Annotated in this window: 52 protein-coding genes and 2 tRNA genes (2 of these 54 cut by a window edge); 27 read left to right on the top strand and 27 right to left on the bottom strand. The window is 34.1% G+C overall.

Annotated features, from left to right (window positions below):
* The 13 genes from AC4FQX_RS00520 to arsA (AC4FQX_RS00460) form a co-directional block, all read left to right on the top strand.
* Positions 1–743, top strand: the end of a protein-coding gene (locus AC4FQX_RS00520; protein ID WP_491165702.1) for an outer membrane beta-barrel protein. 1,951 nt of this gene lie to the left of the window's left edge; the window shows 743 of its 2,694 coding nt (coding positions 1,952–2,694); the start codon falls outside the window, past its left edge; its stop codon occupies positions 741–743.
* A gap of 438 nt (positions 744–1,181) precedes the next feature.
* Complete coding sequence (locus AC4FQX_RS00515; protein ID WP_491165701.1) at positions 1,182–1,502, top strand: ArsR/SmtB family transcription factor; 321 nt, start codon at positions 1,182–1,184, stop codon at positions 1,500–1,502.
* A gap of 71 nt (positions 1,503–1,573) precedes the next feature.
* Positions 1,574–1,999, top strand: coding sequence for an arsenate reductase ArsC (locus AC4FQX_RS00510; RefSeq protein ID WP_491165700.1), 426 nt, complete (start codon positions 1,574–1,576; stop codon positions 1,997–1,999).
* The gene (gene arsB, locus AC4FQX_RS00505) at positions 1,992–3,044 is read left to right on the top strand and encodes an ACR3 family arsenite efflux transporter (RefSeq protein WP_491165699.1); all 1,053 of its coding nucleotides are present in this window, start codon (positions 1,992–1,994) and stop codon (positions 3,042–3,044) included. The genes AC4FQX_RS00510 and arsB overlap by 8 nt, the downstream gene beginning before the upstream one ends.
* A gap of 96 nt (positions 3,045–3,140) precedes the next feature.
* Positions 3,141–3,491 carry a nitrophenyl compound nitroreductase subunit ArsF family protein gene (locus AC4FQX_RS00500; RefSeq protein WP_491165698.1) on the top strand — a complete coding sequence of 117 codons (351 nt, stop codon included), beginning with the start codon at positions 3,141–3,143 and terminating at the stop codon, positions 3,489–3,491.
* Positions 3,492–3,498: 7 nt separating this feature from the next.
* Positions 3,499–3,894, top strand: a complete 396-nt coding sequence (locus AC4FQX_RS00495; protein WP_491165697.1) for a hypothetical protein — start codon at positions 3,499–3,501, stop codon at positions 3,892–3,894.
* 1 nt (position 3,895) lies between these two features.
* Positions 3,896–4,594, top strand: a complete 699-nt coding sequence (locus AC4FQX_RS00490) for an aromatic aminobenezylarsenical efflux permease ArsG family transporter (protein ID WP_491165696.1) — start codon at positions 3,896–3,898, stop codon at positions 4,592–4,594.
* Position 4,595: 1 nt separating this feature from the next.
* Positions 4,596–4,829 (top strand): thioredoxin family protein, encoded by a 234-nt coding sequence (locus AC4FQX_RS00485; protein WP_491165695.1) that lies wholly within the window; start codon positions 4,596–4,598, stop codon positions 4,827–4,829.
* An 11-nt stretch (positions 4,830–4,840) separates the two neighbouring features.
* The gene (gene arsD / locus AC4FQX_RS00480; protein WP_491165694.1) at positions 4,841–5,194 is read left to right on the top strand and encodes an arsenite efflux transporter metallochaperone ArsD; all 354 of its coding nucleotides are present in this window, start codon (positions 4,841–4,843) and stop codon (positions 5,192–5,194) included.
* A gap of 90 nt (positions 5,195–5,284) precedes the next feature.
* On the top strand, positions 5,285–7,003 hold the full coding sequence (gene arsA / locus AC4FQX_RS00475) for an arsenical pump-driving ATPase (RefSeq protein ID WP_491165693.1): 1,719 nt from the start codon (positions 5,285–5,287) through the stop codon (positions 7,001–7,003).
* 19 nt (positions 7,004–7,022) lie between these two features.
* Positions 7,023–7,610, top strand: coding sequence for a sigma-70 family RNA polymerase sigma factor (locus AC4FQX_RS00470; RefSeq protein WP_491165692.1), 588 nt, complete (start codon positions 7,023–7,025; stop codon positions 7,608–7,610).
* Positions 7,611–7,728: 118 nt separating this feature from the next.
* Complete coding sequence (locus AC4FQX_RS00465) at positions 7,729–8,052, top strand: arsenic metallochaperone ArsD family protein (protein ID WP_491165691.1); 324 nt, start codon at positions 7,729–7,731, stop codon at positions 8,050–8,052.
* Between the two features lie 68 nt (positions 8,053–8,120).
* A complete protein-coding gene (gene arsA / locus AC4FQX_RS00460; RefSeq protein ID WP_491165690.1) occupies positions 8,121–9,830 on the top strand; it encodes an arsenical pump-driving ATPase in 1,710 nt (569 codons plus the stop codon).
* Positions 9,831–10,146: 316 nt separating this feature from the next.
* Here the strand turns inward: arsA (AC4FQX_RS00460) and AC4FQX_RS00455 are convergent.
* Positions 10,147–10,220: transfer RNA gene (locus AC4FQX_RS00455), tRNA-Arg, on the bottom strand.
* A gap of 70 nt (positions 10,221–10,290) precedes the next feature.
* On the opposite strand from AC4FQX_RS00455, the gene AC4FQX_RS00450 reads away from it, so the two are divergent.
* From AC4FQX_RS00450 to AC4FQX_RS00425, 6 genes are all read left to right on the top strand, one after another.
* Entirely contained in the window at positions 10,291–10,803 is a 513-nt protein-coding gene (locus AC4FQX_RS00450; protein WP_491165689.1) for an adenine phosphoribosyltransferase, read from the top strand.
* Positions 10,804–11,008: 205 nt separating this feature from the next.
* Positions 11,009–11,146 carry an SsrA-binding protein gene (locus tag AC4FQX_RS00445; RefSeq protein WP_491165688.1) on the top strand — a complete coding sequence of 46 codons (138 nt, stop codon included), beginning with the start codon at positions 11,009–11,011 and terminating at the stop codon, positions 11,144–11,146.
* Positions 11,147–11,349: 203 nt separating this feature from the next.
* Entirely contained in the window at positions 11,350–11,961 is a 612-nt protein-coding gene (locus AC4FQX_RS00440) for a DUF1684 domain-containing protein (protein WP_491165687.1), read from the top strand.
* Positions 11,961–12,617 (top strand): TatD family hydrolase, encoded by a 657-nt coding sequence (locus AC4FQX_RS00435; protein WP_491165686.1) that lies wholly within the window; start codon positions 11,961–11,963, stop codon positions 12,615–12,617. Before AC4FQX_RS00440 ends, AC4FQX_RS00435 begins: the two co-directional genes overlap by 1 nt.
* Complete coding sequence (locus AC4FQX_RS00430; protein ID WP_491165685.1) at positions 12,601–13,314, top strand: tRNA threonylcarbamoyladenosine dehydratase; 714 nt, start codon at positions 12,601–12,603, stop codon at positions 13,312–13,314. Before AC4FQX_RS00435 ends, AC4FQX_RS00430 begins: the two co-directional genes overlap by 17 nt.
* 260 nt (positions 13,315–13,574) lie before the next feature.
* Positions 13,575–15,161 carry a phage tail-like protein gene (locus tag AC4FQX_RS00425; RefSeq protein ID WP_491165684.1) on the top strand — a complete coding sequence of 529 codons (1,587 nt, stop codon included), beginning with the start codon at positions 13,575–13,577 and terminating at the stop codon, positions 15,159–15,161.
* A 74-nt stretch (positions 15,162–15,235) separates the two neighbouring features.
* Here the strand turns inward: AC4FQX_RS00425 and AC4FQX_RS00420 are convergent, their stop codons facing one another.
* Positions 15,236–16,330: an SRPBCC family protein gene (locus AC4FQX_RS00420; RefSeq protein WP_491165683.1), complete on the bottom strand. Its 1,095-nt coding sequence runs from the start codon at positions 16,328–16,330 to the stop codon at positions 15,236–15,238.
* A 153-nt stretch (positions 16,331–16,483) separates the two neighbouring features.
* On the opposite strand from AC4FQX_RS00420, the gene AC4FQX_RS00415 reads away from it, so the two are divergent.
* Positions 16,484–18,517 (top strand): dipeptidyl-peptidase 3 family protein, encoded by a 2,034-nt coding sequence (locus tag AC4FQX_RS00415; protein ID WP_491165682.1) that lies wholly within the window; start codon positions 16,484–16,486, stop codon positions 18,515–18,517.
* A gap of 157 nt (positions 18,518–18,674) precedes the next feature.
* Here the strand turns inward: AC4FQX_RS00415 and AC4FQX_RS00410 are convergent, their stop codons facing one another.
* Entirely contained in the window at positions 18,675–19,106 is a 432-nt protein-coding gene (locus tag AC4FQX_RS00410) for an XRE family transcriptional regulator (RefSeq protein WP_491165681.1), read from the bottom strand.
* A 291-nt stretch (positions 19,107–19,397) separates the two neighbouring features.
* Complete coding sequence (locus AC4FQX_RS00405; protein ID WP_491165680.1) at positions 19,398–19,589, bottom strand: hypothetical protein; 192 nt, start codon at positions 19,587–19,589, stop codon at positions 19,398–19,400.
* Between the two features lie 87 nt (positions 19,590–19,676).
* Between AC4FQX_RS00405 and AC4FQX_RS00400 the strand changes: the two genes are divergently transcribed.
* On the top strand, positions 19,677–20,060 hold the full coding sequence (locus AC4FQX_RS00400) for a pyrophosphohydrolase domain-containing protein (protein WP_491165679.1): 384 nt from the start codon (positions 19,677–19,679) through the stop codon (positions 20,058–20,060).
* A gap of 151 nt (positions 20,061–20,211) precedes the next feature.
* Here the strand turns inward: AC4FQX_RS00400 and AC4FQX_RS00395 are convergent, their stop codons facing one another.
* The 4 genes from AC4FQX_RS00395 to AC4FQX_RS00380 all read right to left on the bottom strand — a co-directional run bounded on the left by AC4FQX_RS00395 (position 20,212) and on the right by AC4FQX_RS00380 (position 25,365).
* Entirely contained in the window at positions 20,212–21,999 is a 1,788-nt protein-coding gene (locus AC4FQX_RS00395; protein WP_491165678.1) for a chloride channel protein, read from the bottom strand.
* Positions 22,000–22,147: 148 nt separating this feature from the next.
* A complete protein-coding gene (locus tag AC4FQX_RS00390) occupies positions 22,148–22,813 on the bottom strand; it encodes a DNA alkylation repair protein (protein WP_491165677.1) in 666 nt (221 codons plus the stop codon).
* A 228-nt stretch (positions 22,814–23,041) separates the two neighbouring features.
* Positions 23,042–24,736 (bottom strand): gamma-glutamyltransferase, encoded by a 1,695-nt coding sequence (gene ggt / locus AC4FQX_RS00385; RefSeq protein WP_491165676.1) that lies wholly within the window; start codon positions 24,734–24,736, stop codon positions 23,042–23,044.
* Between the two features lie 44 nt (positions 24,737–24,780).
* Positions 24,781–25,365: an acyl carrier protein phosphodiesterase gene (locus AC4FQX_RS00380; RefSeq protein WP_491165675.1), complete on the bottom strand. Its 585-nt coding sequence runs from the start codon at positions 25,363–25,365 to the stop codon at positions 24,781–24,783.
* Positions 25,366–25,554: 189 nt separating this feature from the next.
* Between AC4FQX_RS00380 and glmM the strand changes: the two genes are divergently transcribed.
* The 3 genes from glmM to AC4FQX_RS00365 all read left to right on the top strand — a co-directional run bounded on the left by glmM (position 25,555) and on the right by AC4FQX_RS00365 (position 29,374).
* A complete protein-coding gene (gene glmM / locus AC4FQX_RS00375; RefSeq protein WP_491165674.1) occupies positions 25,555–26,940 on the top strand; it encodes a phosphoglucosamine mutase in 1,386 nt (461 codons plus the stop codon).
* Between the two features lie 154 nt (positions 26,941–27,094).
* A complete protein-coding gene (gene def / locus AC4FQX_RS00370; protein WP_491165673.1) occupies positions 27,095–27,745 on the top strand; it encodes a peptide deformylase in 651 nt (216 codons plus the stop codon).
* Positions 27,746–27,874: 129 nt separating this feature from the next.
* Entirely contained in the window at positions 27,875–29,374 is a 1,500-nt protein-coding gene (locus AC4FQX_RS00365) for an aminotransferase class V-fold PLP-dependent enzyme (RefSeq protein WP_491165672.1), read from the top strand.
* A 212-nt stretch (positions 29,375–29,586) separates the two neighbouring features.
* Here AC4FQX_RS00365 and AC4FQX_RS00360 read toward each other — a convergent pair whose 3' ends face one another.
* Together AC4FQX_RS00360 and AC4FQX_RS00355 are read right to left on the bottom strand one after the other, a co-directional pair.
* Entirely contained in the window at positions 29,587–30,519 is a 933-nt protein-coding gene (locus AC4FQX_RS00360; RefSeq protein WP_491165671.1) for a lysophospholipid acyltransferase family protein, read from the bottom strand.
* Between the two features lie 352 nt (positions 30,520–30,871).
* Positions 30,872–31,753: a lysophospholipid acyltransferase family protein gene (locus AC4FQX_RS00355; RefSeq protein WP_491165670.1), complete on the bottom strand. Its 882-nt coding sequence runs from the start codon at positions 31,751–31,753 to the stop codon at positions 30,872–30,874.
* 134 nt (positions 31,754–31,887) lie between these two features.
* Here AC4FQX_RS00355 and AC4FQX_RS00350 point away from each other — a divergent pair, with 134 nt between their 5' ends.
* Positions 31,888–32,529, top strand: coding sequence for a rhomboid family intramembrane serine protease (locus AC4FQX_RS00350; RefSeq protein WP_491166299.1), 642 nt, complete (start codon positions 31,888–31,890; stop codon positions 32,527–32,529).
* Positions 32,530–32,624: 95 nt separating this feature from the next.
* On the opposite strand, the gene AC4FQX_RS00345 is transcribed toward AC4FQX_RS00350, so the two are convergent.
* Positions 32,625–33,194, bottom strand: a complete 570-nt coding sequence (locus AC4FQX_RS00345; RefSeq protein WP_491165669.1) for a hypothetical protein — start codon at positions 33,192–33,194, stop codon at positions 32,625–32,627.
* Positions 33,195–33,526: 332 nt separating this feature from the next.
* On the opposite strand from AC4FQX_RS00345, the gene AC4FQX_RS00340 reads away from it, so the two are divergent.
* Both AC4FQX_RS00340 and AC4FQX_RS00335 read left to right on the top strand, forming a co-directional pair.
* Positions 33,527–34,768, top strand: a complete 1,242-nt coding sequence (locus AC4FQX_RS00340) for a peptidase U32 family protein (RefSeq protein ID WP_491165668.1) — start codon at positions 33,527–33,529, stop codon at positions 34,766–34,768.
* A complete protein-coding gene (locus AC4FQX_RS00335; protein WP_491165667.1) occupies positions 34,768–34,998 on the top strand; it encodes a ferredoxin in 231 nt (76 codons plus the stop codon). Before AC4FQX_RS00340 ends, AC4FQX_RS00335 begins: the two co-directional genes overlap by 1 nt.
* Before the next feature lie 73 nt (positions 34,999–35,071).
* Here AC4FQX_RS00335 and AC4FQX_RS00330 read toward each other — a convergent pair.
* The 16 genes from AC4FQX_RS00330 to AC4FQX_RS00255 all read right to left on the bottom strand — a co-directional run.
* Positions 35,072–35,152 (bottom strand) — tRNA-Tyr (locus AC4FQX_RS00330).
* Between the two features lie 173 nt (positions 35,153–35,325).
* Positions 35,326–36,453, bottom strand: coding sequence for a redoxin domain-containing protein (locus AC4FQX_RS00325; protein WP_491165666.1), 1,128 nt, complete (start codon positions 36,451–36,453; stop codon positions 35,326–35,328).
* A gap of 34 nt (positions 36,454–36,487) precedes the next feature.
* Positions 36,488–37,615, bottom strand: a complete 1,128-nt coding sequence (locus AC4FQX_RS00320) for a redoxin domain-containing protein (protein ID WP_491165665.1) — start codon at positions 37,613–37,615, stop codon at positions 36,488–36,490.
* Positions 37,616–37,718: 103 nt separating this feature from the next.
* Entirely contained in the window at positions 37,719–39,128 is a 1,410-nt protein-coding gene (locus AC4FQX_RS00315; protein ID WP_491165664.1) for an MBL fold metallo-hydrolase, read from the bottom strand.
* Positions 39,129–39,162: 34 nt separating this feature from the next.
* Positions 39,163–39,948, bottom strand: a complete 786-nt coding sequence (locus AC4FQX_RS00310) for a sulfite exporter TauE/SafE family protein (protein ID WP_491165663.1) — start codon at positions 39,946–39,948, stop codon at positions 39,163–39,165.
* 2 nt (positions 39,949–39,950) lie between these two features.
* A complete protein-coding gene (locus AC4FQX_RS00305) occupies positions 39,951–40,583 on the bottom strand; it encodes a Crp/Fnr family transcriptional regulator (protein WP_491165662.1) in 633 nt (210 codons plus the stop codon).
* A gap of 288 nt (positions 40,584–40,871) precedes the next feature.
* Entirely contained in the window at positions 40,872–41,930 is a 1,059-nt protein-coding gene (locus AC4FQX_RS00300) for an NAD(P)-dependent alcohol dehydrogenase (protein ID WP_491165661.1), read from the bottom strand.
* 67 nt (positions 41,931–41,997) lie between these two features.
* Positions 41,998–42,852: an SDR family oxidoreductase gene (locus AC4FQX_RS00295; protein ID WP_491165660.1), complete on the bottom strand. Its 855-nt coding sequence runs from the start codon at positions 42,850–42,852 to the stop codon at positions 41,998–42,000.
* 87 nt (positions 42,853–42,939) lie between these two features.
* On the bottom strand, positions 42,940–43,842 hold the full coding sequence (locus AC4FQX_RS00290; protein WP_491165659.1) for a helix-turn-helix domain-containing protein: 903 nt from the start codon (positions 43,840–43,842) through the stop codon (positions 42,940–42,942).
* Between the two features lie 43 nt (positions 43,843–43,885).
* Complete coding sequence (locus AC4FQX_RS00285; RefSeq protein WP_491165658.1) at positions 43,886–44,956, bottom strand: hypothetical protein; 1,071 nt, start codon at positions 44,954–44,956, stop codon at positions 43,886–43,888.
* 18 nt (positions 44,957–44,974) lie between these two features.
* Positions 44,975–46,774, bottom strand: coding sequence for an HSP90 family protein (locus AC4FQX_RS00280; protein WP_491165657.1), 1,800 nt, complete (start codon positions 46,772–46,774; stop codon positions 44,975–44,977).
* Positions 46,775–46,814: 40 nt separating this feature from the next.
* The gene (locus tag AC4FQX_RS00275) at positions 46,815–49,310 is read right to left on the bottom strand and encodes a tetratricopeptide repeat protein (RefSeq protein ID WP_491165656.1); all 2,496 of its coding nucleotides are present in this window, start codon (positions 49,308–49,310) and stop codon (positions 46,815–46,817) included.
* 253 nt (positions 49,311–49,563) lie between these two features.
* Positions 49,564–50,475 (bottom strand): cysteine synthase A, encoded by a 912-nt coding sequence (gene cysK / locus AC4FQX_RS00270; protein WP_491165655.1) that lies wholly within the window; start codon positions 50,473–50,475, stop codon positions 49,564–49,566.
* Positions 50,476–50,661: 186 nt separating this feature from the next.
* Positions 50,662–51,429 carry a serine O-acetyltransferase gene (locus AC4FQX_RS00265; protein ID WP_491165654.1) on the bottom strand — a complete coding sequence of 256 codons (768 nt, stop codon included), beginning with the start codon at positions 51,427–51,429 and terminating at the stop codon, positions 50,662–50,664.
* Positions 51,430–51,711: 282 nt separating this feature from the next.
* Positions 51,712–54,846, bottom strand: coding sequence for a hypothetical protein (locus AC4FQX_RS00260; RefSeq protein ID WP_491165653.1), 3,135 nt, complete (start codon positions 54,844–54,846; stop codon positions 51,712–51,714).
* Positions 54,847–55,277: 431 nt separating this feature from the next.
* A protein-coding gene (locus tag AC4FQX_RS00255; protein WP_491165652.1) for an immunoglobulin domain-containing protein crosses the window boundary here: on the bottom strand, positions 55,278–57,671 show its 3' portion. The gene runs 789 nt beyond the window's last position; only the last 2,394 of its 3,183 coding nucleotides appear in the window; the start codon falls outside the window, past its right edge; its stop codon occupies positions 55,278–55,280.

The following is a 57,671-nucleotide window of genomic DNA, read 5'->3' as shown; positions in this document are numbered from 1 at the left end:
AACCAACCTTTGAACATCAGGTCAATTATCGATTACAACGTTTCAATCCGAAGAAAAAAAGTGCTTTTATGGTATTTGGACAATTTAGCTACCTGCAAGATGATATTGTAAATGATACTTATATTGATTCTGAGAATCTTCGGATTACTAAATTTCAGAATGTCGATGGAAATTTTAGAGGTAATATTCGGGTTTTGTTTACTACACCTTTGAGTAATAAAAGGATCTCGCTGAATACTATGAGTTACGTAAACTATGATAAAAATTCAAACTATTTTGATGGTCAAAAGAACAGAACAAGATCACTTATTCTACAAGAAGCCATTGGTATCACCTATCGATCAGATATCTTCGATTTGGGCTTCAGAGGTAAAATTCTTTACAATCATATAATGCAAAAGATAGATTATCTACAAGGACAGAATAGCATTGATTATGGAATAAATGCAAATACCGCAATCTATTTCCCTTCAGATTTTACACTTGAAAGTGATATTGGATACTTATCTAATTCCGGTTATGCCAATGGTTTTAAGCAAAATGAAGTTTTGTGGAATGCCTCACTCTCAAAACAGTTTTTGAAGAAAAAGAACCTTACAATCCGTTTAAAAGCATATGACATACTTAATCAGAGAAGTAATTTTTCTCAGACAACAACAAATGCTTATGTGCAAAATATATCTACTAGTACTATCGGACGTTATTGTATGGTGCATTGTATATTTCGATTTAACACAATGTAAATAAGAAGACACAGCGTAGAACCAGTAAACAAAAGATAATCAGATACTTAAGGTTATTCCGTAATATTAGAGGAGAATTTATTTAGAGGAAAGCTTAATCTGATAAATTTCTAGAGTAATTCAGTATAGTAGAATACTTAAACAATTTTCTTTTCTAACTACAAAAGAGAGAGTTAGGAACTATTATTTTAGGTGAATTTGATTCGCATTTAATTTATGAAAACATATAAAACTCACTTCTTCAAACTATCATAATGGTTTAATAAAAAAGTAAAAGATCCTTTAGTGAATTAGAGATTCAAGTTCACAGAAACTGAGAGACTTCTTTCAATCCATAATTATCTCAAAACGAAAAAACGGATATTTATACAAAAAATACTATTCGTATATTTGCGAATTAAATATTATTCGTATATTTGCGAATAGTTAATGATAATTATGTCAAAAAAAGAATTCACAAAAGAGCAGGACAATATTGCACGCATAGCTAAAGCACTTGCACATCCTGTACGTTTAGCTATTTTACAAATGTTAGCTACACAAGAGTGTTGTTATCATGGTGATATGTCAGAGGTTATTCCTGTTGCTAAAAGTACATTGTCTCAACACCTAAAAGAACTGAGAGAAGCTGGGCTTGTACAAGGAACGATTACATTGCCTACTATCAAATATTGTATTAATCAAGAGAATTGGCAAATAGCTAAAGCATTGTTTGAAGACTTCTTTAGGGATATTAAAATGAAAACAGAGTGTTCATAAAAAAAATTTGCTATCAATATTCGTAGTTTAACGAACTTGAAATCAATACTAACTACTTAACAATGTCGAATATGAAAGTTTTAATTCTTTGTACAGGTAATAGTTGTCGAAGTCAAATGGCTCATGGTTTCCTTCAATCCTTTGATCCAACACTGGAAGTTTATTCTGCTGGAACCAATGCAAGTGGTAAATTAAATCCAAAAGCTGTTGAAGTAATGGAAAAAATAGGTATTAATATCTCACACCATACTTCTGATATGGTAGAAAAATATCTAGACATCGAATGGAATTATGTTATTACTGTTTGTGGAGGGGCAAAAGAAAGCTGTCCAACTTTTATAGGAAAAGTAGAGCATCGTTTACACATCGGTTTTGACGACCCTTCTGATGCTGTTGGCACATCAGAGTTTATACAATCTGAATATATTCGTGTGCGAGATGAAATAAAAAAAGAATTTTATAATTTCTATATCAAAATAAAAAAAGAAAATGAGTAATAAAAAAATGGGGTTCTTGAACAAGAACTTAACACTTTGGATTTTCTTAGCTATGGCTATTGGCGTCGGGCTAGGATACTTTATCCCATCTTTTGGTGGATACATAGATGCTATGTCAAGCGGAACGACAAACATACCATTGGCTATTGGACTAATATTAATGATGTACCCACCATTAGCTAAAGTTGATTACAAACTTTTACCAAAGGTATTTACCAATACCAAAGTATTAACAACATCTTTAATTTTAAATTGGATAGTAGGACCAGTATTGATGTTTATCTTGGCAATTATTTTCCTACACGATTATCCAGAATATATGGTAGGTGTTATTCTAATAGGATTAGCACGTTGTATAGCAATGGTTTTAGTTTGGAATGATTTGGCAGAAGGTAATACGGAATATGGGGCAGGGCTTGTTGCTTTGAATAGTATCTTTCAAGTATTCTTTTACAGTTTTTACGCATGGCTGTTTATAACAAAACTACCTCCGTTATTAGGTTTTGAAGGAGCAATCATAGATATCTCTATTGGAACAATAGCCGAGACTGTTGGAATTTATTTAGGAATTCCATTCTTAATAGGTATTTTGAGCCGTGTAATACTCGTGAGAATAAAAGGGAAACAATGGTATGAAGAAAAGTTTATACCAACTATTTCTCCAATTACCCTGATAGCATTATTATTTACTATTGTATTGATGTTTAGCTTGAAAGGAGAACTAATTGTTCAAATACCCATGGATGTGGTAAGAATCGCAATCCCATTAATTATTTATTTCACATTGATGTTCTTCATTAGTTTCTTTGCGAGTAAAGCAGTAGGAACATCTTATGATAAGAATGCATCGATCTCATTTACTGCAACAGGCAATAATTTTGAATTAGCGATAGCAGTTGCTATTGGGGTATTTGGATTACATAGCGGGCAAGCCTTTGCTGGTGTAGTAGGTCCATTGGTGGAAGTACCAGTATTGATTGCATTGGTAAACATATCTCTTTGGCTAAAGAGAAAATATTATAATAACGAATTACAACCCAAATAAATTTAACGAATGAAATCAAGAAATCTATTACTTATTGCATGCATCACTTTGTTTGCAATATCGTGTAACAGAAAAGGGCAAACAGAAAAGACTGAAATGGCAGAAACAACCGTTACAATGAATGTAGTTGATGCTTCTATTACCAATGTTTATTACTTTCATGGTAAGCAACGTTGCAAAACTTGTATTGCAGTAGGGAATTTAACTAAGAAAACTATTGAAGAGACTTTTATAGATAATGATAAGGTTAGATTTACAGAAATTAATACCAGTGATAAGCAATTTGAGGATTTGGTAGAAAAATATGAAGTTTCGTGGAATGCTTTAATTATAGCGAAAGGAGATAAGTCTATTGATCTTACAGAGCAAGCATTTGCAAATGCAGTTAATTCTCCTGAAATATTGGAAAACTTGATAAAAGAAGAAGTAAATAAAAATTTAAATTAATAAAACGATGAAAAAAACAATTCTATTTCTAGTTATTAGTATGTTCACTGTTATAGTATCTGCCCAAAAGAGTAATGTAGAGATATTATATTTTAAAGCACAACTTCCCTGCTGCCAAGCAACAGCCTGTAATAATCTCGAACAAGAGGTGAAATCAATTATAGAGAAAAATTTTAAAAAAGGTAAAGTCTCTTTCAAACAAGTCAATCTAAGTGACACAAATAATAAGACACTTATAGATAAATATAAAGCAAAATCTCAAACCGTGATTATTGTCAGTTTGAAAAAGAAAACCAGTAATTCGATAGACGTATCTGATATTGTTCGTCATTATGCAAGAACAGATGATAAAACAGCATTTGAGAAAGAATTAGTCACCAAAATTAAAGAAAATTTAAGTTAGTATGGAATTTTTACAACAACTGGTTGACAACTCAGATATTCCAATACTTACAGCATTTATTTTAGGTTTGATGACAGCTATCAGTCCTTGTCCGCTAGCTACTAATATTACAGCAACAGCTTATCTGAGCAAAGATATTACCGAAAAAAGAAGAGTCCTTTTAAATGGTATTTTCTATACATTAGGGCGTACATTTAGCTATACCTTACTTGGGTTAACATTTTATTTTGGAGCAAGTAAATTTCAGATTGCAAGACTACTTCAAAATGTCAGCGGCTTGTATTTGGGTATTGCACTAGTTATCATCGGTATATTGATGCTTGATTTTATAAAATTCAATATTCCAGGACTGAATAAGCTCAATCAAAAAATTAGCCAGAAGACTGTGAAAAAAAGCTATTTGAATGCCTTTTTACTTGGGGTCTTATTTGCGTTAGTATTTTGTCCATACAGTGGTGTACTTTATTTTGGTGTGCTGATACCAATGACAATATCAAGCCCATCAGGTTTATTACTCCCTCCCATGTTTGCTATTGCAACAGGTTTGCCTGTAATTATTATAGCTTATTTACTTGCATATAGCATGTCGAATGTAGGGAAATTTTATAATAAAATGAAAAGTTTTGAGGTGTGGTTTAGAAGGGGGATATCAACCATATTTATTGTTGTAGGAGTATATTATATTATTGTAAATATATAAAATGGAAATAATAATATTAGGTACAGGCTGTGCCAAGTGTAAAACAACTTTTGAGATAGTACAAAAAGTAGTGAATGAATCAGGAATAGATGCATCTGTTTCTAAAGAAGAAGATATCCTTGAAATTGTTAAATATAATATTATGTCTTTACCTGCGGTAGTAGTAGATGGTGAAGTAAAGATAAAGGGCTATGCTCCAACCAAAGAGGAAATATTAAGAGTAATAACAACATAAGATTAGAAATTATGACAGATTTAAAATTAGATACACGAAAAGCAATGAAGATATATGACCCTACACTTTGTTGTCCAACCGGATTATGTGGTGTCGATATCGATCCAGAATTAATGCGTATGGCAGTAGTATTAGAAACATTGAAGAAAAAAGGAATTTTTGTTGAGCGTTTTAATTTGCGGGATAATCCACAAGTATATGTTGATACCAAAGTTATCAGTGAATGTCTGATGAAAGAATCAGTAGAAGTTTTTCCGATTACGACTCTTGATGGAAAAATTGTACTCAAAAAAACTTATCCTACCAATAAACAGCTATCTGAGTGGTTAAATATTCCAGAAGAAGAATTTATCACAAAGAAGTAAAACAATAATTTACATTTTGTATTATTAATTATTCTATTCTAAAAATAGATAGAACAGGGATTTTTATCTCTGGAAAGAAAGAAAAAAGATATGAAATTATATAATCCATCAATTGAAAATTTCACCAAATATATTTTCTTTACAGGAAAAGGTGGAGTAGGTAAGACATCTGTAGCATGTGCTACTGCTGTAAATCTTGCTGATTCAGGAAAGAAAGTACTATTAGTAAGTACCGACCCTGCATCCAACTTACAGGATGTATTCGGTATTTCACTTAATAATAAAGGAACAATTATTAAAGAAGTACCAAACCTGACGGTTGTCAATCTTGATCCTGAACAAGCTGCACAAGAATATAAAGAAGCTGTAATAGGACCATACAGAGAGAAGTTGCCAAAAAGTGTTATTGTTAATATGGAAGAGCAACTTTCAGGTTCCTGTACAGTCGAAATTGCTGCTTTCAATGAATTTTCAGATGTTATAACAAATGAAGAGAAACGCAAAAATTACAGTCATATTATCTTTGATACAGCACCAACAGGTCATACCTTGCGTATGCTACAACTACCATCAGCCTGGAATACTTTTATAGATCAGAATACAACAGGAGCATCTTGCTTAGGGCAACTTTCAGGTCTAGAAGAGAGAAAAGAAATCTATAAGGAAGCTGTTAAAACATTATCAGATGCATCTCAAACAACTCTTTTCTTGGTGAGTCGTCCAGATAAAACTCCACTAAAAGAAGTAGAACGTTCTTCTAGTGAACTATTAGACCTAGAAATAAAAGCTCAGAGCCTAATCATAAATGGAGTATTAGAAAACCATGATGTAGATGATAAAATATCTAAGCAGTTGTATGAGCGTCAGCAAATAGCATTAAATAACAGGACGCAAGCATTATTAAACCTGACCACTTATTTTGTGCCATTACGTTCCTATAACATGACCGGGATTGATAATATTCGTAATATGCTAAATAGAGATACTCAGGCAGATATTACCCAAAAGCAAATTGATACAAAAAGTTTCTGTACGATCGACAATATCATCGATGATTTATATACATCTGGAAAACGTGTTATTTTTACGATGGGTAAAGGAGGCGTAGGTAAAACAACTGTTGCTGGTAATATAGCAAGAGGATTGGCTAAAAAAGGCGTAAAAGTACATCTGACAACTACCGATCCAGCAAATCATTTGTCTTTTATTGAAACAAAGTTAGATGGTATTACAGTAAGTCACATAGATGAAAAAGCAGTATTGGCAACCTATCAGAAAAAGGTACTAGATAAGGCAAGGGAATCAATGGGAGATGCTGATTTGAGTTATATTGAAGAAGATTTACGTTCGCCATGTACACAAGAGATTGCAGTGTTTAACTCTTTTGCTGAGATTGTAGCTAAAGCCGATAATGAAGTTGTGGTAATAGATACTGCACCAACAGGACATACTTTGCTATTACTAGATTCGACCCAAAGCTATCACAAAGAAGTAGAGCGTACACAAGGAAATATTTCTCCCGCTGTAAAGAATTTATTGCCCCGTTTGAGAAATCAAAAAGAAACCGAAGTTGTAATTGTTACATTACCTGAAGCTACTCCCGTATTTGAAGCACAACGTCTGCAACAGGATTTAGCCAGAGCAGGGATTAAGAATAAATGGTGGGTAGTTAATTCAAGTATGTTGTTAACAGCGACCCAAAGTTCATTTCTGAAAACGAAAGCACAAAGTGAAATCCAGTGGATAGAGAAAGTAAAGGAGATATCGAATGATAATTTTGCTGTAATTGCTTGGAGTAAACAAGAATAATAAATAAAAAATAATCATAATGAATCCTTGTTGTAACATACATCAATCCGTACAGGATTTTTACAATTCTATATTTTCATTTGCTTTAAGCAAAGTTGGGAATAAAGAAGCTGCTGAAGATATTGTCCAGGAAGTTATGTATCGATTTTCAAAAGCATATCAGGATAATGTAAATATTCAACATATCAGAGGATGGTTATATCAGACAACAAAATATGTTGTTGCAGATTATTTTAGAAAGACAAATATTTCTTTTGATGAAGTAGAACAACACGATAATCTTGATATAGATGATACATTTGAATCTATTTGGCAGGACGAAAGTGTTCGTGAGTTAATAAATTTACTACCAGAGGATTATTCTATACCTCTTTATCTAAGTGATATTGAGAATATACCACAAAAAGAGATTGCTGAAAAATTAGGATTGAAACTATCTGCAACCAAAATGCGAATACAGAGAGCAAGAAAAATGCTACATAACTTATTTTTAGATTGTTGTAATATAGTTTTTGATAAGAATGGTACTTTTGTAAGATGCTATATAAAACCTTCTTGTACTCCCTTATTATTGGCTGAAAAAAAGTTTTGTGAACGAAATTGTTAATCACTCATACTTACTAAAAAAGCGATTCAAATTTTTTGAGTCGCTTTTTTTATATGATTATGTGTCTTTTTCTGTTTTTCTCCGACTTCTTATATGAAAACAATTAAATAAAAAGTATATGACACAGAAAATCACAATTTTTGAAATGGGAGGTTGTTGTTCTACAAGCCTGATGAATCCTGATAGTTATACAGATATGCAGCGTCTTGACCATGATGCAGACTTTCTTAGGATTAATAACGTTGAACTTCTCCGGATCAATGTAGCTATGAAACCTGAATTACTGGCTCAAATTCCCAATATAGAGGATTATTTAAGTGATAAAGGAACGGAAATATTTCCTTTAACAATGATAGGAAACGAAGTTGTAAAAGATAGATCTTATCCTACACAAAAGGAATTAACAACATGGACTGGAATCAAATTTAGTAATAACAAATAAAATATTTCAAAATGAAAAGAAATCAATTATTAACCTATAAGCCAGAATCTATTTATTTGACTAAATATATGTTTTTTACAGGTAAAGGTGGTGTAGGTAAAACTTCCATAGCCTGTGCAACAGCTGTAAGTCTTGCTGATACAGGTAGTAAAGTATTATTGATTAGTACTGATCCGGCATCAAATCTACAAGATGTTTTCAGCACAGAACTTAATAATAAAGGAACTGTTATTAGTGATATTCCAAATCTGACTGTAATTAACCTCAATCCCGAGGATGCTGCCAAAGATTATAAAGAATCTATTATTGCTCCTTATCGAGGAAAGATGCCTGAATCCATAATAAAGAACATTGAAGAACAACTTTCAGGTTCTTGTACAGTTGAGATAGCCGCTTTCAATGAGTTCTCTGAAATCATAACAAGTAAAGAAAAATCAGAAAGATATGATTATATAATATTCGATACTGCTCCGACAGGACATACGTTGAGAATGTTAGAACTTCCATCAGCTTGGGGAAATTATATTAGCAAAGAGACTCCTGCAGCGAATTATGTTGGACAACTTTCCGGAATGAGAGAAAAGCAAGAAATGTATAGGGAAGCAGTGGAAAAATTATCCGATGCGCAACTTACAACTTTGGTTTTAGTGTCACGCCCCGATTATACTCCTTTGGAAGAAGTATCACGTTCATCAAATGAACTATGGAATATGAATATTAAGAACCAATGGATGGTTGTTAATGGTCTATTGGATCATATAGACGAAAGTGACTCTATATCAAAGGAACTGTACTCTAAACAAACTAATGCTTTAGAACAGTTACCTAAAAACTTAGATTCATTAAAAAGTTTCTTTGTTCCACTTAGATCATACAATCTGACAGGAATTGAAAACCTTCGTAACTTTTTTATACAGGATAGTATTCCTGATAGTCAAGACCAACAAGTTGTTAATAACTACAAAACGTTGAAAGAATTAGGCAGCTACCTAAGTGATACGAATAAACGCGTTATATTTACAATGGGTAAAGGCGGAGTTGGTAAAACAACAATGGCGGCATCAATAGCGCTCGATTTAGCATCCAAAGGACAAAAGGTTCATTTGACAACAACAGACCCTGCTGATCACTTGCAATTTATCATTCATGGAGAAAATAATATTACAGTAAGTCGTATTGATCCTGAAGCTGAATTGGCTGCCTACGAAAAAGAAGTTGTTGACAAAGCGGTTAAAGCAGGAAAAACAGAAGAGGAAGTCGCCTATGTAAAAGAAGACTTACGTTCTCCTTGTACAAAAGAAATTGCAGTATTTAGAGCATTTGCTGATATTGTAAAAAAAGCAGATACAGAAGTTGTCATTATTGATACAGCTCCCACTGGACATACTCTACTCCTTTTAGATACTACTCAAAGTTATCATAAAGAAGTAGAGAGAACCCAAGGTAATATACCTGAATCGGTAAAAAATCTTCTTCCTCGTTTGAGAGATAAAAATGATACAGAAGTTATTATTGTAACATTACCTGAAGCAACTCCTGTTCTTGAAGCTGAACGTCTACGTGAAGACTTACAGCGTGCAGGAATTGAGAATAAATGGTGGATAGTGAACAATAGTATGGTAAACACACCTACTCAAAATCCACTCTTAAAAGCAAGAGCAACTGCCGAATCTAAATGGATAAATGAAGTAAATAATATTTCATCAGGTAACATGGTTTTGGTTCCATGGCAAAATAAGGAGTTAAAAGGGGAAAATTTAAAATTACTTCTTCAATAAATCATTAATCAGAATAATATGGGAAAAGAGAAAAATAAGCCATCTAATACAGGATGTTGTGGCTAAACAAAATCATGTACCTTCTGTAGTGATTAAGTAAAGAGAATTAATTTTTTATTAAAAGCTAAACTTAGAAAAATCTATGGGGCATTTTTGGGAATTTTTCAACATAAATCAATTTAATATTTTATAAAAAAATAATATATAGTATTGATATATAGTTTGTTATGTTTTTAAAGAAGAGTAGGTTGTAACCCTAATATAAAAAAATAAATCCCTATGTATCAAATATATAGGGATTTATAGATAAATTTTGTGACCTCGATAGGATTCAAACCTATAACCTTCTGAGCCGTAATCAGATGCGCTATTCAGTTGCGCCACGAGGCCTTTATTACGGGTGCAAATATAGAGATTTTTGATTAACTTGCAAACCATTTCTAATATAAAATTAAAAAAAATGCCAATTTCAAAATACATCAGAAATATTCAGGATTTTCCTAAGCCCGGTGTAGGTTTTAAAGACATCACACCTTTGTTGAATAGCCCTGAAGCAGTTCAGGAAACTTTACAACTGTTACTGAGACATTTAAACGGAAGAAAGATCGACAGAGTAGTAGGAGTAGAGAGCAGAGGTTTTTTTTTCGGGATGCTTTTAGCACAAGAATTAAAGGCAGGATTTGTTCCTGTAAGAAAACCGAAGAAATTACCTTTTGATACTATTTCTGCTTCTTACGAATTGGAATATGGTTCCGACTCACTCGAAATTCATATAGATGCTATTCAAAAAGGAGATAAAGTTCTAATTCATGACGATGTTTTAGCCACAGGAGGAACTGCAAAAGCAGTTTGTGAATTAGTAGAAAGACTCGGAGGTGAAATTGTGCAATGTAATTTTTTGATGGAACTGTCTTTCCTGAATGGAAGAGAGAAAATTAAAAAATATGAAATATATGCTCCTTTAGTATATTAGTAGATTGTTATTAATTTATAGTTGATAGTTTTGTAAAATGTTATTTGTAAAAAGTAAGATGATGATAAATTTCCTTCCGATGGAGGGGTGTCCGCAAAGCGGACGAGGTAGAGAACTATTGCATATCTATATTGGAACTCTTCTTGGTTCTTGTCTCTTGATTCTTTGTTCTAAATATTGTAAATCGTAAATAAAATAAAATCATATGTTTAAAATTTTAGCTAAAATCAATAAACTGATATTACCCAGTTTTTCAAAACAACAATTAGATTTATCAAAAGCAGCTAAATGGCAGCTTGCTATTATTGCATGGCGTTATTATGTAACAACACGCGCGTTATAAGTAAGTCAAAAGTCAAAAGTATGAAAGGACATACGATTTACGATATTTTCATATATTGTTATCCTAACAGTTTTTTTAACCTGTTAGGTATATTTTAAATTTACGATGTTTTAGAGAAAAGAAGAAACACACAAGAGTCAAGAGTATTTATTATCAATTAGTTATCATATTTTGAATTTTACAAAACTATCAACTATTTAATTATGTCTAAACTATTTCCATATTTCTTTCTATTAGTAGTATTATCAAGTTGTTTTGGTTTTAGTCAGGAGCAATGTGATGGAGAATCTGTTATAGAATTCCAGAAGAATTTAAACAAAGAATATGCTACTAAAGGAAAAAGTCCTTTAAAAGATTCTGATTTTGAAGTATTCAGAGAGCTGGATTTTTTCCCTGTAAATGAAACCTATTGTATAACAGCAGATTTTATACGTACAGAAAATGAACAGCCATTTGAGATGCCTACAACAACAGATAGAAAACCGATGTATGTGAAATACGGAGAGTTACATTTTACTTTACAAGGAAAACCGTTTCAGTTGAATGTATATAAGAACATAGAATTATCCAAAATAACCAAATATAAGAATAGTTTGTTCCTTCCTTATACCGATTACACCTCAGGTGTAGAGAGTTACGGAGGTGGAAGATATATAGATCTGGAAATTCCCGAAGGAAAAACAATACTACTTGATTTTAATAAGTCCTATAATCCGTATTGCGCTTATAATGAAAAGTATTCCTGTCCGTTAACCCCGAAATCAAACGATCTGAAAATTGAGATTAGAGCTGGAGTAAAGAAATTTCATGACTAATGTTCTATAATATTCATACCCATAAAAGCAGTGAACAGAAAGATGTTCTGGATATTGTAAATCAGTATCCCCATTCATTTGATCCTTCCGTTGTCAGTTATTCGATAGGAATCCATCCCTGGTATATTGTTCCGGAAAGGATAGAAGAAGATTTAGCTGTAATTGATAAAAAGCTGTCAGAGCCAAATTGTTTTGCTCTAGGAGAATGTGGATTAGATAAAGCAATAGAAACACCATTAGAACTTCAGATCGAAGTTTTTCAAAAACAATTACTATTAGCAGAGAAGCATCAAAAACCCGTTATTATTCATTGTGTAAAAGCATTTCAGGAAATTATTGCCGTTAAAAAAAAGAGGCCTGTTTCCGTTCCTTTGATTATTCATGGTTTTTCGAAGAATAGCAGTATTGCAAAACAGATGACAGATAATGGATTTTATTTATCCTTTGGGAAACATTTGTTACGAAATCCCGAGTCGGAAAAAGTTTTTCGGAGTATTCCGGACGATCGGATTTTACTTGAAACAGATACCATAGAAGAACCGATTCAGAAAGTATATACCATAGCAGCAAAATATTTAAATACAGATTTAATTACAGTAAAGAAAACGATCACAAATAATTTTAAAACGATTTTTAAGAATGGCAGAGTGGACTGAAAGGGCAGAGTTGTTATTTAAACCCGAAGGATTAGAAAAATTAAAAAAAGCAAACGTATTAATTGTAGGCGTTGGAGGAGTAGGCTCATTTGCTGCTGAATTTATTGCAAGAGCAGGAATAGGAAAAATAACGATTGTAGATGGAGACGTAGTAGATATTACCAATATCAACCGTCAGTTGCCCGCATTACATTCCACAGTAGGACAATTAAAAGTCGATGTAGTAGGAAGTCGTTTAATGGATATTAATCCCGAATTACAATTAACCAAAATCAAAGAATTCTTATCTCCAGAAAGAGCTTTTGAGATTGTTACAGAAGATTATGACTATGTATTGGACTGTATAGACAGTGTTACACCAAAGCTGAACCTGATTATAGCTGCCAAAAGAAAACATGTTAAAATAGTGAGCAGTATGGGAGCAGGAGGCAAAATGGAAGCTAGTAAAGTAAAAGTTGCCGATATTAAAAATACAGAAAACTGTTTTCTGGCAAAAGCAATCAAAAAGAGATTAAAAGAAGTAAAAATAGATAAAGGAGTCAAAGTTGTTTTTTCTTCAGAAATACAGGATGAAAGCAGTGTAAAAATAACAGACGGTAAGAATTTCAAAAAATCATTTTACGGAACAAATAGTTACATGCCGGGATTGTTTGGTTTATACGCAGCAGAAACCGTTATCCGATATTTATTGAAATAATAATAAAGTAATATAAATTATTTTTTAATTAGAAATAATCATTAAAAATATACTTTTGTTGATTATTTCGTAACTGCAGTCTATTTACGTGGCTTTTTTCTTTAGTAAATGTTATATTATTGTTAATAAAAGAGTTAAGGTGTTGTTAATTGGATCTTTTTTTTTTCTTTTTGCAAAAATATTAAAAATCATTTATGTTCCGGAAATATTCCTTTCTTTTTGACTCAAAGAAAACGATTTTAAAAAACGTATTGATACTAATGATTTGTTTTACAAACCATTATGTTTTTTCACAAACCGCAATAGGGAGCAGGTTACCTGCTGATATTCATGCTCAATTAGAAATTACAGCAAATCAGAGAGGTATTCTAATTCCCAGAATACTATTAACCGACATTAAATCATCCGACCCTCTGGACACTACCGTAAATCCTATACCGGAAAGTTTATTAGTGTATAATACCGGAGAAAATGTTGCCGTAGCTTCGGGATATTATTATTGGTATAATAGCCAATGGAATAAATTAATGGTAGAAAAAGATCTTAATATATTAAATGCTTTAGGTACTGCAAATGAAGAAGGATACCCCTTAACAACTACCGTAAATGGAAAAAATGAAGTTGTTTTAAATATTCCTGAACCATGGAATCTTTCCGGAACTATTACTAAAGCTACTGCAAATGACCAAGATATTTACCAACAAGGTCGTGTAGGGATTGGAGCAAGTAAGATGACGCCTGAAGCTTTACTTGATGTAAGAGGCGATATCTTAATTAATGGTATAACAATTGGAAGAGGAAAACAAGATGATCATGGGGAGAATACAGCCGTAGGAAGAGGAGTACTTCAGAATAATATTGATCCTGATGGAGATTTTAAGGGATCTTATAACACAGGAGTTGGAGGCGAAGTACTTTCTAATAATACCATAGGGTTTTCGAATACAGGAGTTGGAGCCTATGCACTTAGTAGCAACACTAGAGGATATACAAATACCGCAGTTGGAGAATCCGCTCTTAGTAATAATATCTTAGGATCTGGTAATACAGGAGTTGGAGCAGGATCTCTTGTAGCTAATAAAGGTAGTTATAATACAGCAGTTGGAGAATCTACTCTTAGCAAGAATACCACAGGAACTTATAATACCGCAGTTGGAAGAGGAGCCCTTCAATATAGCACTACAGGATCTTATAATGTAGGACTTGGAAGATTCTCTCTCTATAATAATGATTTAGGAAATAACAATACAGCTATAGGAGATCATACGCTTTATCAGAATAAAGGGGATAATAATACAGCTATTGGAAATCAAGCAGGTTACAATGTTAAAGACCTTTTTAACACTACCTCTATTGGTAATCATGCACAAGTAGTTACCAGTAATATGATCCGATTAGGAAATGATGAGATTACAAGAATAGAAGGTCAGGTTAATTTTTCAGCTTCATCGGATAAGAGATGGAAAGATAATATAAAAACCATACCCTTAGGATTAGCTTTTATTAATAAAATCCATCCTGTAGAATATATTCGAAAAAACGACAATAATAAAAGTAAAGAATGGGGTATAATTGCCCAGGAATTGCAGCAAACGATAGAAAAAGCAGGCTATCAAAATGCCGGGATAGTTCAGGATGATAACTCTAAAGACAAGTTTCTATCCGTACGTTATACAGATCTTATTGCTCCAATAATCAAAGCCATTCAGGAATTATCTGAAGAAAACGAGAATTTGAGAGAAGAAAATAAAGGTTTTAGGAAAGAAAATGATCAAATGAAAATTCAAATATCCAAAATAAAACAAATAGAAGCCCAAATCAGGGAAATTAAAAAACTAATGATATAAGAATAGATTGGGACTTATATAAAAGCCATTATAAAAACTTTTTATAATGGCTTTTATGTAAACAGTTTATTTTTTTATTCGATTACCTGTGTTTTTATTGAATCTACGGCTAAAGGTTTCGGTTTTGGAGTAACAGGAACTATTACTTTTTCTTTGACCGGAATATAGATTTCAGTAACCCATTCAGAAGGATTTTTAGTATCCCATGGACCTTTAATAAATACTTTTAAATATTTTCCGGACGGAACTTCTTCCAGATTGTTAACTGGATTAGCAAGATACTGATACGCTTTATCCCATGCTTCCTTACTGTGTGAATAATCTCCTTTCAGAGTAGTTTTCAGAGCTAGAAATTCCGATAATTCTCCCGTTGTATAATCACTGTCATCTGCTGTGATGATCTGTTCAGCAACCGGAATCACTACAGAAAAGGTCACAGAATTATTCTTTGTGTCATAAATATGGTAAATACTAAAAGGAGCTCCTGCCATAGGAATATTATTCTTTTTAGAGAATGTTATAATACTGTCCAGCATAACCCTTTCTCTTCGAGGTAGATCAGGAATATTACAGGAAACAGTCTGATGTAAAAAATAACCTGCACCACGTAGAACTGTACCTTTTACATCTATTGTATAATTATTTAGTTCAGTTATAATTTCTTTATTCAGATTATTCAGCCCTTTATTATAGAGCGAACCAAATGTACTTTCTATATTATTTGTAAATACAGCATAAGCTTTCGCAATAAAACTCATTTCCCCTTTTACTCCCCAGATAACTTTTGTACCACCTACTGTGTCTTTTAATTTCCAGTATACATCAGAAAGTTCTTCATTAAGATTTAGTTTCTGTGCCAGTGAATCATTTTCTTTTACAAAAACAGTTTTAATTTCTCCCATTCCATCTTTACTGGTCCAAGAATAAGATGCTCCTAAACCAATGGATTGAGCAGGATCAAGATATACTTGTTTTAAACTTCCTTCTTCCAGCGGACTCCATTTTTTCCAATTATTATAATCATTGATATAATTGAATATCATTGTTCTGGGAGCTTGTATTACTTTACTTTTCTGGATATCGAATTTACCGTCTTGTGTTGCTACATAAACGGAAAAAGCAATGATAGCTAATAGTAGTAATAAAAAAATATATTTCGCAATTTTCATAGATAGAAGAAGTTATTTGATAGGGTAAAGTTAAAAAAATAATTGATTAACCTGTTTAAAATCGCAAAAACAGTAAGCTGTATTGTACTATTAATCTTAATTCTATTTTAGTAATTGTTATATTTGTGCAAACAATAACAATAAATTTAAACTATGAAGTTACAAAAAATAGCCGGATTATTCATGGTAGCAACATTACTTTTCTCTTGTAAACAGGGAGAAAGCGAGAAAAAGGACGAAAAAAAAACTTCTGATTCCTTTGAATATTTTGTAGAGCAGTTTTCTGATATTAAAATATTACGTTATCAGATTTCAGGATGGGAAAATCTTTCTCTAAAAGAACAAAAACTGGTTTATTATCTGACTCAGGCAGGAATGGCAGGTCGTGATATCATGTGGGATCAGAATTATAAACATAATTTAAAGATTCGTAAAGCTCTGGAAAATATCTATCAGAATTATCAGGGAGATAAAACTACTGCCGATTGGAAAAATTTTGAAATTTACTTAAAAAGAGTATGGTTTTCAAACGGCATCCATCACCATTATTCAATGGATAAGATCAAACCGGATTTTTCTCAGGATTATTTTAAAAAATTACTGGCAGATACCAAAACAGAATTAGCTCCCGAAGTAACAAACGTCCTTTTTAATGATAAAGATAGCAAGAAAGTCAATTTAGACGAGTCAAAAGGTTTACTAACCGGATCAGCCGTTAATTTCTATGAGAATGGAATTACAGATAAAGAAGCAGAAGCTTTTTATGCAAAAATGACAAGTCCCGATCCTAAAAAACCGTATTCTTACGGATTAAACTCTAAACTAGTACGTAATGCAAGCGGGCAGTTAGAAGAAAAAGTCTGGAAAAGTGGCGGAATGTATGGCGTAGCAATTGATAAGATCATTTTCTGGTTAGAAAAAGCAAAAGAAGTTGCAGAAAATAAAAAACAAGCAGACGCTCTGGAGTTACTAATCAGCTTCTATAAAACAGGAAGTTTACAGACCTGGGATGATTATAACATTGCATGGCTTGAAGCAACAGAAGGAAATATCGATTATATTAACGGATTCATCGAAGTGTACAATGACCCGTTAGGGTATAGAGGTTCCTATGAAGGAGTGGTACAGATCAAAGATTTTGATATGTCAGCAAAAATGGAAGTAATATCTAAAAACGCACAATGGTTTGAAGATAATTCCCCTTTATTACCAGAGCACAAAAAGAAAAATGTTGTAGGCGTTTCCTATAAAACCGTTGTTGTAGCCGGAGAATCAGGAGATTCATCCCCAAGTACACCTATCGGAGTTAATTTACCCAATGCTGACTGGATTCGTGCCGATCATGGTTCAAAATCAGTTTCATTAGGAAATATAATCGATGCCTATAACCATGCAGGAGGAACCGGTAAATTAAAAGAATTTGCTAATGACAAAGAAGAGATCGCTCTCGAAGAAAAGTACGGTGAAATAGCAGATAAACTACATACAGCACTTCATGAAGTTGTAGGACATGCTTCCGGTCAGATTAACACAGGAGTCGGTACACCAAAAGAAACTTTAAAAAGTTATGCCTCAACCTTAGAAGAAGGAAGAGCAGATCTAGTTGGTTTGTATTATTTATACGATCAAAAATTACAAGAATTAGGATTAACAGATGATTGGAAAAAACTCGGAATGGCGGCTTATGACAGTTATATCAGAAATGGTCTGATGACACAATTAGTGAGATTAGAACCTGGAGCCGATATAGAAGAAGCACATATGAGAAACCGTCAGTGGGTAAGTGCCTGGGTTTTTGAAAAAGGTAAAAAGGACAATGTAATCGAAAAAATAATCCGTAATGGTAAAACCTATTTTAATATTACCGATTATGATAAATTGCATCAACTGTTCGGAGATCTTTTAAAAGAAACACAACGCATCAAATCCGAAGGAGATTATCAGGCAGGAAAAGCTTTAGTTGAAAATTATGGTGTAAAAGTAGATCAGAAATTACATACCGAAGTATTAGAGCGTAACAAGCAATTTGATTCAGCTCCGTACAGTGGTTTTGTAAATCCGGTATTAGTTCCAAAAACAGATGATAAAGGAGAAATCATTTCAATTGAAGTGACACAACCGAAAACATTTGCAGAACAAATGTTGTATTATTCAAAAACATATAGTTTTTTACCCGAAGTAAATTAATAAAAAAGCACCCGCTAAAACTTAATTTTGTTTTTATATATCCTAACAGGTTTCTTTTTAACCTGTTAGGTATTAGGTTTTTTAGTTGATAGTTTTGCTCTGTGAACTGCGACTGAGTACTGGAAACAGAACATATATGCAACAGAAAAAATATTAATTATTTCTCCGCCAATAATTTTTCAAGTCTTGTCATCATTTCATCCTTTTCTTTTAGCATACGTTCGTAAAGGGAAATCTTTTCTTCGTGAAGTTGTATAATTTTATCAAGAGGATTAACAGTTATCACAGGATTATATTGTACAACTGCACTTTGATCATGATTATGTATTGTACTTGAAATAATATTTACAGCTTGTTCTTCATCAAAATTCATAAAAGCTTCGGTAGGTACTTTTAAGATGACCGATATTTGTTTCAAGATATTGGGTTCTACGGTTTCTTTTTGCTCCAGTAAAGACACTTTCTTTTGATTCCAGTCATCACCCAACTCATAAGCTAAAGCTTCCTGTTTAATACCCAGCATTTCGCGAAAGCGTTTTATATTCCGTCCTTGGTGTATTTTTTTGTTTGATATATCGGTATGCATCATAAATATACTTATTTCAGTTAAAATAGGGTTTGATGTTCGTAAATATAAGTAAAATTAGACTTTTTTTTAGTATAAAACATCCTTTTCCAGAACCGAAAATCCATCCCGCCCTTTGGGCGCCTCCTCCGGAGGAGGGGAATTTATATCGTAAATCTCTTTTTTCGGAAGCGCAGAGTCTCACAAAGTTTTCCTGAATACTGTGAACTGAGACTGTATACTTTACATCTTTCTTCCTGACTCTTTCTTCCTGACTCTTTTTTCTGTTCTTAACTCTTCTCTCTAAATTAGAGACTACATTTTCTTCAAAAACGTTTTTATAACAAATAACATTCCGATAAAAGCAAAAAAAACGATCAGTACCAGATAGTTCCTTTTATAGTATTTACGATGTACAAAAATATCCTTACGATAGGAATAGATCATAGCAATAACAAATACAATAATAAAAAAAGCGGCAAACTTATACTGACCTGTAGTAAACATGATTTTAAATTTTTATGCAAAAATAATCATTTGTTCAGAGACTTTCTTTAATTTGGCAATGTAAATCTATTTCAATTTTAAAAAGAGATGAAAAAGCAACTTAACGCTGTCAGAGAATTTCATGAATCCTTTGGATTAGGAGTGAGCGAACAACAAAAAGGAGATCTGGGAGTAGATAAAAACAAGCTTCGTTATCACTTAATGAAAGAAGAGAATGAAGAGTATCTTGAAGCCGTTCAGAATAATGATATTGTTGAAATTGCAGATGCGCTGGGCGATATGCTTTATGTATTATGCGGTACTATTCTGGAGCATGGTCTGCAACATAAAATAGAAGAAGTATTCGATGAGATTCAGCGTAGTAACATGAGCAAACTGGGAGCAGACCGAAAACCGATCTATCGTGAAGACGGAAAAGTAATCAAAGGACCCAATTATTCAAAACCGAATATCAGAACTATTTTAGAATAGATTATTGGATTATTCGAGTTTTTCAAAGGTTATTTATGATATTGATTAATAGGTTTGTTTTTTAGTTGATTATTCAATTGTTTATTCGTTTTGGTTCGGTTATTCTAACTATCGAACAATCCAAAAATTGAACTATCGAACTATCGAATAATCACTCAATAGTCATTGCTCTGAGGTTTTGTCTGTAAGTATCTAATACTTTAGATTTAGATATGATGCCATAAAACTGATCATTTCGTATTACAGGAAGAAATTCCGCTTTTGTTTTAGTAAATCTTTTCATTACATCTGACATTGAATCCAGAGAGCCGATTGTATAAGGAGTTGGATCCAGCATAATTTCTTTTACCAGAGTATATTTCACTCTAAACGTATTGAAAATAATACCTCTGATATCATCCAGATAAATAATACCTAATAAAGTATTGTCAGCATTTACAACCGGAAATATTTCCTGATTTGTACCAGCAATAACTGCCACTAATTTTTCCAGATTATCTTCCGGCAGAATGGTTTTTATATCCTGTATAATTATTTGTGATATTTCGATACCGGAAAGGATATTTTTATCTTTATTACTGGTAAATACCTGACCTTTTGCGGCAAGGCTTTTTATATCCATAGAATGATTTTCGAACTGTTTTGATATAGCAAAACTTACAGAAGATACAATCATTAAAGGGATCATCAGAGTATACCCACCCGTGATCTCACCAATTAAGAATATAGCGGTTAAAGGAGCGTGAAATAAGCCGCTTAGCACACCTGCCATTCCCACAATTGTAAAATTACTAATTGGTAGTTGAGTAAGACCAGTAAGATTGATAAATTTAGAGAAAAAGAACCCAACATAAGAACCGACAAACAAGGAAGGGGCAAAATTCCCTCCGTTTCCACCACTTCCTAATGTAATACCGGTAGCAAATACCTTTAATAAAGCAGCAACACCAACAAAAAGGAGTAATACCCAAGAATTATCTCTGAACCCGCTTAAAAGAGTATCTTCCAGTAATCGTTCCGGGTTATGCTCCGATAGCGTTTTAATACTTTCATAACCTTCACCAAATAAAGAAGGAACAATAAATATCAGGAGACAAAGTAATATCCCCCCCATCAGTGCTTTTCTATAAGGATTAATACGGTATTTTTTAAAAGTTTCCTCTATTCTCTCAAAAACTCTGGTATGATAAACAGAAATAAATCCGGTTAAAGCACCCAGAACAATATAAAAAGGTATATTATGAGAATCAAAAGACTGTTGTTCTTTAAAAGAAAGAAGAATATCTTCTTTCAGAATAAAATCAGAGACAATTGCTCCCGTAGCAGCAGAGATCATAATAGGAATAAATGCTGTGATAGTTATATCCGTTAACAGAACTTCAATAGCAAAAAGAACACCCGCAATAGGCGCGTTAAAAGCCGCTGCAATACCTGCCGCTACACCACAAGCCAATAATAAAGTCCGATCCTTATAACTTAGTTTATAAGCCTGTGCATAATTGGAACCAAAAGCAGCACCCGTAATTGTGATGGGGGATTCCAGTCCGGCAGAGCCTCCTAAACCAACTGTCAGGGAACTGGTTATAATCTGAGCATACATTTGTTTCTTGGGGAGTATACTCGCTTTTCTGGCAACAGCATACATAATCTGAGAAGTTCCTTTTTCCAGTTTTCCTCCCAGAACTCTTTTTACAACTAAGGCAGTAAGTAAAATCCCTATAATAGGCAGAATACTGTCAAGATGTTTTATTTTAAAGAACTGGTTAAGATTCTGAGTAAAGGTAAATACAGAGTGAGCAAAAGTTTTAAGTACTATTACTGCAAGAGCAGCAGAAATACCCACTAATATGCTTGAAAGAAAGATAAAGTGTCGGTTAGATAGTTTTGATTGCGCCCAGACAATTAAAAAGTCAAATTTCTGTATATACTTTTTGAACATTAGTTGTTTTTGTGATAAGATGCTAAATTACAATTTTCTAAAGTGTTTTTTAGTATTTACTTTATTCTTTTATATTCCCATTAAACAGAATCCATAATCCATTGTTCATATTTGACATTCATATAATTGTTTTAGCTTTTATTTTGTATCAAAAATGTTTCAGAGCTTCTCTTTTGCTTAAGGGCTTTAAATTTGTGTTCTCAACAAAGTTTAAAACAGCAGCAGGGTTTGTTTTAGCATATTCCCGTAATGCCCATCCAATCGCTTTCTGAATAAAAAAGGCTGTAGAACCGGAATGTTTTTCACATTCTGAAAATAAGTATTCCGTGTTTGTTTTTTCCTTATAACCCAACTGAAAGAGGATAGCACTTCGGTTGAGCCAGAGATTATCACTATTAGAAAAGCGTTCAATTGTTGTTGTGGTTTGTAGTGGAAATTCCAGAAGATAGTTCCCCAGAATATGTTTCGCAATTGTATCTACTGAGTCCCACCAGGAATGCGTGATAATTAAGTTTTCAATCAGTTGAATATCCTCTTTACGAAAGTTATTTGTTAATTCTTTTACCAGTATTTCTAAGGCACAATAGTGGTATTCCCGATATTCTTTCCTGAATAGTTCTGTTGCAACAGTTCTGAAGTTATTCTGAATCTCTTCTTTATTCGTTTTCAGGAGTTCCTTTAATAAAGCTCTTCTCAGATCTGTTTTCATTCCTAAAAACACAAAATTGTGTTTCATATATCTTTCCATTTCTTTTGCCCGTTCCGTATCCGCATTCTGAACAAAAGCTATTTCTAAATCTTTAATAAAAGTCATTCCGTTTTACAATTTAATAAAAAATCAGAGCTGTCTAAAAAGTGAAGCAACTCTGATTTTTTATGTTTTCAAGTTATATATTTGATCAAAAGAGGTTCTTTTCCTGCAAGGTTTTCAAAACCTTGTAGGTATTTTCTATTATGGAAAATAAATACTATATATTCTTAGTGATCTGTAGAATTATAAGACCTACAAGGTTTTGAAAACCTTGTAGGAATGAGTATCAATTTAATATCCTACTGCGGTATCGTCGCCTCTATGATCAGCTCCGCCTTCTAATTTTCCATCGGGAAGAACTAAAATAGCGTCTACTTTACCAATGATAGGATTGTCTTTCTCGTTGATGATATATCCTTTTTCTTTTAATGCTTTTAAGGTCTCCGGTTTAAAACCATTCGGTTCAAAAGTGACTTCATCCGGTAACCACTGATGATGAAAACGAGGAGCATTGACCGCTTCCTGCATACTCATTTTAAATTCATATACATTCAATATCGTCTGTAAAACAGAAGTAATAATGGTAGAACCTCCAGGAGTTCCCAGTACCATAAATAGTTTTCCGTCTTTTTCAACAATAGTGGGTGTCATAGAACTTAACATTCTTTTTTCCGGTGCAATGCTGTTTGCTTTAGCACCAATCAGACCATAAATATTCGGTACACCCGGTTTAGCACTAAAGTCATCCATTTCATTGTTCAGGAAAAAGCCCAGTTCATCACAATATAATTTACAACCGTAGTTATCATTTAAAGTAGTAGTAACCGCAACAGCATTTCCCGCTGCATCTACAATAGAATAATGTGTTGTTTGAGTACTTTCTTTAAATTCAATATTTCCTTTTGCAATATCAGAAGAAAGAGTCGCTTTATCAAAAGAGAAATTAGCCATTCTGCCTTTTAAATAAGCAGGATCCAGTAACTGCTGAATCGGATTATCGACAAAATCAGGATCACCTAAAAAGTAGTTTCTGTCAGCATACGCTCTGCGCTCCGCTTCCGTAATTACCTGAATTGTCTTTTCGTTTTGGTATCCAAACTGTGCAATATCATACGGTTCGATCATTTTCAGAATCTGAGCAACCGTAATTCCGCCACTGCTTGGAGGAGCCATAGAAGTTATTTTAAGGTCTTTATAATCAAAAGTAATAGGATCACGCCATACTGCTTTATACTTTTTCATATCCTCCAGCGTAATGATACCTCCTTTTTTCTGAACATAGTCTACAAACTTCTGAGCCGTTTCCCCTTCATAGAATTCATTCTTACCATTTTTGACAATCTTTTCCAGTGTTTGTGCCAGAGCAGGATATTTTATAGTATCCTTTTCTTTGTAGGTCTGAGAAAAAAGAGAAGCTTCGCCATTTGCTTTGATAAAAGAAGAACGATACTCATTTAAACTTTTTTCCTGATCTTTTGTAACAATAACACCTCTTTTAGCAAGAGCGATTACCGGTTCCAGAATTTGTTCAATAGGAAGAGAACCCAGTTTAGCATGTACTTCAAACAGTCCGGCAATTGTACCCGGAATACCAACGGCAAAAGCCGTTTCTGTACTTTTCCCCGGAATTACATTTCCGTTTTCATCCTGAAACATTTCAGCATGAGCAGCAAGAGGTGCTTTTTCACGATAATCAAGAGACCCCGTTTCTCCGTTTGCTTTGCGATATACCATAAATCCGCCGCCACCCAGATTTCCGGCACTTGGATAAGCAACTGCCAGAGCCAGCTCTGTAGCAACCATGGCATCAAATGCGTTTCCGCCTTTCTGCATAATTTCACTTCCTATTTTTGAAGCTTCTTCTTTGGCAGAAACAACCATTGCTTTTTCAGTTACAAGACCTGTAGGTTTTGTTGTTTTCTTCTCTGTTCTGCACGAGACAAAAAACAGGATGATCAATGATAGTGGTAGAAGTATTTTTTTCATATATTATTAAATTTAAGTTATTGTTTTATAGATTATAATCCGCTTTATAAAGTTTTTAATTTTTGGTCGGCATGTTCCCGTAATTCTTCAAAGAAAGAAGTGAATTCTTGTTCAAAATCGGAATAATAAGCTACCAGTTCGGTGGTTGCCAGTCGCATTTTTGAAGTGTTTTTAGTACGCTTATCCATCTGTGTCAGAATATGTTTGATTCCGTCTGTTTTAGCATAAATGTATAACCAGTTTTCTTGTTTCATATACGGTATCAGATGATGTGTTTTTTCGGTCAGAATAGCGTAGTTATTATCTAAAATTTTATAAAAATGAGTAGCATAGTCCGCCAGAGGAACAGAGCTGTAGTTTTTCCAGTTTTTAGCCAGAAAATGATCATAAAAAACATCTACAATAACGCCAGAATAGTGACTATAATACGGATGCAGTCGTTTTGTACTTTGTCTGAAAATAGGATGAGCATCCGTAAAAGTATCAATAGCACGATGCAGAAGAATTCCTTTTTGTACCTCAGAAGGGAAACTTTCATATTGCTTTCCCCGAATACCATCCGCCATAAAATTGCCGATTTTAATCAGATCATTCTCTCCGGACAGGTAAATATGTGCTAGAAAATTCATACGCACAAGTTATGAAAATATCTGTCAGTACAAAAAAAACATTTAGATTTTATCTTAAATAATTTTAAAGGGTCTAAGAAAGAAGGACAGAACAATATAAGAGAAATACAGTATAACGAACTATTTTGAAAACAGTATATTTGTACACGATCTAAAATTCAACGTTTAACATTTATAATAGTACAATAGATGACCTTAATAAAATCAATATCAGGAATCAGAGGAACCATTGGCGGGATTGTAGGAGATAACCTTACCCCGATTGATGCTGTAAAGTTTGCAGCTGCTTACGGAACCTGGCTGAAAAATTATTCTAAAAAAGAAAAACTAACAGTTGTAATAGGAAGAGACGCCCGTATTTCCGGACCAATGATACATAATCTGGTAGTCAATACCCTGATCGGATTAGGGATTGATGTTATTGATCTGGGATTATCAACTACACCAACCGTTGAAGTAGCAGTTCCGTTAGAAAAAGCACATGGAGGAATCATCTTAACCGCAAGTCATAATCCAAAACAGTGGAATGCTCTGAAATTACTGAATGAAAAAGGAGAATTCCTAAGCGGAGCAGAAGGAGCCAGGATTCTTGAGATTGCAGAAAGCGATGCGTTTAATTTTGCCGAAGTAGATCATTTAGGTACTATTACTGTGAATGATGCTTATATGGATATTCATATTGATGAGGTACTCAATTTACCGCTGGTAGATGTTGAAGCAGTAAAACAGGCAAAATTTAAAGTGGTTGTAGATGGTGTGAACTCTTCAGGAGGGATCGTTATTCCGAATCTGCTAAAACAAATGGGTGTAGAGGTTGTAAAATTATATTGTGAACCAAACGGACATTTTCCGCATAATCCGGAACCTTTAAAAGAACATTTAACAGATATATCCGAATTAGTGGTAAAAGAAAAAGCCGATCTTGGTATTGTAGTCGATCCGGATGTCGATCGCCTAGCTTTTATTTCTGATGACGGCGAAATGTTTGGCGAAGAATATACGTTGGTAGCCTGTGCCGATTATGTATTAAGTAAAACACCTGGGAATACGGTTTCTAATATGTCTTCTTCTCGCGCTTTACGAGATATTACCGAGAAATATAATGGAAAATATGAAGCCAGTGCAGTAGGAGAGGTCAATGTAGTGGAATTAATGAAAAAGAACCATGCAATTATTGGCGGAGAAGGAAATGGGGGGATTATTTATCCTGAGTTACATTACGGACGTGATTCCCTTGTGGGAGTCGCTTTATTTCTGACACATTTGGCAAATAAAAAAATGAAAGTATCCGCTTTAAGAGCTTCTTATCCGGAATATTATATGAGTAAAAATAAAATAGAACTAACCCCTCAGATTGATGTGGACGCTATTTTAAAAGCAATGACAGAGAAATATGCAAAGGAAGATATTACAACCATTGACGGTGTAAAAATTGATTTTGCAGAAGAATGGGCACATCTTCGGAAATCGAATACAGAGCCGATTATCCGTATTTATACCGAAGCGAAAAGTCAGGTAAAAGCGGATGAACTGGCACTTCGAATTATTGATGAGATTAAAGTAATAGCAGGATAATGATCAATCAAAGGATCAGGAGACCTTTATTCACTCTAGTCAGACCTAACAGGTTTTCAAAACCTGTTAGGTCTATAGAGGATATTATCCGTGTAGAGCGTGGAAATCTCGAATAATCTAAAAATCGAACCATCAACCAGATATATTATAATTTATGAGAAAGACAGGATTACTGATTGTTTTTGTATTATTCAGTTGTATTGTTTCTGCACAGCAATTTAATAAAGAAGAACGTAAGCTAATTGAATCTGGAGATACGGCAACTCTGTTGCGTGTACTTCAGGTAACAGTACCAAAGGAATTGAAAGTACTGGAAGCGCAATCGACGGATATTGATAGTAATGATCCGTTATTACCGATATTGATTAACAGAATGTTCTTAACAGTAAGGGATCCTAAGAATCCGGGAGTGGGAATTGCCGCGCCACAGGTAGGGATTAATCGAAATATTATTTGGGTACAGCGTTTTGATAAAGAAGGTGAACCTTTTGAAGTCTATATTAATCCTAAGATTGTATGGCGTTCTAAATTATTGCGAAAAGGACTCGAAGGTTGTCTTTCTATTCCAGAGATTCGTGGCGATGTGTTACGTAATTATACTATTCAGCTGCGTTATCTGGATAAAGATGGAAAGTCTCACGAAGAAATGATCGAAGGGTTTACAGCTGTGATCTTTCAGCATGAAACAGATCATCTGAACGGAATATTATTTACAGACCGATTAAAGGAACAGGAACAGAAAACGTATTCTACTATAAATAATGAAATCAATCTGTTTCTGGAAAATCGATTGAAAGTTCAGTAGGATTTTTAGATGGTTCAAAGCTTTGAAAAGCCAGAAACTTTGCGAAGTAGGGAAACTTTGAACATTAAACTTTAAACAAAACAAACAAAATAACTAACTTTGTCCCACTTTTAAAACTAACGTATCAGGATGATGACTACAACTGACAATAAGACGATTAACACAGAATTAGAACGTTATTTCCAACAGTTCAGAAATAATATTATTGGTATTGATCAGGAGTTTGTTTCTCCTTACGGGAAAAAGAAGATCATTTATACGGACTGGACGGCAAGTGGCAGATTGTATCGCCCCATTGAGGAGAAGCTGATGAATAAGTTTGGACCTTTTGTGGCGAATACTCATACTGAAACGACTGTTTCCGGTACGGCAATGACTATGGCGTATCATCATGCCAGAAATATCATTAAAAAACATGTGAACAGTAATGAGGATGATGTCCTAATTATTGATGGTACGGGAATGACGGGTGTGATTAATAAGTTCCAGAGAATATTAGGTTTAAAAGTTCCGGAAAATTTAAAAAATTATACACAAATCCCGGAAGAAAAGAAACCGGTGGTTTTTATTTCGCATATGGAACATCATTCCAATCAGACCTCATGGTTGGAAACGATCGCTGAGGTTGAGGTTATTCCTGCTAATGCAGAAGGACTGTTCTGTCTGGATAATTTCAGAAAGTTACTGGAAAAATATAAAGATCATACGCTTAAAATAGCTTCTGTTACCGCTTGTTCTAATGTAACGGGAATTAAAACACCATATCATGAGATTGCGAAAATAATGCATCAAAATAATGGTGTCTGTTTTGTTGATTTTGCCTGTTCCGCACCGTATGTAAAGATTGATATGCATCCTGCGGATAAAGAAGCATATCTGGATGCTATTTTCCTATCTCCACATAAGTTTCTGGGAGGTCCCGGAACTTCAGGAGTATTGATATTCAATAAGAAATTATATAAAAATATGATACCGGACTGTCCAGGTGGTGGTACAGTAAGCTGGACGAATCCCTGGGGACAACATAAATATCTGGCTAATATTGAAGAAAGAGAAGACGGAGGAACACCTGGTTTTCTTCAGGTGATCAAAACGGCACTTGCGGTACAGCTGAAAGAACAAATGGGTGTAGAAAATATCTTAAACAGAGAGCATGAAATTATTGATTTCGTTTTTTCTGAATTAAAAGATACTGAAAATATTAATCTTCTGGCGCCACAACATCAGGACCGATTAGGAGTGGTCTCTTTCTTTATAAATGACCTTCATTTTAATCTGGGTGTAAAAATATTAAATGACCGTTTTGGTATTCAAACCAGAGGCGGGTGTAGTTGTGCCGGAACATATGGACATTATTTATTGCATGTAGATCAGGAAACCTCTAACAATTTGGTAGATCAGATTTCATTAGGAGATCTGATCAGAAAACCGGGATGGATCAGAATGTCTATTCATCCTACTACGCTGAATAGTGAGATTAAATATGTATGTGATAGTATTAAAGCTTTAGCTGAAAATCATATAGAATGGGCTAAAGACTATGATTACAATAAAGAAACGAATGAGTTTGTTCATAAAGAGGCTCAACCTGTTGAAAAGGAAATGGTAATGCAATGGTTTAAAAATTAATTGATAGTTGATAATTTGCAGTTGATTGTTAGTTGATGGTTTTTGAATACTAGGAGCACTTTTTTCTGCTTTTTGATTTTGAGGAATACAGTTTATAGTTTCAGTTCCCAGTATTCAGTTTCGATATACAGGAAACTTTTTGACTCTGTGACTTTGTGAAAAAATCTCTTTGCGAACCTTGCGTAACACTTTGCATCTTAGCGTTTAAATCTCTAAGACATTTGATTTTCAACGTTAGATATTTGACTTTCAACTACCTTTTTCGGAATTGGTTTTTTACCGCGATGTTTCCATCTTTTATGGGTCCATAAATAATATTCCGGAGCAGCATAAATCTGTTCTTCTACCAGAGCGATATACTTATCAGTAATCTCATAATCAGGATAATCTCTCGGATGATCTACCATAGAAACAAAAGTAGCTTTATAGTAGCCTCTTTTTACTATCTCGACTTTAGCATACATTACATTCATATCCATTCTTTTTGCCAGAACTTCTGCACCGATATGTACAGGAACTTCTATTCCCATAAAGGTATGCCAGTGTAATGCTTTATCTAATTTAGGAGACTGATCTGCAACGAAACCGTAGGATCCTAATATACCTTTTCGTTTATCTGCGATCATCATTTTTACCGATTCTTTAGTGTCAATCAGAGTAGCGTGGAATTTAGAACGGATATCACGCACTAGTTTATCAAAATACTTATTTCGGATTCTTTTATATATTCCGTAACCTTTATTCTGTAAGTGGACATTCATTACTAAAAGCCATTCATAACTGGCATAATGTACACAGAAAACAGCAATACTTTTTCCTCTGGATTCCATTTCATGCATTACTTCTATATTGGGAAATATAAAACGTTTATCAATCTCTTTTTGACTGATAGTAAGTGTTTTTACCATTTCAAGAAGAGTATCACATAAATGGTGTAATGATTTTTTTTCAATGACACGACGTTCCTTATCGGAAAGATGAGGAAGTGCTAGTTTAATATTTTCTCTGACTGTTCTTTTTCTATATCCAATTATATAATAGGCGAAAAAATATAGTATATCTGATAATATATAAAGTATCCTGAACGGCAATATAGAAATACACCACAATAAAGGATATAAAATTATAAAGGCGAGTAACTGCATTACAATAGATTTTCAACAAAGATAGGAAGATTTATGATATACGGAAGCACGATATTAGATACCATATGTTGCGATATGTGTAGAGGTGCGTTTTAACGTATCTCTTTTATATTGAGCTGTTTCACAAAATCTCTAATTTTTGTAAAAGTGTTGACCAGCTTCAGATTGATGTACAGGTTAGTTAATTATGATACTTTACAAAGATCAGGAGACCTTTTAACACCTCTGCAAAGTTGAAAACTTAGCAGAGCAGGGAAGTAAGACATAGAATCAGACCTAATAGGTTTTCAAAACCTGTTAGGTCTATCAGTCGGGAGCAGAGTCTTCGTATTCCAAAACCTATCAACTATGATTAAACCGGTTTCTTATCGCGGTGTTTGAAGCGTTTATGTGTCCACAGATAGTATTCCGGAGCTTCCAGAATTTGTTCTTCCAGAAGTCTGAAAAATATATCTGTAATCTGAAAATTCGGATAATCTTTTGGTTCTCCTTCAAGGGAAATAAAGCTTGCTTTATAATAGCCTCTTTTTATTTTTTGTCCTTTTACGAACATTACATTCATATCCATTTTTTTGGCAAGGTATTCTGCACCTGTAAATACAGGAACTTCAACGCCAAAGAATTTAGTATAATAATTAGTACGGTGTAGTTTAGGTGACTGGTCGCTTACAAAACCGTAATAGCCCTGAATTCCGTTTTCCTGATTTTCTTTCATTTTTAACACTGCTTCTTTAGAGTCGATAAGGGTGCCTCCAAATTTCCCACGAATATTACGTACTAATTTGTCAAAATATTTATTTCGAAGTTTTTTATAGATCCCAAAACCATGAAAATCAATATATTTATTCATAATCAATAGCCACTCATAGCTTGAATAATGAGCACATATAAGGATAATACTTTTCTTTTTCGCTTCCATTTCCAGAACCAGTTCGATATTATCTATTTTAAAACGTTTTTCCATTTCTTTTTCAGATATGGTTATTGTTTTAATTACTTCCAGAAAACCATCACAAAAATGATGATAGAATTTTTTTTCAATTACTTTGCGCTCTGCTTCAGAAAGATGGGGAAGTGCAATAAGAAGGTTTTCCCGAACTGTTTTTTTTCTGTATCCAATAATCTGATACAGAATAAAGTAAACAAAATCAGATAAAAGATAGAGTAGTCTGAATGGCAGGATAGAAATACACCATAAAAGGGGGTATACTAGTAGATAAGCAAGTAACTGCATGTAATAATTTCTGGCAAAGATAGTTTATTCTGTAACATAATTATTTTTTATTAACATGTTTTCACTAAAATAACTCGAAATACAAAGCATTATCCTAAATTTACATTTTTTAAAATCGATTTGATATGTTGGATATGAATATTGCTTTGCTGGGAATTATTGTTGTGAATGCATTGGTCAGCTTTAAGGGATTTAATGATATTTCTTTTTTTAGAAAATATGAATTTAATATTGGAGGTGTTCGTGCCGGAGAACAGATCAGAATAGTGTCTTCTGCTTTTTTACACGTGGATATTATGCATCTTGCATTTAATATGCTTACCCTGTATTTCTTTGCACCAATTGTAATTCAGTATTTGGGAACTTTTTCTTTTCTGATTATTTATTTTGGAAGTTTAATTTTTGGAAATCTACTCACTTTGCTTTTTCATAAAGAAGATTATGGTTACAGAGCGGTAGGAGCTTCCGGAGCAGTAACCGGTATTTTATATTCTGCTATACTGTTACAGCCGGATATGAACCTGTTTTTATTTTTTATCCCGATTCCAATTCCTGCTTATCTTTTTGGTATTGCTTATTTGTTATATTCTATTTACGGAATGAAGGCTAAGAATGATAACATTGGACATACAGCTCATTTTGGAGGAGCGATCGGAGGTTATGCTATTACACTGATTAAAGAACCCCAAATGTTTACTGAGAACACTTTTATGGTGGTGATACTGGCAGTTCCGATTGTATTACTCTTTATACTGGCTAAAATGGGGAAATTATAAAAATATAGTCGAAAGTCTGAATGTTGTAAAGAATCAGATATTCAAAATAGAAAGGTTCTGATATATTAATTAAGTATCAGAACCTTTTTATATTATTATTTTTGAACTTTAATATCGGCTGTAATACGTGGATCACCTCCTAGCGGATCACTTTTCTTTAGTTTGATTATACCTTTTTTTCCTGCTGCATTTTCAAATAATACAAAGGCTGGTACTATACCTGTACCAAAAGTATCATTATCATTTATAATAGTTAAACTATCTAATTCGGAACCAGTTTTAATATTATTAAAAAGGTTTTCCGTAGCTTCATTATTAGAGAATTGAACTATTGTAGGTGTTGCTCCTTCTATGCCCGTTCCTCCTTCCTTAATTTCATTTGTTGGACTGGTAAAGAAAAAGGATGCAGTACTATAACTATAAAAAACTAAATCTATTTTAGCTATATTACTTGCGTTAATTTCAGACTCTTTAAATGATTTTCCTAATTCTGTTGAGAAAAAACGACCTGTGTCAAATCCTTCAGTTAGATTTATGGAAAAAGTGATATCATCAAAGGTTTTTAAAGTAGTAACAGGATCTATTATTTCAATATTATCATCATCACTTGAACAAGAAATAAAGAATATAGGGAATAGAAATAATGTAAGTAATGTTTTTTTCATTTTATTTAAAAAATTAAATTATTTATAATCAGCGACAAACATAACTTAAATATTTATTTATATGTAAGAAAAAGTTTAATTGTTTTACTGTTAAAACACATAATAAACTGATAAACAGTTTTTTGTGGTTGATAAAAGTATATTTTTGAATACATTGGTTTATGCCTTTTTTGATAAAATTAAATCGGTTTAAAAGTAAGGATATCGTAAATATTTTTTTCCGAATACTGTAAACTGTATACCTTAACATCTTGATTCTTGTCTCTTTCTTCTTTTTTCTAAAATTCAGATAATTCTAAATTTAGTATCTTTGCGCAAACTTTTTATAGAAAATGACGACTTCAGGAAGAATCGAGCTGATGGCTCCGGCGGGAAATTTTGAATCATTACAAGCAGCTCTGGATAATGGGGCTGATTCAATATATTTTGGTGTAGAGCAGCTGAATATGCGTGCTCGCGCTACGGTTAATTTTACAATGGATGATCTGCCGGAAATAGGACGCAGATGTCAGGAAAAGAATGTACGTACTTATCTTACTTTAAATACGATTATTTATGATCACGATCTTTCGGTCGTAAAAACACTTTTAACAAAAGCGAAAGAAGCTAATATGACAGCGGTGATTGCTTCTGATCAGGCGGTAATTGCTTCGGCAAGAGCTTTAGGAATTGAAGTACATATTTCGACGCAATTGAATGTGACGAATGTTGAAACGGTGAAATTTTACAGTCTTTTTGCGGATACTATGGTCTTGTCAAGAGAGCTGAGTTTACGTCAGGTAAAAAAGATCACAGAACAAATAGAAAAGGAACAGATTAAAGGACCTTCCGGAAATTTGGTTGAGATTGAGATATTTGGACATGGTGCTTTATGTATGGCGGTTTCAGGAAAATGTTATCTGAGTCTGCATTCGCATAATTCATCTGCTAACAGGGGCGCTTGTAAGCAGAATTGCAGAAAGAAATATACCGTGATCGATCAGGAATCAGGGTTTGAGATTGAGATTGATAATGAATATATGATGTCTCCTAAGGATCTTTGTACTATTGATTTTTTAGATCAGGTGATTGATGCTGGGGTTCAGGTATTAAAGATTGAAGGAAGAGGAAGAGCTCCGGAATATGTTGCTACTGTTATTAAAACGTACCGTGAGGCGATTGATGCTTATTATGAAGGGACTTTCACGGAAGAGAATGTAACGAAATGGATGATGGCTCTGGAAACGGTTTATAACCGTGGTTTCTGGTCGGGATATTATTTAGGACAGAAATTAGGGGAGTGGAGTGATAACCCGGGTTCTAATGCTACTCAGAAAAAAGTATATATCGGAAAAGGAACACATTATTTTCCTAAGCCGAGCATTGCTGAATTCAAGATTGAGGCGTATGATGTGAGGAAAGGGGATAAGATTCTTATTACAGGTCCTAGTACCGGAGCGCAGGAAATGGTAATTGATGAAATGTATGTAAACGATGCTGTTTCGGATAAAGCGACAAAAGGAGATAGTTGTACTATAAAAGTGCCTTTCAGAATTCGTATGTCTGACAAGGTCTATAAAATTGTTGAGGCTTAATGGTTATTGTAACATTACAGAGAGATAAATGTATTGGCTGTAATTATTGTGTGGAAGTCGCACCGGCTCAGTTTCAGATGTCTAAAAAGGATGGAAAAACGGTTTTATTAAAATCGCAGGATACAAAGGGATTTCATACTCTGAAATCACATGATTATACTATTGTGGAGAGTTGCGAACTGGCAGCTAAGATTTGTCCGGTACATATTATAACGGTAAAAGAGGTTTGATTCTGGCTTAAAGTTGAAAACAGTAGAGATGCAATAAAAAAAACGGTAACAATTGTAAATTGTTACCGTTTTGTGGGGAGAGCAGGATTCGAACCTGCGAAGGTTTCCCAGCAGATTTACAGTCTGCCCTCGTTGGCCGCTTGAGTATCTCCCCAATGCTTGAATTCTTTAAACCTTTTCGCTTAACGAGGTTGCAAATATAAGACTGTTTTTTTACTAAACAAATCTTTTTTTTGATATTTTGTAATCTTTTTTTTAATTGATTGGTAGTGAATAAAATATAAAAATCTCCACAGAGGGAGATTTTTTATACAGAATAAGTTCAGACTATTTTTCATCTAATAATTCTTTTATTTTCATTCTTAATTCACCGCCTAGCAGGTCTGTAGCTACAATTGTACCGTTAGCATCCAGAATAAAAGTCTGAGGGATAGAATGCACATTATACTGAATAGCAATAGGATCTTCCCAGTGTTTCAGGTTCGATATCTGAGTCCACGCCAGTTTATCTTTAATAATATGCTTTTTCCATTCTTTTTTCTGATCTTTTTTGTCTAAAGCGACTCCAATGATGTTTAATCCTTTGCTGTGATAATCATTATAAATTGCAACGATACTCGGATTCTCTGCAGCACATGAACTACACCATGATGCCCAGAAATGAATAATGGTTACTTTTCCTAATGATTCTTTAAGAGAAACTATATTTCCTTTGGGATCAGGAGCAGAGAAATTGGGAGCGGTTGCTCCAATTCCAACATTGGTCAAGCTCTTTAATTTTTCTTGTATTTCTTTTCCCTGTTTTGTGTTTTTCAAGGTAGGAGAAAGAGTATTATAATTCTTCTCGATAGCATTACTATTTACACTTGGCTGATTTACAGCATTATGCAGTAACAGAACAGTGATAAATGAATCAGGATGCGTTGCTGTGTAATCTTCAATATAACTGGTGAATTCTTCCTGAAATACAGAATATTCTTCTTGTAATCCGGCGATAGTAGCAGCATCATTATTTTCCTGAGCAGCTTTCATTTTAGCTTCATTTTCCTGTTGGAAAGTATACATTTTATTTTGTAGTTTTCCGCTTATATTATTGAACTCGTTTAGCTGTTCATTATTATAGGTTCCGGAAATTTTACTAGTAAAAAGACTGTCTTTGTATGCTGTAACATTGATATTTCCTTTTTCCAGAATGAACGGTATTTTCCCTTCCAGAGTTGCAACAGAAATTAGATAAAAATCGGGTTCTGTGGCAGTACCTTTAAATTGAAATTTACCATCTTTGATTTGCGTACTGTCAATAATTTTGAGTTCTCCTGTCTCATCCAACTTTTCCAGATATGCTTTTCCGCTTTCAAAGTTATTGATGGCTCCTGTAATGATAAAACCATCGGTTATTGCTTTAAATGAAAACAAACCAATAGAAATTAAAAGAACCGTTATAATTTTTTTCATGAAATATATAATTATTACACTATAATCAGAGGTATTATACTCCTAATAGTTCTTTTATTTTTGCTTTTAATTCTTCACCTCTCAAATCTCTGGCAACAATTGTGCCTGTAGCATCCAGAATAAACATCTGAGGGATTCCTTTTACATTATATTGGGTAGCGATAGGGTCTTGCCAGAATTTCAGATTTGATACCTGAGTCCATGTTAATTTATCATCAGAAATAGCTTTTTTCCATTTATCTGCATCGCCTTCTTTATCAAGAGATACTCCGATAATATTTAAACCTTTATCATGAAATTCATTATAAAGAGCTACTATATTTGGATTTTCTCTTCTGCACGGAGCACACCATGATGCCCAGAAATCGATAATTGTAATTTTGCCTAAAGATTCTTTTAAAGAAACTATTTTCCCTTCAGGGTTAGGAGCAGAGAAATCCGGAGCTATACTTCCAATCTCTACACTGGTGATTTTTTTCAGTGTTTCGGCAATTTCTTTACCTTCTTTAGTGTTTTTCAGATCAGAAGAAAGGGAGTTAAAATCTTTCTCTATTTTTTTCATGTTAGCACTTGGTTGCGTTAGAGCTCCCTGGATCAATAGTACAGAAATGAAAGAATTAGGGTGTGTTTCCATATAGGTTTCAGCCTGATTTTGTAATTCGTTCTGTAATTCAGTATATTTTTCCTGTAATTCAATAATAACGGCAGTATCATTACTTTGCTGAGCAACCTGCATTTTAGCATTGTTTTCACTCTGGAAAGCCATCATTTTATTCTGGATTTTTTTCCCTGCAGTATTAAATTCAACTAACTGTTCGTTGTTATATGTTCCGGAAATTTTGCTTGCAAAAACGCTGTCTTTATAAATTACTACGTTGATTTCTCCTTTTTCAAGAATGAAAGGTACTTTACCGTTGATAGATTCTACTTGAAGTAAGTGAAATTCCGGAGCTGTAGATGTACCTTTGAAAGTGAATTTTCCTCCTTCTACTTTTACAGTATCAACAGGAGTTAATCCTAATTCTCCTTGTTTTTCAAGAATGATCATTTTTCCGTTTTCGACACCGTCGACTGTACCTGAAATAATATATTCGTTTTCAGATACTTTATTACAAGATAACAGAACAGTTGTAATACAAGTTAATAATAGAAGTTTTTTCATTTTGTAATTTAATTTTTATGAATTAATAGCGTAAAAGTATTTAAAAATGAATCAGTATAATAATTTTAAATTCTAATATTTTGTTATTATTTTAATTTATCTGCTATTGTGTCTGATAAATAAAATTAGATATTTTCAGGTCTGTTTTTTTTATACCATTGATTCCTTCTTCTATATTAATAAAATTATGATATCCTCTTGATTTTAAGATAGATCCCATAATAACGGAACGATACCCTCCTGCACAGTGTAAGTAGAAATCTTCTTCTTTAGGAATCTCGTTTAAATGATTATTGATATAGTCCAGTGGAATATTTACTGCATTTTCAATATGTTCTGCTTTATACTCAGATAGTTTTCTGGAATCTATAATAGTTCTTTTGTTTTCTTTTAGTTCTTTTACAAATTGTTGAGGGGAGATAGACTCCATACTGTCAGTTTCAAGGCCTGCTGTTTCCCATGCTTTGATTCCTCCTTTAAGATACCCTAATGTTTTATCAAAACCAACTCTTGATAATCGGGTAATGGTTTCTTCTTCTCGACCTTCGGGCGTAACGAGTAATAAAGGTTGTGTTGTATCCATAATCAGAGCGCCTACCCATGGAGCAAAATTACCGTTGATTCCTATGAATATAGAGCCCGGAATATGTGATTTTACAAAGTCTGCCTCATTTCTTACATCAAGAATCAGTGCTTCGGATTGTGTTGCAACGGCTTTGAATTCTGCCGGATTTAATGGTTTTGAAGCTCTGTTAATAATAGTATCTAAACTGTCATATCCTTGAATGTTCATCAATACGTTTTGAGGGAAATAAGCAGGAGGGGTAGCTAATCCGTCTAATAATTCAGTAACAAACTCTTCTCTTGTCATATTTGCTCTCAGAGCATAGTTTGTTTTTTTCTGATTTCCGAGCGTATCTGTAGTTTCTTTGCTCATGTTCTTTCCACAGGCACTTCCAGCACCGTGATTTGGATAAACAATCAGTTCATCTGAAAGTGGCATTATTTTTTCACGAAGTGAATCGAATAGAAGGGAGGCTAATTTTTCTTGTGTCAGTTCTGCTTTTATTTCCTGAGCCAAATCGGGACGACCTACATCACCTATAAACAGAGTGTCACCTGTAATAATACCATGCTGTTTACCGTTTTCATCAGTAAGCAGGTAAGAGGTACTTTCCATTGTGTGACCTGGTGTGTGAATTGCTTTTACAGTATAATTACCAACTTTAAATTCCTGATTATCCTGAGCTACAATGGCTTCAAAATTAGGAGTCGCTGTTGGTCCGTATACGATTTGTGCATTGGTTTTTTTTGCAAGATCCAGATGTCCTGAAACAAAATCAGCATGGAAATGCGTTTCAAAAATATATTTTATTCTGGCATTATCTTTAACAGCTCTGTCAATATAAGGCTGTACTTCTCGAAGTGGATCAAAAATAGCAACTTCTCCGTTATTTTCTAAATAATAAGCAGCATGTGCAATGCACCCTGTGTAAATTTGTTCTATTTTCATCTTCAATGTGTTTAAATATTGTTCTGTAATTCGTTTAATATAATAGTTCTTTGGTCAATATACCGACCGCAATAATAAGTACAAAATAGCCAAATCCTTTTTTTAAAACGGATTCGTTGATATATTGGTTAAAAAAATTTCCTGTAAAGATACCGAAAATTGATATAGTTGTAAAGATCAGTAAAAATTTCCAGTCAATGTTCATGTGTTCTATATCTCCGAGAAAGCCGATAAGAGAATTAATGGAGATAATAAATAATGAGGTACCTATTGCTTTTTTCATTGGAAGTCTGATAATAAATACTAAAGCAGGAATCATTAGAAACCCTCCTCCGGCACCTATTAATCCTTTAATTATTCCTATAATGAAAATTTGTATAGTGATTATTGGGTAGTTAATTTTTGTTTCTTTGCTTTCTTCTTCTTTTTTTCTGATCATTGAAACAGAGGATAATAACATAAAAAAAGCAAATAGAATCATTAAAAAGGTATTCTTGGTAAGTGTAAAAGTACCTATCTGAAAAAATATTTCGGGAAGATGAGGGATTACAAATCTTCGGGTTAAAAATATGGCTATTAAAGAAGGAATGGCAAAGAATATTCCGATTCTTATTGATACATAATTTTTAAAATAGTTCTGAACGGTACCGAAAACAGAGGTTGCCCCTACAATAAAAAGGGAATAAGCAGTCGCTGTAACCGGGTTTAAATGGAGCAGATATACTAATATAGGCACGGTTAATATTGAGCCGCCACTACCTGTTAACCCTAAAACAACACCCATTAAGAACGCCCCTGAATATCCTAAAAGATCCCTCATTATTATAAAATTAAAAGTTCGATTTTATTTCTCTGAAGTCTGATTTTTCCCTTGTTTTCCAGAATTTTCAGTAATCTGGAGATAACAACTCTAGAGGTATGCAGCTCATAGGCTATTTCCTGATGCGTAATGTTGATTTCTGATGAATTGATGGCCTTTGCTTTATCGATAAGGTATTTGGATAGTCTTTCATCCATATTCATAAAAGCCAGTGTATCTATGGCGTCCAGCATTTCCATTAATCGGTTATTGTAACTGCTCAGAATAAAATTGCGCCAAGATTTAAATTTCATAAGCCATTCTTCCATTTTTTCTACCGGGATCATTACCATTGTACCATCTGTTTCAGCAACTGCCGTGATTTTGCTTTTAGATTGTCCTATGCAACAGGTAAGGGACATGGCGCAGGTATCTCCTTTTCCAATAAAATAAAGCAAGAATTCATCTCCCTGTTCATCTTCACGCATTATTTTAACAGCTCCTTCAGTAAGTAAGGGCATCTTGATAATGGATTCACCTATTTCTATTAAATAATCATTTTCTTTGAACTGCTTTAATACAGCAATTTTAATGATCTCATCAATTAAAGCGCCTTCAAATAAATAACCATATGCTTGTGTAAGGGTATCTTTCATCTTTTTAGTTTTTATAACTTCTATCTTTATTAAGGAACAGATTATTGCTGTATTTTATTATATAAAATATAATTATTAACTCAGTGTAAGGGAATTAATTATTAAAATTTCACCTTGATACAAATTTAATTTATTCCTACTGAACTAAAAGTAACATTAGTTACAGATTTTTAGATGAGAAATGTAAAACGTTTTTTGTGAAAAGTAAAATGAGAAGAGAAGGATGTAAGAGTGAAATAATGTAAAGTAAAAGCCACAGAATTTGGTTTTCTCTGTGGCTTAATTTTTTTATTTTTTTAAAGAAGCTATATCGATCACAAAACGGTATCGTACATCACTTTTAAGCATTCTTTCATAAGCAGTATTAATGTCCTGTATTTTAATGATCTCTATTTCAGAAACGATATTATGTTTTCCACAGAAATCAAGCATTTCCTGAGTTTCGGCAATACCTCCAATCGCTGAACCGGCTACAGATTTTCTTCCCAGAATCATCGGTACGGAGTTTAACATTGGATCTAGATCCCCTAAGTATCCTACCAAAACCAGCGTTCCGTTAATACTTAATGTTGAAACATATGGATTTACATCATGAACGTAAGGAATAGTGTCGATAATCAGATCAAATTTACTTTGTACTGATTTCATTTGTTCTGCATCAGTAGAAATTACTACTTCATCTGCACCAAGATCTTTTGCATCTTGAGTTTTGCCCGGTGTTCTTGAAAATAAAGTAACTTCTGCGCCTAAACCTTTGGCAAGTTTAATTGCCATATGTCCCAAACCTCCGAGACCTATAACGGCAACTTTGCTGTTTTTTCCTACGTTCCAGTGTTTTAATGGAGACCAGGTAGTAATCCCAGCACATAATAATGGGGCAACGGCAGCAAGATCCAGATTTTCAGGTACTTTAAGTACAAAATGTTCATTAACTACAACTTTTTCTGAATAGCCGCCATAAGTTTGTATTCCTAAATGTTTGTCAGGGGAATTATAGGTTCCTGTAAATCCATTGAGGCAGTATTGCTCCAGGTCTTGTTTACAGCTACTGCATTCTCTGCAGGAATCTACAAGACATCCTACTGCTGCCAGATCTCCTACTTTTAGCTTTGTTACTTTATTTCCTACTTTGGTTATTCTTCCTACAATTTCATGTCCGGGAACTACAGGATAAATACTTCCGCCCCAGTCGTTACGAGCGGTATGCAGATCGGAATGACAGACACCGCAATACAATATTTCAATTTCGATATCGTTTGGTGTTACTTCTCTGCGTTCAATGTTCATTTCTTTTAAAGGTGCATCATTGGCTATTGTGCCGAATGCCTTTGTGTTTTTTGTTTCCATAATTATTTATTTTAAAAATTTAATTTTTTACTCAGGTATTTTTTCTATAAGGCTTAAATAGAATGGTTTAGTCAAAATCACTATCAGAGGAAATTTCTTTCCATGTTTCAAATTCTGCATAACGGTCTTTATAATATTGGGAAATAGTCCCTACAGCTGCTTTTCCGACAAGTAAACGTAAAGGTGGGTGTTCAGCATTTAATGCAATCATTAAAGCTTTGGCAAGTTTTGCAGGATTTCCTGATTGTTTATGATCCATACCCGTGAAAACCGTATGCATATTCTCACGGTAATCATCATAAGCTTCTATTTGGGTATCCGGTAGTTTCATTGAGCTGTTTTCATTGCTGAAGTCTGTACGGAAAGCACCCGGTTCAATGATCATAAATTGGATACCGAAAGGCTTAAGGTCACTACTCATTCCTTCGCTCCAACCTTCTAAAGCAAATTTAGAAGCACTGTAAACAGAACCGCCACCTACAGACCGGATACCTGATGTGGAACTTATCACAACGATTGTACCTTTTTTCTGTTTGCGCATGACAGGTAATACTGCACGGGTAATTTTCATCGTTCCGAATACATTGGTTTCTATTTGCTGACGAATAAGATTTTCAGACATTTCTTCAAAATATCCAAGTAATCCGTATCCTGCATTATTGACCAGTACATCAATAGATCCGAAATGTTCCAAAGCAGATTGTACCGCGGATACTATTTGATCGTCATTTGTAATATCAAGTTGGCTAATAAGCAGATTGGGTGAAGTTCCTAGTGTTTTTTCTGCATCTTCGATGTTTCTTGCTGTGGCAATTACTTTATAACCTTTGTCCAGAGCTTCTTTTACAATCGCAGCACCAATTCCTTTATTACCACCTGTAATGAACCAGACTTGTTGCTTATTTTGTTCAGATCTATTCATAGCTTTATCTTTTATTATTTGATATTACAAAGATACAGTCATAAACAGCGATGTGTTTTTCTGTAAAGCTCAAAAATTATTTGTTGCTCAGCTCAAATATATTTGGTTAGGTGAATAACCGAATTCTTTTTTAAATGCAGATGAAAAATGGGAAAGGTTTTTAAATCCTACTTCAAGATATACATCTGATACTTTTTTCTGTTCGTTACGGATTTTTTCGTGGGCAACTTTAAGTCGTTTTTTAATCAACCATTTTTGCGGAGATAAAGTGCTTATTTTATTGAAATCTCTTTTGAACGAAGCCAGACTTCGTCCGGTAAAGTGGGCTATATCCTCTATAGTAAGATCATACATATAGTTTTCACGCATAAAATCTAATATGTCGATTTTCCATGGTTCGGTAAAATCAAAAAGGATAGGATAGAATTTCTTATCTATGTTTAATAAAGAATATATACCTTCTTGTAATTTGAGATACATAAGCCGATCGGCAGGTTGTACTGATGAATCAAAATAAGGTATCATAGATTGGAACAGACTTGTTATATCTGGTGTTTGTGGTAGTTTTACAACACTGGATAAATCTTTCGTTTTTTCTTTCGGAAGTTGTTTTTTATCAATAGTCTGATAAAATTCGCGTAAAAAGGCACGATTAAAGATCATAAAAATACCGCTGAACTGTTCATCTCCTTTAGGCTGTTTTATCATATTAATACGATTGTCTCTTCGTACAAAAATACACTCTCCGGCACTGATAACTATTTTTTTATTTCCTTCTTCAACTACAAATTGTCCTGAATATACGTATACTAATGTATGATTTCGTACCATTTTTGTACAGGTTCTGCCATCATTAAACAGGTAACTGAAGAAGATATTGGAATAACTAAATGTTAATGATTCATTATGTTCAAAATCCATAGTTTGCTTTTTAAAAATTTCATCCTGCCTTTCAGGTACTCCTCCGCAGGGGGGAAGTTTTATTGTCATTTCACTTTTTACAGAAAATATTTTACTTCTCACAGATCAGATTTCACTCTTGTATTGCTTTTTTCAGTTCTTCAATAAAATAAGGCTTTTTGTTTCTTTTATCGAATGTTTCTGCCAGTGTTTTTGCCTGATGGTAATAATAAGCAAACAGCTCTTGGGTATTGTATGTGTTATCGGTTCTGTACCAAGGTAATTCTGATGATACCTGTAGGGTTTGGGTAGTTTTATTTTTTAATAAAGGTAGTACATTTATTGAAAAAGAAAGACGGATTTGATCTTCACTATTCAGATTCCAGACAGCATATTTTTCAAAATAATACCATGCCTTTTTAGAATCATATTTTGTAACATACCGGATCATCATTGAAATAAGAGAGATCATGGAGGTATATCCTGCTTCTTCTGATTTAGCTAGTTCTTTTTCTGCTTTATTAAAGAATTCTGCTGCTTTTTTTCTGTTTCCAAATTCTTCAAAAAAAAGCATACTCAGACAATAGGTATTAAAAGGCATATGTGCACAGGTCAGTTTTCCGGAATAGAGTTCTTTTCCCACCGCAAGGGCTTCATCAAGATTACCGGAACGTAGCTGTAATTCAACAAGATCGTCAAGTTCACAGGCTTTACAATCGGACATATCATCATGTTCTTCTTTTTCCCGGAGATCCAGATATTTAGTAGCTGTTTCCAGGTCATTCATGGTCATCGCCCAGTTGGCATAACGACTGTAGTAAGGACGACTACTGAAACCGTTACGTTGCAGACGTGTTTTAAAATCTTCTTGTATTGCATGAATCTGTTTTAGTGTTAGATCGGCATTAGAGAATGAGGAACCTACCATCCATTTGTATTCCCACATAAAATCTTCTTCATTGAAAAGTTCCGGGTTATTGTCATACGTGTCTAAAATCCAAGAGAAAGCGGGGAAACTTTCAATACATTTTGAAGTATTTCTTTCTTCTCCAATCAGTTCCAGACGTAGATCAAATCCCCAGTCAATATCCTGATGTGTATCTGCAATATTAATGGCTTCTTTCAATAAATTGATTTTATCCGGTGAGGAAGATACTTCTCTTTTTTTAAGTAATAGTTTCTGGATTTTAAGATTATGGTTCATAACAGAGACTGTTTATTTTTATAAATTTAATTTATCGGTAAAGTTGGTAATTCCCATTAACAGCATTTGTTGTAGTGAATCATTAAAAAGTGCCATTTCAGCTTTATTCAGAGGATAACCACCTAACATAAGTGCCTGTACATACATGATATGTATAATGGCATCAAATAAGTAAGGTTCTTTAAGATCGATCAGATTTTCTACTAATTCATTGTCTTTATTAAAACAAAGCGTAGGAATGTTTTCATCTGCTTTTTTTATCAGGTTTTTAAGTGTCGGAGCAAACGGATTTCCAGAATTAGAAAGGTTCTGTAAGTTTTTATTACTGAGAGCCTGATCGTTTGCAACATAGATTACCGGGGTATCGGAAGGAGAAAAGTGCTTGAGCTGTGTTTTACAGAAATGTTTTTTCAGGACTCTGTCGGCTTTTGCTTCAAATTCACTATAACGATCTTCTTTTTTCACATCTGTAAAATTATTCAGAATGTCTTTTGGTGAAATCTTTTCAATACTGAGATCGGGATAGACTGTTTTTATTTTTCGAATCAAATCCAGTTCAAAACTGTAAGCAGCATTAATGATTGTTTTTCCCTGAGAACCTGCAATACGCCGAATCTGTCTGAAATCATCCAGGGAAGCCGTATAATGAATTTCCTCATTATAGGTTGAAATAGATTTAAAGGAGATTAATCCTTTATTGGTTTCGAAAGGAATATAATCAATGAACAGTTTTAGTAATTCAGAATCTTCGGTTGCTATTGACTTGATATATAAGTGATGGATATCAATTATACGGATTAGTGTTCTGGTGTCGGTTACTGCCAGATAACGGAGATATTCTTTGAAAGAATGACTTAGTTCTTTTTTTGCGTCGTTCAGAGTACTGTTGTTCATCAGGGCTTCTCGTGAAGCGGTAGGTCTTAGTTCGTTTGTATTTACGATCACTTTCATGAATGAACTCCATTCTGGTAACAGATTATTTGCGTGTTCGCAGAGAAACATTCGTTTTAGATAAACGCGATGTTCTTTTGTACCGCTAAATTGTACTTTATAAGGCATAATAAAGGCAACTCCGTCAATTTCTCCTGTTTTTGAGTGAATGTGGAATGCATCCAGAAAGGAAATATTAAAGGTTTCTTTTCCATATTCCAGTAGTTCTTCTTTTGTACTTTTGGGAGACAGCCATACGGGGGTTCCGCTTACTATTGTTTCTGTTTCTTCTTCGGTAATTAGGTTAATGGTTATTGGTAACGCACTTCCAAAATGTAGGATATTCTTTTTCAGTTCTTCTTTTCTGAAAAGAGACTGCCATTCTTTTTTAGGTTTTAAAATAATACGGGAACCGACTTTTTCCAGTGGTTGCTCCATTATTTCAACATTATAGGTTCCGTCTGATTTTCCTAACCAACGAACACTGGTGTCCTTTAATAGAGAGCGTGTTTCTACAATGATTTCATTACTGACTACAAGACAGGAGAGAAGTCCGATACCGAATTTCCCGATATAATCCTTTTCAAAGAAGTTATCTCTTTTAGAGCTCTGACCAATAACGGATAGAAATTCATGAACATCGTTTTCAGACAGCCCAATACCGTTATCTTCAAAAATAACAGTGGTTTCCGGGATATCCTGAATGTAAATATTTAAAGCTCCTATATGTGCTTCATTAATTGTTTTTCGTTCTGTAACAGCATCTGTTCCGTTTTGAAGTAATTCACGAACAAAAACATTCGGAGCACTGTAGATGTGTTCAGATAATAGTTCGATCATTCCTTTAAGGTTGACCTGAAACAGGTATTGATTGTTTTCTTCTGACATAGTTTTCTTTTTTGACCTTGTGCCGATCTTAATAGTATTTTTATCTTTTTCTGTTTCTGCGACCGGTTATTTTTTGCGCTTGTTCATTTCCGTTTTCGGCCGCTTTTTCATACCAGTATAAGGCTTTGATTTCATTTTCATCTACTCCGTTTCCTGAAAGATAGCAGTTTCCTAATTCGAACTGGGCATAATGATATTCATTTTCGGCTGCCTGTATTAAATAATCTACTCCTTTTTCTTTATTTATGGAAACACCTTCTCCTGTTAGTAGCAGCATTCCGGCTTCATATTGAGCATTGGTGTAGTTTTCTTCTGCTGCCGACAGGAACCAGTTATAGGCTTCCTGAAGATTTTTTGATGTGCCTATTTCATATTTATAACAGAGTCCGAGTCGGTATTTTGCTGCAATATAGTTTTTATCTGCTGCTACCCGATATAGTTTAAAGGCTTCTGTTTCATTCTCTTCTGTTCCAAATCCCAATTCATAACATATCCCGATCCCTTCAGAAATAAAGTCATGTTTTTTTGCAAAATCATAGTATTCAAACGCTTTATCGTATTCCGCTTCTTCTCCATAACCGTACAGATAATAATCGCCTAGGCTCAATGCTGCCAGGGCAGAGTTATTCTGATAGGCTTTAGTATACCATTCAAAGGCTTTTTTTAGATCACGTTCAGCTAGTCCGTATTGATGGTAGGTTCCCATTTTGTACTGTGCATAGGGAACATTATTTTCGGCGGGAATGACCATATAGGCGGTTATTTTTTCGGTATCATAAGGTAGTTCGTCATAATTATATTCGTGAGATAATGCCATTTCTACATAGGAGTTGAGGTTCTGATATTCTACTCCTTTCTGAAAGTACTCTATTGCCAGTTGTGGATTTTCGGGAATCCCGATTCCATATTTATAGTAACGACCCATATTATAAATGGATTCCGGGTCTTCTAGATCGGCTCCTTTTTTATAATTTTCAAGTGCTTTTTCTAAATCTTCTGCGCCAATTAAACCATATTCATAAAAACTTCCCAGTTTATAATAGGCATAAGGATAGTTGTTTTGGGCTGCTTGTGTAAGGAGTTCAAAGGCTTTCTGATAATCCTGTTCTGTACCGAACCCTTCTTCGTAACAAAAAGCCAGTTTTACCCGGGCATAATCGGAATTCAGTTCGATTGCTTTAGTGAACATTTCGATTGCTTTTTTAGCATCAGGTTCTCCTAATATGCCAACAGAGTTATAATGTCCCACCATTTCATAACCATAAACATGTCCTTTTTCTGCTGCTTTCAGATAATATTTGTAGGCTTTTTCATAATTTATTTCTTCGTTAAATTCTCCGTTTTGATAGGCAAGACCAAGACGATAGGAGGCATAAGTGTTTCCTAGATCCATTGCTTTTTTCAGCAGTTCTTTTGCCTGAACAGGGTCTTTATCCAGAGCGATACCTTCCAGCAGAATCTCTGCTTTTTCCAGTAGAGCAGGATGGTAATTATCTTCTACTGCCATTTCGAGATATTCGAGTCTGAGAGCGGGGTCTTTATATTTTTCGTTGTAGCTGTATAGCATGGACAGGCTTAATGCGGCTGCTTCTGAATAATAGAGGGCTGCCCGCTGATACCATTTAAAGGCTTTGTCTTCTGACTCTTTATCACTGGTAGTATACTGGTAATAATCACCTAAAAAGTTAGCAGCATTTGGTATTCGGTAGGAATAGGCTTCTTTTAATAATTGTATTCCTCTTTCTATGTCTGTGTATTCTGTATTTTCTCTTAGCAGTAATGTTCCCAGAATAAAAATAGAATTATGAATATCTGCTGCAACACCTTGTTCCAGCATTTCTACTGTTTTCAGAATATCATTTTCTCTTCTCAGATAATATTCTGCCCAGATTGGCCATACTTTGGTTTTATCTTCTGTTTCTGTATCATATTTTCTGATCTTTTCAAAAAGTTCTTCTTTGTTTTCAACTATTTGAATATCAATGTATAATAGTAATTCGCGGGCGTAATCATAATTATGTTTTTCAGATTCGACCAGTAGTTGTTTTCCTTTTTCCTGATCTTGTTCGACTAAGTAGCCATAATAGAGATGGTATCCGTATAATCCCATTGAAACTCCGTCACCGACCTGGATTCCTTTCTGAAAGGTTTCAATAGCATATTTTATATTTCTGTATGGACGTCTGGCATTAAGATATAGATCTGCAAGCTCTGCCCAGGCTTCGATATAACCTGTTTCAATGACTTTCAGACTGATTTCTTTGTTTTTTTCAAACCAGAAAAGATACTCATTATCATTAAGATTCATTGCCATATGATAGTCTCTGTTCTTACTGTGAAGTTCTTTAAATAATTTTTGTGCGGGAATACCAAAAGCAGTATTTTTTAAAGATACTTCACATAATGATAAACCATCGATCCATTTTACGGGAGAATAGTCATTTGTGGTCAAAAATGCTACTATTTCTTCTGTAAGTGCATCTTTATTGGCATTTTTATTTTTTAAAAGGGCATTGTAAACCTGCTTCAAGCTCATATAGTAATTTTTTTAAATTATTGATTTTATTCAATAATAAATAGTCAGACTTGTTAGGATTATGTCTGTATTCTAAGAAAAACTAAGGGGATGCTAAATATATTAAATATTTTTTTGTATTCTCTTATTCCTGAAAAAAAATTAAAAGAGGTAGAAATAAAAATTATAAAAAACCATCTTATTTGTCTGTAAATAAGATGGTTATTATTTAAAAGCTGTTTTGAATTTTAAATGGCTTCTTTTTATAGGGTTTTTAGAATAATCCTTCGGTAGACAAATATCTTTCTCCTGTATCGTAGTTAAAAGTCAGAATTCGGGCACCGGGTTTGAATTCATCACTTTTTTTCTGTATGGCTGCTAATGAAGCTCCTGAGGAGATTCCAATGAACAATCCTTCTTCTTTAGCTGCTCTTTTAGTAAAATCATAGGTTTCGTCTTTACTTACCTGAATGATACCATCTAGTAGTTCTGTTTTCATGATATTTGGAATGAAACCGGCACCAATACCCTGAAGGGGATGGGGACCCGGAGCTCCACCACTGAGTACAGGAGATAATTCGGGTTCTACAGCGTAGACTTTCAGATTGGGGAATTTCTTTTTCAGTACTTCGGCACATCCGGTAAGATGCCCGCCTGTACCAACGCCTGATATGAGATAATCTAAACCTTCCGGAAAATCTTTGATGATCTCCTGAGCGGTAGTTTCGATATGTATTTTTGTATTGGAGGGATTGTCAAACTGCATTGGTATCCATGCATCCGGTATTTCTTTTACTAATTCTTGTGCTCTTTCGATAGCTCCTTTCATGCCTTTTTCACGCGGTGTAAGAACGAATTCGGCACCATAGGCACTCATAATCTTTCTTCTTTCTACGGACATGGATTCCGGCATTACCAGAATGATCTTATACCCTTTAACGGCTGCGACCATAGCTAATCCGATTCCTGTATTTCCTGAAGTGGGTTCAATAATGGTACTGCCTTGTTTCAGAAGTCCTTTTTGTTCTGCATCGTTAATCATGGAAAGGGCAATACGATCTTTGATACTTGCTCCGGGGTTTACTTTTTCCAGTTTTACCCAGACAGAAATATCTTTATTGAATAATCGGTTAATTTTCAGATGAGGTGTATTACCTATGGTTTCTAAAATTGAATTTACTATCATAATATTTGAGAGGTTATTTAATCAATCTAGTTGATTTTTATTTTTACAGAAACAAAATTAATTAAAAATCTATAGAAGTAGTAGACTAATGCGTTCTTTATATAGTTAAGGATAATATAATTTTTAGAAGCAAGAAGCAAGAGATTTACGATATGGAAGTTTTCTCAATACTCAATACTCATTCTTTTAGATAACAAAATTAATGGGTTCATGAAGGTTGTTTTTCGTTCTTACAATCGTTTCACTTTTATGATATACTACGGAATAATCCTGAACACTTTCGGTTAAAAATACATTTCCTCCTATAACACTGTGTTTACCGATAATGGTTTCTCCACCCAGAATAGAGCATCCGGAATATAATATAACATGATCCTGAATGGTGGGGTGCCTTTTTTTGGAAGCTTTGCTTTTATCGACACTTAAAGCGCCTAGTGTAACTCCTTGATACATTTTTACAAAATTACCGATATGCGTTGTTTCTCCTACGACGATTCCTGTTCCGTGGTCGATTGAAAAGGGACAGCCGATGGTAGCAAGCGGATGGATATCAATGCCGGTTAGCTGATGGGCATATTCTGTGATCATTCTTGGTAAAAGAGCAATGTCGGATTGTGTTATTATATGTGCCAGACGATAGCAGAATATAGCATAGAAACCGGGATAAATAACTAAAACTTCTTCTAGTTTCTGCGCTGCCGGATCAGATTCCAGAATAAATTCAGCATCTTTTATAAGGGTATTTTTCAGTGGTTTTAGCTTTTTTATGAATTCACAGATAAATTTTTCTTTTTCTACTGTGCTTTCAGACAGAACAAGAAATAATATTTTTTCTATTTTAGAGATAGAATCTTTACTAAATTCTTTTGTTCCGCTCTCAGGGATGAACAGCATATTAAAGACGGTAGTAACCAATTTTTTAATTAGTTTTTTATTTGGGATGGTATGGAGCATACTTTGATACTTGATTAATAAATATTGTCCTTTCTGAATGAAAGATTTTAGTTTTACAAAGATAGATAAGTTTTTAGTCTCAGTATTCAAAAACTATCAACTAAAGAACCCACCCCCTCCGGTGGAGGGGAAATTTACATCTCACAGAAAACATTTTACGTCTCATAAAATTATCAACTAAAAAACTCCTGTTGCAGATAAAAAAGCAACAGGAGTTTATTGATATTCTATTATAATAATAAATGTCCTTTTTAAGGAATTATTACCGGTTTTTATATCATTTTATTCAGCTATACAACGGATACTAGCACCTAAATTTAGACTTGCTGATATTAACTTGGAAGTTGTGGATGTTATCTCTATTATATAAGTACCATTACTACTACTAGTGCTGCTAAAGTAATCAAGCTCTGCTCCTCTACCGTTTAGATTACCAGTACTACTGTTATAACCGTTTGCCGGTAAGAAGAGACTGGAGCCGAATTCTATGCCGGATGAAAAATTAGTAGCAGAATTGGTCCATGTACCTACTTTTTTCTGCTTGTTATTATCGATTACTCCTTGCCATTGTACCTGTGTAGGAATACGGAATCCGGGAGGGCAGGGGTCGCTTTCTTTTTTCAGGGTATCATCCCATTTAATTCTGTCGTCTGAGGTGTCCCAGCTCCCTATGATACCGTCAACAGTAGCAGCTACTTTAGCACGTCCTGCTTGGTAATAATTACCATAAATTTCCTTTTTCGGCGTAAAAGGGTCCGAATTTTCATCTGCTCCCATATTGTAACACATAAAGGTTTTCCATACTTTTGGAGCAATATAGGCACCACAAGAGTTACAGTCTTTAATAGTTGCTGTTAATTGTATTTTGTTTAGTTTTCCGTCTGCTACTTTGTAAACAGCTATGATTTTTACATTTATAGGATCAGGCAGATCAGCATTCAGTAAAGCTTTTTTATATTTTATTGCTACTGTATAGGTTGCTCCGTCAACTAAGACCGCCGGGATATTGGTTTGTACGGTATATTTTTCTATTGCCAGGTCAGGATCGTCAATTAGAAAATTCAGATTTGTATTTCCGATGCCTTTATTGGTAAAAGTGTAGGTATAGGTTTTGGTAAAATCAGCTTTTAAATGTTTACGATCGGCTAAGGTACCACATTCTATTCCGTTTTCGGTACGAGCGATGTCAAAATAGTTTTTGCCTTTTAAAGCACTGGAACCGTTATGAATAGAATTCAGATCCTCTATAATAGTAATGGTTCCTGCGGTAGCTGTTACCGGTTTTTCTGCACAATTGTTTATGGTACAGCTATACGTACCGCTATCGCTCAGTTGTCCTTTGTTAACGGTATAAGTAGATGCAGTGGCACCGGGTATTGCAACGCCATTTCGTTTCCATTGATAGGTAACAGGATTCGATTCGTCAGCGGTTACAGACATACTAAATCCAGTACCTATTAGGATTTCTCCAGGATAAATCATACTGATATTGTTAATTACAGCATCAACACAGGTAGTTATCTTTTGTGTTATGCTGTTACTTACACCACAGCCGTTTGTAGCGGTTACGCTAATGTTTACTTCTGCTTTGTTATCGGGAAATTGTATACTTACAGTAGGGGTTCCCTGTCCGTTTTGGATTATTGCTCCGCCATCTACTGTCCATTTATAAGTTGTAGGTGCAAAAGTCCCTGTAACCTGAAAGATTTTGATTTCGTTCGGTTTAATAATGCTGTGATCAGAGAGCCAGCTTAAGGTGGATAAGTCTGATAATTCTATGGCAAGAGGATTGGATAATGTACTGCTACAGCCTGCTACATCTATCGCCTTTACCTGATAGGAGCCTATTTGCGTTGTCGTTAGTGTTTGTGTTATCTCTTTCGGTAAAAGTATACCGTCTTTATACCACTGGAAGGTATTGGAGTCTCCACCTGATTCGGTTGCTGTTAATTGAGCGGCAGCTCCGTTACAGATCAGAGATGGAGTAGCTATAATAGTGGGTTTGGTAGGGGCGGTTCCTGTAAGTTTTTTGGTTTCAGACAGTTCTGCTGAACAAAAAACACCTAAATTATCTGAAACTATGCAACGTAACATAAAATCTTTCGCGGAAGGTGTGGTTATTGCTAATCGTTCTCCTTCTCCTAATAATGTTAACCCATTATACCATTTTACAGTAATACTGTTAGTATAATCGTTATAATTCTGTACTACTAATTCCAGAGCTCCTTTGTTACAAAAACCAGAGGCAGAAGTCAGTGGTTTTCCGTTTGCATAAATAACAGGGGTAGGAAGAGCCGTACTTGAAGGGTTTGAAGTAATATTTATTGTCTTGCTGAGTGCAGAACTACAGCCGCCCTCTTCTATAGATACAGACCAATTTCCTGTTTCGGTAGCGGCAATCTGGATGGGATTTCCTGTTTTATTAGTTTTAATACCATTTTTGTACCAGGTAAGTGTTCCGTTTGCAGGAATAGTATAAGCGGTAAGAGTGACTATAGAAGAGCCGCAGATCGTTCCATTATTAGAAGCAGATAAATGAATGGTATTAATTGGTGCTGTTGAGGTATTGGGAGTAATCTCTACAGGGTCTGATGCATTCTTACAGCCGATTCCTCCTACATAGACCTGATATGTTCCAACATGGGTAGCCGTAAAAGTGGTTCCTCTGTCTTGTTCCGTTTCATTAATCGTCCAGATATAAGTAGCATTCGGATCAGGATTGCTTACCTGCATATTAACTACTCCTCCTGTACATAATTTACCGTTATTATTTACTGTTATAGTGGGTTTATTTATGTTTAGATTGCATAAAGCAGTATTTCCTTTTTGAGAAAACAGGTACTCTTTATTTTCTCCATTGCAATTATTAGTAATACGAATAATGGCTGTACGTTGAAGAGCGGTAAGATTTGGTTCCATCTTTATAGTAAAGGCTCCTGTATTCATATCGACTACCTGAACAGAGGTGTAATTATTACCTGTGATTATAGCATAGGTGTAAGGTTTCTGTCCTGTACAGGGAATCTTTTCTGATGGTGTATAAGGACCGTTTTTCAGACCTTCTTTTGGAAAATTAAAATCAATGGCAGGAGTAAAAGTCATTTGTAATTCTCCTTTACAGATACTAATCCATTTTTCATTCCAGTATTCAATACACCCTGTGGTTATATTATATATAGCTAATCCTTTAGCATTCGGATCATTAATAAAGGTCGGTGTGGTAAGTACGTCCCGTTCTGTTGTTGTAAGATGCGGCATGCGTATACCTCCTTTTATTTTTACAGTCGAAACTTCTATTAATGAGTAAATATTGGGTGGGTTATTTGAGCCAACGCTGATTTGTGCGAATATTGCTATAGGCATAAATAATAGTACTGAAACGAAACAATACATTGTTTCAAAAAAGGATTTCTTCATTCTCATTTTAAATTTAAAAGGAATAACTATTTACTGAACATCAATTGTTTTTTATAATGAAATCGTCCTATTTCTTCTGATTTTATTAGTTTTTTAAATTCTGGGGCACAAAGTACATAAAAATGTTTTTATAAATGAAAAAAAAAGGAGTCATAAGGAGTCATTTTTTTATATCACGAATATGTAAATATTTGGATAACTTGATAAATTATAGGGTTTATCTGTTTTTATGGAATTTTATTACTGTAAAAATTAAAGAATTAATAAAATATAACATCTAAAAGGTTTATTTTGTACTTTGTATAATCGAATGTTTTTAAAAACAAAACACCTGTTGCTAATAAAAAGTAACAGGTGTTTAAGTATTATTGTATTACAACAGTAGCAGAAGTTCTTTCTGATAAATTACTATTTGTTTTTATACTATTATTTTATTCTTCTATACAACGGATATTATAACCATGAGATCTTATACTTTCTGTTCTGGAAGAAAACTGGTTGTTGGAATTAAACGAAAAGTTCATTACTCCATTACCGGTTTGACCAGCCCTAATTAGGCTACTGCTAATGTAATATGCTATTGATCCTCTTGAAGTAAGAGTGCCATAACTAGTATTCTTATAATAACCATTTGCTGGTAAAAAGAGACCGGAACCTATTTTTACACCAGATGAAAAGTTACCATTAGAAGAAACCCATGATCCCACTTTTGTTATAGAATTAAGAGTAGTATTTGCCAGTCCTTTTAATTGTTCTATTGTAGGAACTCGATATCCTTTAGGACAAGGATCATCTTTTGTTTTTATTGCTCCTACCCATCCAGTTATATTAGAATTGGCATTACCATACCATCTTATAATTCCAGAAGAACTAGCTGAAGGTTTATCCATCCCTGGTTGGTAATAATCCCCAGAAATTGCCTTTGTCGGTATAAAAGGGTTCAGACTTTTATCTGCACCCATATTATGACACATAAAGTTTTTCCATTCTCCGGGAGCCACATATGCTCCACAACAAACACAGTCTTTAATGGTTGCTGTCAATACTGTTTTCTTTTGTATACCGGCTGTATTATACAAGGCTATTATTTTTATATTTAAAGGTTTTGGAATAGTGGAAGTCATTAAAGATTCTTTGTACTTTATGGTTACAATATACTTTTCTCCATTAATTAATATAGTAGGAATATTAGTTTGAACTGTATAGTTTTCTACTGTTTGTGCAGGGTCAATAATTAGAAAATTCAGATTGGTATTTCCTGTACCATTATTGATAAAAGTATAAGTATAAGTTTTAGTAAGGTCAGCTTTATTAGGTATACGATCGGCTAAAGTTCCACATTCCGGTCCACCTTCTGTAAAGGCAATATCAAAACAGGTATCACCGGTTAATTTACCGGATCCATCAGTTATAGTAGCTAAATCTAGGACTAGAACCGTTCCTGCTGTTTTTGTTATCGGCTTTTGTGCACAATTGTTTATTTCACAGCTATAAGTACCGTCATTTTTTGATTGTGCGTTGTTGACTGTATAAGTGGATAAAGTGGCATCGAGTATCGGAGTGTCGTTCCGTTTCCATTGATAGGTAATAGGATTTGATCCGTCAGCGGTTACAGACATACTAAAGGTGTCACCTACTAAGACTGTTCCTTTAGTACTCATACTGATATTTCGAATTATTGCAGGAGTGCATGCAGCAGCCACTTTTACATTTTGTATTATACTGTTACTTATACCACATTCGTTTGTTGCAGTTAAACGAATTTCTATTTCTGTTTCTGTTTCTATATCGGGAAACTTTATACTGATAGTAGGAGTCCCCTGTCCGTTGAGCAATATTGCTTCTCCTTTTATTTCCCAAGTATAAACTGTAGGAGTAAAGGTTGCAGCAACCTGAAATATTTTGATTTGACCTGGTTCAGTAGTGTTATGAGTGGATAACCAGTTTACAATGGGAAAGTCTGATAATCCTATTGCCAGAGGAGTGGATAATGCACTGATACAATCTCCATCTATGACCTCTACCTGATAGGCTCCTGTTTGCGTTGCTGTAAATGTTTGTGCAGTTTCTTTTTTTATAAGTATTCCGTCTTTGTACCATTGGAAGGTATTGGAACCTCCTCCAGATATTTTTGCTGTCAACTGAGCAGGAGTTCCTCCGCAAATTAGAGGTGGATCAGATATAATAGAGGGTTTGTCCGGAGCTGTTTTTGTTAGTTTTTTGGTTTCAAAAAGTTCAGAGGAACAAAAAACATTTGTATTATCTGATACTGTACAGCGTAGTATAAAATCTTTAGTAGTAGGTGCTGTTACAGATAATTTTTTACCTTCTCCGAGTAGTGTTAGTCCGTTATACCATTTTACGGTTATTCCTGTTGTGTAAGAGGCATGGTTTTGCAAAACGAATTCCAACCGTCCATTGTTGCAAAATTCGGAAACAGAGGCTAACGGTTTTCCGTTTACATATACCTCCGGAGGGATTAGAGAAGTGCTTGAATCGTCTAAGGTAATTTCAACAGTATTACTGGGAGTGGAAGTACAGCTACCTTGTTCGATAACTGTAAACCAATTGCCTGTTTCAGTAGAAGAGATTTGTACAGGATTTCCTGTCTTATTAGTTTTAACACCATCTTTGTACCAAGTAAGTGTTCCTGTTGTAGGGATGTTAAAAGCGGTTAGTGTTACAGCAGCAGTTTTACAAATGATTCCGTTATTAGAAGCGGATAAACGGACTGTATTATCGGGTGCCGTACTATTATATTCAGTAACTGTTACAAGATTTGAAGCATTAATTGTACAACCAATTCCTTCTACATAGACCTTATA

The organism is Flavobacterium sp. AK-301, assembly GCF_058310215.1.
This window is presented reverse-complemented; position numbering and strand designations above follow the sequence as displayed.

Bases quoted from the DNA above. Each gene is read 5' to 3' on its own strand.
- AC4FQX_RS00500 (WP_491165698.1), top strand. From the start codon at position 3,141: ATGGCAGAAACAACCGTTACAATGAATGTAGTTGATGCTTCTATTACC.
- glmM (WP_491165674.1), top strand. From the start codon at position 25,555: ATGACCTTAATAAAATCAATATCAGGAATCAGAGGAACCATTGGCGGG.
- AC4FQX_RS00305 (WP_491165662.1), bottom strand. From the start codon at position 40,583: ATGAAAGATACCCTTACACAAGCATATGGTTATTTATTTGAAGGCGCT.
- AC4FQX_RS00380 (WP_491165675.1), bottom strand. From the start codon at position 25,365: ATGAATTTTCTAGCACATATTTACCTGTCCGGAGAGAATGATCTGATT.
- AC4FQX_RS00420 (WP_491165683.1), bottom strand. From the start codon at position 16,330: ATGAAAATTGCGAAATATATTTTTTTATTACTACTATTAGCTATCATT.
- AC4FQX_RS00405 (WP_491165680.1), bottom strand. From the start codon at position 19,589: ATGTTTACTACAGGTCAGTATAAGTTTGCCGCTTTTTTTATTATTGTA.
- AC4FQX_RS00275 (WP_491165656.1), bottom strand. From the start codon at position 49,310: ATGAGCTTGAAGCAGGTTTACAATGCCCTTTTAAAAAATAAAAATGCC.
- cysK (WP_491165655.1), bottom strand. From the start codon at position 50,475: ATGATAGTAAATTCAATTTTAGAAACCATAGGTAATACACCTCATCTG.
- AC4FQX_RS00450 (WP_491165689.1), top strand. From the start codon at position 10,291: ATGCCAATTTCAAAATACATCAGAAATATTCAGGATTTTCCTAAGCCC.
- ggt (WP_491165676.1), bottom strand. From the start codon at position 24,736: ATGAAAAAAATACTTCTACCACTATCATTGATCATCCTGTTTTTTGTC.
- AC4FQX_RS00320 (WP_491165665.1), bottom strand. From the start codon at position 37,615: ATGAAAAAACTTCTATTATTAACTTGTATTACAACTGTTCTGTTATCT.
- AC4FQX_RS00435 (WP_491165686.1), top strand. From the start codon at position 11,961: ATGTTCTATAATATTCATACCCATAAAAGCAGTGAACAGAAAGATGTT.
- AC4FQX_RS00400 (WP_491165679.1), top strand. From the start codon at position 19,677: ATGAAAAAGCAACTTAACGCTGTCAGAGAATTTCATGAATCCTTTGGA.
- def (WP_491165673.1), top strand. From the start codon at position 27,095: ATGAGAAAGACAGGATTACTGATTGTTTTTGTATTATTCAGTTGTATT.
- AC4FQX_RS00360 (WP_491165671.1), bottom strand. From the start codon at position 30,519: ATGCAGTTACTCGCCTTTATAATTTTATATCCTTTATTGTGGTGTATT.
- AC4FQX_RS00470 (WP_491165692.1), top strand. From the start codon at position 7,023: ATGAATCCTTGTTGTAACATACATCAATCCGTACAGGATTTTTACAAT.
- AC4FQX_RS00485 (WP_491165695.1), top strand. From the start codon at position 4,596: ATGGAAATAATAATATTAGGTACAGGCTGTGCCAAGTGTAAAACAACT.
- arsA (WP_491165693.1), top strand. From the start codon at position 5,285: ATGAAATTATATAATCCATCAATTGAAAATTTCACCAAATATATTTTC.
- AC4FQX_RS00495 (WP_491165697.1), top strand. From the start codon at position 3,499: ATGAAAAAAACAATTCTATTTCTAGTTATTAGTATGTTCACTGTTATA.
- AC4FQX_RS00510 (WP_491165700.1), top strand. From the start codon at position 1,574: ATGAAAGTTTTAATTCTTTGTACAGGTAATAGTTGTCGAAGTCAAATG.
- AC4FQX_RS00340 (WP_491165668.1), top strand. From the start codon at position 33,527: ATGACGACTTCAGGAAGAATCGAGCTGATGGCTCCGGCGGGAAATTTT.
- AC4FQX_RS00295 (WP_491165660.1), bottom strand. From the start codon at position 42,852: ATGAATAGATCTGAACAAAATAAGCAACAAGTCTGGTTCATTACAGGT.
- AC4FQX_RS00515 (WP_491165701.1), top strand. From the start codon at position 1,182: ATGTCAAAAAAAGAATTCACAAAAGAGCAGGACAATATTGCACGCATA.
- AC4FQX_RS00465 (WP_491165691.1), top strand. From the start codon at position 7,729: ATGACACAGAAAATCACAATTTTTGAAATGGGAGGTTGTTGTTCTACA.
- AC4FQX_RS00445 (WP_491165688.1), top strand. From the start codon at position 11,009: ATGTTTAAAATTTTAGCTAAAATCAATAAACTGATATTACCCAGTTTT.
- AC4FQX_RS00300 (WP_491165661.1), bottom strand. From the start codon at position 41,930: ATGGAAACAAAAAACACAAAGGCATTCGGCACAATAGCCAATGATGCA.
- arsA (WP_491165690.1), top strand. From the start codon at position 8,121: ATGTTTTTTACAGGTAAAGGTGGTGTAGGTAAAACTTCCATAGCCTGT.
- arsB (WP_491165699.1), top strand. From the start codon at position 1,992: ATGAGTAATAAAAAAATGGGGTTCTTGAACAAGAACTTAACACTTTGG.
- AC4FQX_RS00290 (WP_491165659.1), bottom strand. From the start codon at position 43,842: ATGACAATAAAACTTCCCCCCTGCGGAGGAGTACCTGAAAGGCAGGAT.
- AC4FQX_RS00395 (WP_491165678.1), bottom strand. From the start codon at position 21,999: ATGTTCAAAAAGTATATACAGAAATTTGACTTTTTAATTGTCTGGGCG.
- AC4FQX_RS00310 (WP_491165663.1), bottom strand. From the start codon at position 39,948: ATGAGGGATCTTTTAGGATATTCAGGGGCGTTCTTAATGGGTGTTGTT.
- AC4FQX_RS00260 (WP_491165653.1), bottom strand. From the start codon at position 54,846: ATGAAGAAATCCTTTTTTGAAACAATGTATTGTTTCGTTTCAGTACTA.
- AC4FQX_RS00425 (WP_491165684.1), top strand. From the start codon at position 13,575: ATGATTTGTTTTACAAACCATTATGTTTTTTCACAAACCGCAATAGGG.
- AC4FQX_RS00410 (WP_491165681.1), bottom strand. From the start codon at position 19,106: ATGATGCATACCGATATATCAAACAAAAAAATACACCAAGGACGGAAT.
- AC4FQX_RS00430 (WP_491165685.1), top strand. From the start codon at position 12,601: ATGGCAGAGTGGACTGAAAGGGCAGAGTTGTTATTTAAACCCGAAGGA.
- AC4FQX_RS00440 (WP_491165687.1), top strand. From the start codon at position 11,350: ATGTCTAAACTATTTCCATATTTCTTTCTATTAGTAGTATTATCAAGT.
- AC4FQX_RS00365 (WP_491165672.1), top strand. From the start codon at position 27,875: ATGATGACTACAACTGACAATAAGACGATTAACACAGAATTAGAACGT.
- AC4FQX_RS00415 (WP_491165682.1), top strand. From the start codon at position 16,484: ATGAAGTTACAAAAAATAGCCGGATTATTCATGGTAGCAACATTACTT.
- AC4FQX_RS00355 (WP_491165670.1), bottom strand. From the start codon at position 31,753: ATGCAGTTACTTGCTTATCTACTAGTATACCCCCTTTTATGGTGTATT.
- AC4FQX_RS00335 (WP_491165667.1), top strand. From the start codon at position 34,768: ATGGTTATTGTAACATTACAGAGAGATAAATGTATTGGCTGTAATTAT.
- arsD (WP_491165694.1), top strand. From the start codon at position 4,841: ATGACAGATTTAAAATTAGATACACGAAAAGCAATGAAGATATATGAC.
- AC4FQX_RS00285 (WP_491165658.1), bottom strand. From the start codon at position 44,956: ATGAACCATAATCTTAAAATCCAGAAACTATTACTTAAAAAAAGAGAA.
- AC4FQX_RS00280 (WP_491165657.1), bottom strand. From the start codon at position 46,774: ATGTCAGAAGAAAACAATCAATACCTGTTTCAGGTCAACCTTAAAGGA.
- AC4FQX_RS00315 (WP_491165664.1), bottom strand. From the start codon at position 39,128: ATGAAAATAGAACAAATTTACACAGGGTGCATTGCACATGCTGCTTAT.
- AC4FQX_RS00265 (WP_491165654.1), bottom strand. From the start codon at position 51,429: ATGCTCCATACCATCCCAAATAAAAAACTAATTAAAAAATTGGTTACT.
- AC4FQX_RS00490 (WP_491165696.1), top strand. From the start codon at position 3,896: ATGGAATTTTTACAACAACTGGTTGACAACTCAGATATTCCAATACTT.
- AC4FQX_RS00350 (WP_491166299.1), top strand. From the start codon at position 31,888: ATGAATATTGCTTTGCTGGGAATTATTGTTGTGAATGCATTGGTCAGC.
- AC4FQX_RS00325 (WP_491165666.1), bottom strand. From the start codon at position 36,453: ATGAAAAAAATTATAACGGTTCTTTTAATTTCTATTGGTTTGTTTTCA.
- AC4FQX_RS00345 (WP_491165669.1), bottom strand. From the start codon at position 33,194: ATGAAAAAAACATTACTTACATTATTTCTATTCCCTATATTCTTTATT.
- AC4FQX_RS00390 (WP_491165677.1), bottom strand. From the start codon at position 22,813: ATGACTTTTATTAAAGATTTAGAAATAGCTTTTGTTCAGAATGCGGAT.